At 36.6% G+C, this 52697-nt stretch carries 61 protein-coding genes; 9 read left to right on the plus strand and 52 right to left on the minus strand.

Annotated elements, in window-relative coordinates; translation table 11 throughout:
* Positions 1 to 486 precede the first annotated feature (486 nt).
* The 7 genes from ABY905_RS00545 to ABY905_RS00575 form a co-directional block, all read right to left on the minus strand.
* A complete protein-coding gene (locus tag ABY905_RS00545) occupies positions 487 to 1884 on the minus strand; it encodes an NAD(P)/FAD-dependent oxidoreductase (RefSeq protein ID WP_372639461.1) in 1398 nt (465 codons plus the stop codon).
* A 234-nt stretch (positions 1885 to 2118) separates the two neighbouring features.
* On the minus strand, positions 2119 to 5394 hold the full coding sequence (locus tag ABY905_RS00550; RefSeq protein ID WP_372639462.1) for a S41 family peptidase: 3276 nt from the start codon (positions 5392 to 5394) through the stop codon (positions 2119 to 2121).
* A 266-nt stretch (positions 5395 to 5660) separates the two neighbouring features.
* On the minus strand, positions 5661 to 6140 hold the full coding sequence (locus ABY905_RS00555) for a hypothetical protein (RefSeq protein WP_372639463.1): 480 nt from the start codon (positions 6138 to 6140) through the stop codon (positions 5661 to 5663).
* Between the two features lie 22 nt (positions 6141 to 6162).
* Positions 6163 to 6567 (minus strand): hypothetical protein, encoded by a 405-nt coding sequence (locus ABY905_RS00560; protein ID WP_372639464.1) that lies wholly within the window; start codon positions 6565 to 6567, stop codon positions 6163 to 6165.
* A 72-nt stretch (positions 6568 to 6639) separates the two neighbouring features.
* Positions 6640 to 7197, minus strand: a complete 558-nt coding sequence (locus ABY905_RS00565) for an RNA polymerase sigma factor (protein WP_372639465.1) — start codon at positions 7195 to 7197, stop codon at positions 6640 to 6642.
* Positions 7198 to 7389: 192 nt separating this feature from the next.
* Positions 7390 to 9447 (minus strand): transketolase family protein, encoded by a 2058-nt coding sequence (locus tag ABY905_RS00570; RefSeq protein ID WP_372639466.1) that lies wholly within the window; start codon positions 9445 to 9447, stop codon positions 7390 to 7392.
* Between the two features lie 281 nt (positions 9448 to 9728).
* Positions 9729 to 11030 carry a VWA domain-containing protein gene (locus ABY905_RS00575; protein ID WP_372639467.1) on the minus strand — a complete coding sequence of 434 codons (1302 nt, stop codon included), beginning with the start codon at positions 11028 to 11030 and terminating at the stop codon, positions 9729 to 9731.
* A 288-nt stretch (positions 11031 to 11318) separates the two neighbouring features.
* Between ABY905_RS00575 and ABY905_RS00580 the strand changes: the two genes are divergently transcribed.
* Positions 11319 to 12134, plus strand: a complete 816-nt coding sequence (locus ABY905_RS00580; protein ID WP_372639468.1) for a hypothetical protein — start codon at positions 11319 to 11321, stop codon at positions 12132 to 12134.
* A 35-nt stretch (positions 12135 to 12169) separates the two neighbouring features.
* Here the strand turns inward: ABY905_RS00580 and ABY905_RS00585 are convergent, their stop codons facing one another.
* Positions 12170 to 13213, minus strand: coding sequence for a transglutaminase domain-containing protein (locus ABY905_RS00585; protein WP_372639469.1), 1044 nt, complete (start codon positions 13211 to 13213; stop codon positions 12170 to 12172).
* 166 nt (positions 13214 to 13379) lie between these two features.
* On the opposite strand from ABY905_RS00585, the gene ychF reads away from it, so the two are divergent.
* The 3 genes from ychF to ABY905_RS00600 all read left to right on the plus strand — a co-directional run bounded on the left by ychF (position 13380) and on the right by ABY905_RS00600 (position 16667).
* Positions 13380 to 14480: a redox-regulated ATPase YchF gene (gene ychF, locus ABY905_RS00590; protein WP_372639470.1), complete on the plus strand. Its 1101-nt coding sequence runs from the start codon at positions 13380 to 13382 to the stop codon at positions 14478 to 14480.
* Positions 14481 to 14624: 144 nt separating this feature from the next.
* Positions 14625 to 15002 carry a fluoride efflux transporter CrcB gene (gene crcB, locus ABY905_RS00595; RefSeq protein ID WP_372639471.1) on the plus strand — a complete coding sequence of 126 codons (378 nt, stop codon included), beginning with the start codon at positions 14625 to 14627 and terminating at the stop codon, positions 15000 to 15002.
* A 36-nt stretch (positions 15003 to 15038) separates the two neighbouring features.
* Entirely contained in the window at positions 15039 to 16667 is a 1629-nt protein-coding gene (locus tag ABY905_RS00600; RefSeq protein ID WP_372639472.1) for an alkaline phosphatase family protein, read from the plus strand.
* On the opposite strand, the gene ABY905_RS00605 is transcribed toward ABY905_RS00600, so the two are convergent.
* From ABY905_RS00605 to mutY, 5 genes are all read right to left on the minus strand, one after another.
* Positions 16664 to 17302, minus strand: coding sequence for a 4'-phosphopantetheinyl transferase superfamily protein (locus tag ABY905_RS00605; protein ID WP_372639473.1), 639 nt, complete (start codon positions 17300 to 17302; stop codon positions 16664 to 16666). The two genes, ABY905_RS00600 and ABY905_RS00605, sit on opposite strands and share 4 nt — an antisense overlap.
* 32 nt (positions 17303 to 17334) lie before the next feature.
* Complete coding sequence (gene gldD, locus ABY905_RS00610; RefSeq protein WP_372639474.1) at positions 17335 to 17919, minus strand: gliding motility lipoprotein GldD; 585 nt, start codon at positions 17917 to 17919, stop codon at positions 17335 to 17337.
* A 106-nt stretch (positions 17920 to 18025) separates the two neighbouring features.
* Complete coding sequence (gldE, locus tag ABY905_RS00615) at positions 18026 to 19348, minus strand: gliding motility-associated protein GldE (RefSeq protein ID WP_372639475.1); 1323 nt, start codon at positions 19346 to 19348, stop codon at positions 18026 to 18028.
* Between the two features lie 24 nt (positions 19349 to 19372).
* Positions 19373 to 19792, minus strand: coding sequence for a single-stranded DNA-binding protein (locus ABY905_RS00620; RefSeq protein ID WP_372639476.1), 420 nt, complete (start codon positions 19790 to 19792; stop codon positions 19373 to 19375).
* A 78-nt stretch (positions 19793 to 19870) separates the two neighbouring features.
* Positions 19871 to 20914 (minus strand): A/G-specific adenine glycosylase, encoded by a 1044-nt coding sequence (gene mutY, locus ABY905_RS00625; RefSeq protein WP_372639477.1) that lies wholly within the window; start codon positions 20912 to 20914, stop codon positions 19871 to 19873.
* 152 nt (positions 20915 to 21066) lie between these two features.
* Here mutY and ABY905_RS00630 point away from each other — a divergent pair, with 152 nt between their 5' ends.
* From ABY905_RS00630 to cydB, 4 genes are all read left to right on the plus strand, one after another.
* Positions 21067 to 21351 (plus strand): HU family DNA-binding protein, encoded by a 285-nt coding sequence (locus ABY905_RS00630; RefSeq protein ID WP_125030273.1) that lies wholly within the window; start codon positions 21067 to 21069, stop codon positions 21349 to 21351.
* 246 nt (positions 21352 to 21597) lie between these two features.
* Positions 21598 to 23148, plus strand: a complete 1551-nt coding sequence (locus ABY905_RS00635) for a ribonuclease E/G (protein WP_372639478.1) — start codon at positions 21598 to 21600, stop codon at positions 23146 to 23148.
* Positions 23149 to 23456: 308 nt separating this feature from the next.
* Positions 23457 to 24833, plus strand: coding sequence for a cytochrome ubiquinol oxidase subunit I (locus ABY905_RS00640; RefSeq protein WP_372639479.1), 1377 nt, complete (start codon positions 23457 to 23459; stop codon positions 24831 to 24833).
* Positions 24834 to 24944: 111 nt separating this feature from the next.
* The gene (cydB, locus tag ABY905_RS00645) at positions 24945 to 25982 is read left to right on the plus strand and encodes a cytochrome d ubiquinol oxidase subunit II (RefSeq protein WP_372639480.1); all 1038 of its coding nucleotides are present in this window, start codon (positions 24945 to 24947) and stop codon (positions 25980 to 25982) included.
* Between the two features lie 141 nt (positions 25983 to 26123).
* On the opposite strand, the gene hutH is transcribed toward cydB, so the two are convergent.
* From hutH to ettA, 5 genes are all read right to left on the minus strand, one after another.
* Entirely contained in the window at positions 26124 to 27629 is a 1506-nt protein-coding gene (gene hutH / locus ABY905_RS00650; protein WP_372639481.1) for a histidine ammonia-lyase, read from the minus strand.
* 268 nt (positions 27630 to 27897) lie between these two features.
* Positions 27898 to 29259, minus strand: a complete 1362-nt coding sequence (gene hisS, locus ABY905_RS00655; RefSeq protein WP_372639482.1) for a histidine--tRNA ligase — start codon at positions 29257 to 29259, stop codon at positions 27898 to 27900.
* 495 nt (positions 29260 to 29754) lie between these two features.
* Positions 29755 to 30090, minus strand: coding sequence for a hypothetical protein (locus ABY905_RS00660; protein WP_372639483.1), 336 nt, complete (start codon positions 30088 to 30090; stop codon positions 29755 to 29757).
* Between the two features lie 143 nt (positions 30091 to 30233).
* Positions 30234 to 30584: a DUF4870 domain-containing protein gene (locus tag ABY905_RS00665; protein ID WP_372639484.1), complete on the minus strand. Its 351-nt coding sequence runs from the start codon at positions 30582 to 30584 to the stop codon at positions 30234 to 30236.
* A 95-nt stretch (positions 30585 to 30679) separates the two neighbouring features.
* Complete coding sequence (ettA, locus tag ABY905_RS00670; RefSeq protein ID WP_372639485.1) at positions 30680 to 32368, minus strand: energy-dependent translational throttle protein EttA; 1689 nt, start codon at positions 32366 to 32368, stop codon at positions 30680 to 30682.
* 290 nt (positions 32369 to 32658) lie between these two features.
* Here ettA and ABY905_RS00675 point away from each other — a divergent pair, with 290 nt between their 5' ends.
* Positions 32659 to 33117, plus strand: coding sequence for a response regulator (locus ABY905_RS00675; protein WP_372639486.1), 459 nt, complete (start codon positions 32659 to 32661; stop codon positions 33115 to 33117).
* Between the two features lie 75 nt (positions 33118 to 33192).
* On the opposite strand, the gene eno is transcribed toward ABY905_RS00675, so the two are convergent.
* The 34 genes from eno to rpsL all read right to left on the minus strand — a co-directional run bounded on the left by eno (position 33193) and on the right by rpsL (position 52620).
* Positions 33193 to 34476 (minus strand): phosphopyruvate hydratase, encoded by a 1284-nt coding sequence (gene eno / locus ABY905_RS00680; RefSeq protein WP_372639488.1) that lies wholly within the window; start codon positions 34474 to 34476, stop codon positions 33193 to 33195.
* A gap of 201 nt (positions 34477 to 34677) precedes the next feature.
* A complete protein-coding gene (gene rplQ, locus ABY905_RS00685; protein ID WP_372639489.1) occupies positions 34678 to 35154 on the minus strand; it encodes a 50S ribosomal protein L17 in 477 nt (158 codons plus the stop codon).
* A 6-nt stretch (positions 35155 to 35160) separates the two neighbouring features.
* Positions 35161 to 36153 carry a DNA-directed RNA polymerase subunit alpha gene (locus ABY905_RS00690; protein WP_372639490.1) on the minus strand — a complete coding sequence of 331 codons (993 nt, stop codon included), beginning with the start codon at positions 36151 to 36153 and terminating at the stop codon, positions 35161 to 35163.
* Positions 36154 to 36173: 20 nt separating this feature from the next.
* Positions 36174 to 36782 carry a 30S ribosomal protein S4 gene (gene rpsD, locus ABY905_RS00695; protein WP_372639492.1) on the minus strand — a complete coding sequence of 203 codons (609 nt, stop codon included), beginning with the start codon at positions 36780 to 36782 and terminating at the stop codon, positions 36174 to 36176.
* Between the two features lie 123 nt (positions 36783 to 36905).
* Complete coding sequence (rpsK, locus tag ABY905_RS00700) at positions 36906 to 37295, minus strand: 30S ribosomal protein S11 (RefSeq protein WP_125030257.1); 390 nt, start codon at positions 37293 to 37295, stop codon at positions 36906 to 36908.
* A 10-nt stretch (positions 37296 to 37305) separates the two neighbouring features.
* A complete protein-coding gene (gene rpsM, locus ABY905_RS00705; protein ID WP_372639493.1) occupies positions 37306 to 37683 on the minus strand; it encodes a 30S ribosomal protein S13 in 378 nt (125 codons plus the stop codon).
* Between the two features lie 33 nt (positions 37684 to 37716).
* Entirely contained in the window at positions 37717 to 37833 is a 117-nt protein-coding gene (gene ykgO / locus ABY905_RS00710; RefSeq protein ID WP_054714088.1) for a type B 50S ribosomal protein L36, read from the minus strand.
* Between the two features lie 11 nt (positions 37834 to 37844).
* Positions 37845 to 38066, minus strand: coding sequence for a translation initiation factor IF-1 (infA, locus tag ABY905_RS00715; RefSeq protein WP_054714084.1), 222 nt, complete (start codon positions 38064 to 38066; stop codon positions 37845 to 37847).
* Between the two features lie 26 nt (positions 38067 to 38092).
* A complete protein-coding gene (gene map, locus ABY905_RS00720) occupies positions 38093 to 38854 on the minus strand; it encodes a type I methionyl aminopeptidase (RefSeq protein WP_372639494.1) in 762 nt (253 codons plus the stop codon).
* A gap of 23 nt (positions 38855 to 38877) precedes the next feature.
* The gene (secY, locus tag ABY905_RS00725) at positions 38878 to 40221 is read right to left on the minus strand and encodes a preprotein translocase subunit SecY (RefSeq protein ID WP_372639495.1); all 1344 of its coding nucleotides are present in this window, start codon (positions 40219 to 40221) and stop codon (positions 38878 to 38880) included.
* Positions 40222 to 40230: 9 nt separating this feature from the next.
* Positions 40231 to 40677 carry a 50S ribosomal protein L15 gene (gene rplO / locus ABY905_RS00730; protein WP_372639496.1) on the minus strand — a complete coding sequence of 149 codons (447 nt, stop codon included), beginning with the start codon at positions 40675 to 40677 and terminating at the stop codon, positions 40231 to 40233.
* 25 nt (positions 40678 to 40702) lie between these two features.
* Positions 40703 to 40879, minus strand: a complete 177-nt coding sequence (rpmD, locus tag ABY905_RS00735) for a 50S ribosomal protein L30 (protein ID WP_372639497.1) — start codon at positions 40877 to 40879, stop codon at positions 40703 to 40705.
* Positions 40880 to 40889: 10 nt separating this feature from the next.
* Positions 40890 to 41399, minus strand: coding sequence for a 30S ribosomal protein S5 (gene rpsE / locus ABY905_RS00740; RefSeq protein ID WP_372639498.1), 510 nt, complete (start codon positions 41397 to 41399; stop codon positions 40890 to 40892).
* 5 nt (positions 41400 to 41404) lie between these two features.
* Positions 41405 to 41761 carry a 50S ribosomal protein L18 gene (rplR, locus tag ABY905_RS00745; RefSeq protein ID WP_372639499.1) on the minus strand — a complete coding sequence of 119 codons (357 nt, stop codon included), beginning with the start codon at positions 41759 to 41761 and terminating at the stop codon, positions 41405 to 41407.
* An 18-nt stretch (positions 41762 to 41779) separates the two neighbouring features.
* Entirely contained in the window at positions 41780 to 42334 is a 555-nt protein-coding gene (gene rplF, locus ABY905_RS00750; RefSeq protein WP_372639500.1) for a 50S ribosomal protein L6, read from the minus strand.
* Between the two features lie 17 nt (positions 42335 to 42351).
* The gene (gene rpsH / locus ABY905_RS00755; RefSeq protein WP_372639501.1) at positions 42352 to 42747 is read right to left on the minus strand and encodes a 30S ribosomal protein S8; all 396 of its coding nucleotides are present in this window, start codon (positions 42745 to 42747) and stop codon (positions 42352 to 42354) included.
* A gap of 74 nt (positions 42748 to 42821) precedes the next feature.
* The gene (rpsN, locus tag ABY905_RS00760) at positions 42822 to 43091 is read right to left on the minus strand and encodes a 30S ribosomal protein S14 (protein WP_372639502.1); all 270 of its coding nucleotides are present in this window, start codon (positions 43089 to 43091) and stop codon (positions 42822 to 42824) included.
* 4 nt (positions 43092 to 43095) lie between these two features.
* Positions 43096 to 43650 carry a 50S ribosomal protein L5 gene (rplE, locus tag ABY905_RS00765; RefSeq protein WP_372639503.1) on the minus strand — a complete coding sequence of 185 codons (555 nt, stop codon included), beginning with the start codon at positions 43648 to 43650 and terminating at the stop codon, positions 43096 to 43098.
* On the minus strand, positions 43650 to 43973 hold the full coding sequence (rplX, locus tag ABY905_RS00770) for a 50S ribosomal protein L24 (protein WP_372639504.1): 324 nt from the start codon (positions 43971 to 43973) through the stop codon (positions 43650 to 43652). The genes rplE and rplX overlap by 1 nt, the downstream gene beginning before the upstream one ends.
* 18 nt (positions 43974 to 43991) lie before the next feature.
* Positions 43992 to 44357, minus strand: coding sequence for a 50S ribosomal protein L14 (gene rplN / locus ABY905_RS00775; protein WP_275109483.1), 366 nt, complete (start codon positions 44355 to 44357; stop codon positions 43992 to 43994).
* Between the two features lie 2 nt (positions 44358 to 44359).
* Positions 44360 to 44617 (minus strand): 30S ribosomal protein S17, encoded by a 258-nt coding sequence (gene rpsQ / locus ABY905_RS00780; protein WP_262701748.1) that lies wholly within the window; start codon positions 44615 to 44617, stop codon positions 44360 to 44362.
* A 4-nt stretch (positions 44618 to 44621) separates the two neighbouring features.
* Complete coding sequence (gene rpmC / locus ABY905_RS00785) at positions 44622 to 44819, minus strand: 50S ribosomal protein L29 (protein ID WP_372639505.1); 198 nt, start codon at positions 44817 to 44819, stop codon at positions 44622 to 44624.
* A 2-nt stretch (positions 44820 to 44821) separates the two neighbouring features.
* Positions 44822 to 45253: a 50S ribosomal protein L16 gene (rplP, locus tag ABY905_RS00790; protein ID WP_372639506.1), complete on the minus strand. Its 432-nt coding sequence runs from the start codon at positions 45251 to 45253 to the stop codon at positions 44822 to 44824.
* A gap of 26 nt (positions 45254 to 45279) precedes the next feature.
* The gene (rpsC, locus tag ABY905_RS00795; RefSeq protein ID WP_372639507.1) at positions 45280 to 45993 is read right to left on the minus strand and encodes a 30S ribosomal protein S3; all 714 of its coding nucleotides are present in this window, start codon (positions 45991 to 45993) and stop codon (positions 45280 to 45282) included.
* A 5-nt stretch (positions 45994 to 45998) separates the two neighbouring features.
* Entirely contained in the window at positions 45999 to 46415 is a 417-nt protein-coding gene (gene rplV / locus ABY905_RS00800; RefSeq protein ID WP_372639508.1) for a 50S ribosomal protein L22, read from the minus strand.
* Between the two features lie 40 nt (positions 46416 to 46455).
* Positions 46456 to 46725: a 30S ribosomal protein S19 gene (gene rpsS, locus ABY905_RS00805; protein ID WP_125030238.1), complete on the minus strand. Its 270-nt coding sequence runs from the start codon at positions 46723 to 46725 to the stop codon at positions 46456 to 46458.
* A gap of 19 nt (positions 46726 to 46744) precedes the next feature.
* Positions 46745 to 47569, minus strand: a complete 825-nt coding sequence (gene rplB / locus ABY905_RS00810; RefSeq protein WP_372639509.1) for a 50S ribosomal protein L2 — start codon at positions 47567 to 47569, stop codon at positions 46745 to 46747.
* Between the two features lie 7 nt (positions 47570 to 47576).
* Positions 47577 to 47867 carry a 50S ribosomal protein L23 gene (gene rplW / locus ABY905_RS00815; RefSeq protein WP_372639510.1) on the minus strand — a complete coding sequence of 97 codons (291 nt, stop codon included), beginning with the start codon at positions 47865 to 47867 and terminating at the stop codon, positions 47577 to 47579.
* A 10-nt stretch (positions 47868 to 47877) separates the two neighbouring features.
* The gene (gene rplD / locus ABY905_RS00820; RefSeq protein ID WP_372639511.1) at positions 47878 to 48510 is read right to left on the minus strand and encodes a 50S ribosomal protein L4; all 633 of its coding nucleotides are present in this window, start codon (positions 48508 to 48510) and stop codon (positions 47878 to 47880) included.
* Entirely contained in the window at positions 48510 to 49127 is a 618-nt protein-coding gene (gene rplC, locus ABY905_RS00825) for a 50S ribosomal protein L3 (protein ID WP_372639512.1), read from the minus strand. Before rplC ends, rplD begins: the two co-directional genes overlap by 1 nt.
* Positions 49128 to 49168: 41 nt before the next feature.
* On the minus strand, positions 49169 to 49474 hold the full coding sequence (gene rpsJ / locus ABY905_RS00830; RefSeq protein ID WP_125030233.1) for a 30S ribosomal protein S10: 306 nt from the start codon (positions 49472 to 49474) through the stop codon (positions 49169 to 49171).
* Between the two features lie 25 nt (positions 49475 to 49499).
* The gene (fusA, locus tag ABY905_RS00835) at positions 49500 to 51614 is read right to left on the minus strand and encodes an elongation factor G (protein ID WP_372639513.1); all 2115 of its coding nucleotides are present in this window, start codon (positions 51612 to 51614) and stop codon (positions 49500 to 49502) included.
* 20 nt (positions 51615 to 51634) lie between these two features.
* Positions 51635 to 52111: a 30S ribosomal protein S7 gene (rpsG, locus tag ABY905_RS00840; RefSeq protein WP_372639514.1), complete on the minus strand. Its 477-nt coding sequence runs from the start codon at positions 52109 to 52111 to the stop codon at positions 51635 to 51637.
* 128 nt (positions 52112 to 52239) lie between these two features.
* Positions 52240 to 52620 carry a 30S ribosomal protein S12 gene (rpsL, locus tag ABY905_RS00845; protein WP_125030230.1) on the minus strand — a complete coding sequence of 127 codons (381 nt, stop codon included), beginning with the start codon at positions 52618 to 52620 and terminating at the stop codon, positions 52240 to 52242.
* Between the last annotated feature and the right edge of the window lie 77 nt (positions 52621 to 52697).

The raw sequence follows: 52697 nt of genomic DNA on the forward strand, positions 1-52697 counted from the left end.
ATCATCGTGCAGTTAAGTTTGATAAAACAAGCGCCTTTGATTTAGAGTCGGATAAAACTATGGATGGAAAGAAAGCCATATCTAAAGGTAAGTTCGGTTCTAAAAAAACCTCATCAAAAGTAAATATCAGAGCAAACAACTGTAAGTTGAAATTGGAATAAAGAGCTACGAGAACTCAACACATCTGTACTGCATACGGCATTCAAAACACAACGAGAGGTACATTTTTGCTGCATACGGCACTCAAAAGTAAACGAGAGCTACATTTTCGCTGCATACAGCACTCAAAAGTAAACGAGAGCTACATTTTCACTGCATACAGCACTCAAAAGCAAACGAGAGCTACATTTTCGCTGCATACAGCACTCAAAAGTAAACGAGAGCTTCATGTCGACTGCATACGACTTCTAACAGCATTTAAGCCATAAAAAAACAGCCAGTGTTAATTAAAACACTGGCTGTTTGCATTTATCGTACGTTATAATTCTATCTATTTTTCAAAAGCTCACGAGCTATTACAACGCCATTAACCGAAGCTTGCATTAAACCACGTGTAATTCCGGGACCATCGCCTCCCATATAGAGATTCTTAACAGAAAGAGATTGGAAATCCTTAGCAACTTTAGCCACATTACAATAGAATTTAACCTCAACACCATAAAGTAAGGTTTCATCGGAGGCCAAACCTGGTGTAACTTTATCCAAGGCCATTATCATCTCACGGATATCCTTGAGTATACGGTGTGGTAAAACCAAGCTTAAGTCGCCCGGAACAGCATCTTTAAGCGTAGGGATAATATTGTTTCGATACAAACGCTCCTTTGTGGTACGACGCCCACGCATAAAGTCTCCAAATCGTTGAACCATAATCTGATTCTTGGTAAGCATGTTTGCCAAACGCGCTATATGTTTTCCATACTCGATTGGCTCGTTAAAAGGCTCTGTGAATTTTTGTGAAACCAATAGAGCAAAGTTGGTATTATCACTCTTCAAATCTTTGAAACTATGACCATTCACTACTGCTAAATCATTGTCGTAATATTCAGAGGATACAAATCCGCCTGGGTTAGAACAAAAAGTTCTCACCTTATCATCAAATGTTTTGGTATAGTGTATCAGTTTGGCTTCATAGAAATTATCATTTATTTCTTGCATGATTTCATTTCTACACTCAACACGAACACCTATATCAACTGCACCTACCTCTGTTGAAATATTCTCCTGAGTACACTTCTGCATTAACCAATCAGCACCTTCTCGTCCAACTGATACCATGACTTGATCAGCAAAATAATCGCCCTTACCATTGCGAACACCTTTAATTACCTCATCTTCGATAATCAAATCGTTTACAGCTGCATTAAATTGAACCTCTACGCCTTCAGAAGTCAAATAATCGTAAAGCTTGTGGTATAAAGCCTGAGCTTTTTCTGTTCCCAAATGACGAACCGGGCAATGCACCAGTTTTAAATTGGCCTCAATTGCTCTTCTTCTGATATCTTTCATTTCAGGACTAAAATCCTCGCCATGAATATCACCATCAGCCCCAAAAGCCAAATAAACCTCATCGGTATACTTGATCAACTCTATGGTTTTTTCTACACCTAAATATTTAGGCAGTGTACCTCCAACTTCGTGTGATAAGGAAAGTTTTCCATCAGAAAAGGCTCCAGCTCCTGCCCAACCCGTTGTGATACTACAAGGCTTGCAGTGCGTACAGATTCCTCCATTAACGTGCTTCGGACATTTCCTGTGGGCAATATCCCGCCCCTTTTCGAGCATCAGGATATTCAGTTTCTTACCTGATTTAACCAGTTCGTAGGCACAGAAAATACCAGCTGGCCCAGCTCCTACAATAATTACATCGTACTTTTTTGTCATCATTTTTAATTAGAAAATTAAACTTAGATGAGATTTGGGATGAATGCATCGCTTGACTCTTCTTTTTAAGCGGCTCGCTAAAAAGCAAACCCCTAAAGATAGAAAATAATAGCGCTAAAAATCACGATACAAGATGCTAATATCTAATTGAACCCACTCTAAATAAAGAGTAACTGAGAGCACAAAAAAGGCTGTCCCCTCTGAGGACAGCCTTGTATATTGAAGAATAGAATTAAACTATTCTACTGTTTTCAATAAATCTTCGATAGCACCTTCAAGCTGCTGATCGATACCTTTATCAATTTTTCCCGGCATATTTTTAATAATGACTTCTGGAACAGTTTGATTATTCTCCATCCATTCGCCTTTTTTGTTTTTAGCACTTACAGGAACAGATCCCCAAAGGACTTTACCATTTTGCAACATTTCCCATCCTGCAAAACTACAAGTTCCCGGAACTGGCATACCAATCATTTTACCGATACCCAAATCCTGGTAACCACAAGCAAAACAAGAACCATCGCTATACTGAGCTTCACCTACCAGAGCAACACTTGGCTTAGTCCAACGGTAACTAGGTTCGAAACCTAATACTCTATCTTCAACAGCATAATCGATAAAACGAACACCTGTTAAGAACATTGATAGGTCACCTACAAGGTCACCACCACCATTAAAACGCGTATCGACAATAAGTCCTTTCTTATCGAAATACTTACCCATTGCCTTCTCGTAAATATCACGATATTTTCCATCGCTCATACCAGGAAGATGCACATAGCCTAACTGACCATTACTCAATTTCTCTACATCAGCCTCGTTCATCTTAATCCAACGCTCATACAACAAATCACCTTCAGCTCTCAAGGAGATAGGTTTCATTGTAACATCCTGATATTTTTTAGTTGCAGGATCGTATACATGAAGTAGAGTAAATTGTCCAGCTTTTCTATTTAGATATTTAGCAAAATCAACATTCGTATCGATACTAACACCATCGATATGCTGAATAATCATACCCGCTTTAATTTTGATATGATCCTTATCAAGAGGTCCATTCTTTATAACCTCTGTAATCTTGATACCTTGCCCTTTGTATGAATAATCGAAGAACACACCTAATGAAGCTGTATTATCAGCACCAGACATACCGCCATAATAACGAGCACCACAGTGAGAAACATTCAATTCACCCAACATCTCAGATAACATCTCAGCGAATTCAAAATCGTTTCCAACTGATCCCAGTTTAGCTTGATAGTTATCTTTTAAAGCATCCCAATCAACACCATGGTAATCTGAAATATAAAACATTGATTTTACTCTCTTCCAAACATGGTTAAACATGTTTTGACGCTCAGCCGCAAGATCTAAAAGCATTTCACTACTTGTAGCAATAGATTTCTTTGATTTTGCTTTTAGATCGATAGTAGAAATATGTCCGTCAGATAAAAGAAAAAGTGTCTTTATATCCTTATCCCACATTAAGCTACCCGATTTAGCCCCTAGTGGCATTAACATCTTCGTTTCCTTAGTACGCAATTTAGTTGTCCAAAGGTTATAGCCTTTTTCAAACTTAGCTAAGTAATATAGATCTTCACCATCTTTAGATAGTACAGCATCACCCAATTTAGATGAATGAATAGTCAGTCTTTCTTTTCTATCCTGAAGGCCATCCCAGTCGAATTTAATAGCTTTTACTTCTGGCTCTTTCTTCTTATCCTCTTCTTCGTCTTTTTTCTTTTTATCTTTCTTGTCAGAGTCTTTCTTATCCTTCTTCTCTTTCTCTTCTTTGTCTTTCTTCTCCTTATCGCTTATTTCCTTCCAAAGCTTATACTCGGCTTTACTCATATGGAATTTATCCCAAGCATCGTTAGTCAAGAAAAGAGAATAAACATCCATCTGCTTTGACCCAGAATTCGCATGAGAACGCATCCCATTTCTATTGCTAAACCATAGAATCTGTTTGCCTTCGTTTACCCAGGTTGGAGAATAGTCGCCGTAACCACTTTCAGTTAGATTAATCATTTCTTTAGATCCATCAACGGCCAACAATACTGATTCGTCATTCGCCATAGTTGGAGCGTAAGAAACCAATAACCACTTGCTATCAGGACTCCACTGGTAATACTGATCGCCATCACCCATATAATACAACTCGTTTGGAGTCATTAGAGTGCGGCTTTTCTTTTTATCAAGGTTATATATTCTTAGCGTCTTTTTATTCTCAATGAAAGCAATTTCTTTTCCATCAGGAGAATATTCTGATTGATAGTTATCGTTATCATTAACAATTACGTTCTCTTCTTTCAATACAGTTGAAGCAAAGAAATAAGGTTCTTTCTCATTTACACGCTTTGTTTGATATATTCCCCACTTCGCATCACGCTCCGATGAATACATGATTGCTTTTCCATCAGGAGAAAAACTCACAAATTGTTCCTGAGCTGGTGTGTTTGTAATACGCTTAGTCATTTTAGATTCAACTGAAGAAACGAAAACCTCACCTCTTACGATATAAGCCACTTCTTTTCCATTAGGAGAAATAGCCATTTCCTTAATATTACCTGATACTGGCAATACTTTCATATTATTGTGTCTGGCTCCGGAACTAACTTCAACCTTAATAAGTTTAGCTTTCTGATTCTCAGCCTTGGTGTACAAATCACCATTGTGAGTATAACAAAGCGTTCCGTTGTTAGCCATACTCAAATAACGCACAGGGTGCATCTTAAAATCAGTAATTTGTTCATTTACTGATGGCTTCTCAATATTCATTTTATGAACATTAAAACATCCGCTTTCTTCACTTAAATAGTAAAGACTTTTCTCGTCAATAGAATAAATAGGGTTGCGATCTTCACCTTCGAAACTTGTAATTTTAGAATGAGTATCAGTCACAACATCGTATTTCCAAATATCACGAGTGATAGTTGACTTATGATGTTTACGGAAATAATCTTCACCACCTTTTTTGTCGATATAAACCATCTCACGACCATCTCTGCGAACTTGAACCTCTTCAGCAGGAATCGTAAAGATTTGTTCTGCACGGCCACCCGCTACTGCTACTTGATATAGCTCTGGCTGTGAACGTGTATTATACTGACGATGTTCTTTAGTATCTATACGTTGTCCTCCAAAAATGACTTTCTTATCATCGGCACTAAAAGAAAAAGGCAGCTCATTATTTGAATGGTAAGTCAAGCGAGTTGGCTGTCCACCATCAACGTCAACAACAAATACATCCATATTACCATATCGCTCCGATGCAAAACTAATTTGCGTTCCAGCATGATTCCAAACTGGCATATAATCATGAGCGTCATGAAAAGTTAAATTTCTAGCTTCCCCTCCTTCAGAAGGAATCAAGTAGATATCTCCTTTATAAGAGAAAGCGATATGTTCGCCATCAGGAGAAATAGCAGCGTAGCGTATCCACTGATTACTTTCTTTCGCAAATAACATTGTACCCGACAGGATGCACAACATTAAGACCAAGATCTTTTTCATTTTATATTCTATTATTTGTTAGTAGGTATGCGTAATTTGAGTTTATGACTCTTATTCACATTTTGTCATTTATCATTAAAATCCCAAAATTAAAGAAACTTAAGCTGAAATGATATTATTAAATGACAATTTAGTTTTATCAAACAATTCAACAGTTAAACTCAGGTTTGTAGAAGATATCGTATGAAAAAATCTTAGTAAAATTAAAAACAAAAGGCCCACAAGTTTTAAAACTTATGGGCCCCAAAATTATATGCAATGATCACCTATCTTCTACCTCTATTACCATTTCCCTGACCATGTCCGCGTAATTTACGAAGCAACATTCGTTGAAATTGTTTCTCTGCCAAATGCAGATCAAGAATTTGCTTTGCAGTGATCACTTTTTTAAACTTATAATGATAATCTCTTTCCATTTTGGCCTCTTCAACTTTAAGGTCAGCAATTCGATCACTTATTCTGCTAAGCTCACTTTCAAGTAAATTAAGTGAGTCCCTTTTCAAACTTGTGAAAAGTTCTCTGAACTCATCATGAATCGTCTGATTTTTTCTTTGCATTTCATTATATAAGGGCCAGAACTGCTGAGCATCTTCAGGACTAAGATCGAGCTGCTGGGTGATATACGAAATTTTTTGAGCCTCAAACTTAGCCCTCATTTCGGGTGAAATATTTCTTTGGTGACCTTGTGCCACAACTAAAGAAGTATATAATAGTAATATGAATAGAAAACTAATGAATTTGTACATGATCGTTTCTTATTATTTAAACTTATAGGTTTGCAAGTAAAATGTCAGTATCGATATCTGAATCCGAAAGATAATCAATAATGTCCTCAGATGTAGCATCCTGCAAATCATCAAAGAATTGAGCATCGATTTCATTGGTGGCAGCTTCAACAGAATCTATATGAGCTTTAGCTTGTAATTCTTCATTCCCGAATGAAGCTATTTTATATTCTGGAGAAATAGTAACCGATAAAATGATTCGTGCAGCAAATACCAAAACAAAAACACTGGCTGCCATCCACATATAAGGTTTAAGTTGAACAATTAAAGATCTCTTTTCTTCTACTTGCTCAAACTTATTTTCCTCTTGCTTGATTTTTTCTTGTATCCGCGCGCCCAAATTATCAAAGTAATTCTCTGGAACTTTATATGGATTATCTTTTTGCATATGATAATGATTTATTCTTAATTCATTAAAACCTCATCGCCTGTTAGACTGGTTCTGAAACCAATGGTTTAATTAGACCTCTCTTGAAATTAAAAAACGTTCGATTTTCTTTACCGCATGATGGTAAGATGCTTTCAAAGCTCCAACAGAGGTCTGAAGAATACTTGAAATCTCTTCGTATTTCATCTCGTCGAAATATTTCATATTAAAAACCAAGCGTTGCTTTTCGGGCAGCAGCACAATAGCCTTTTGCAGTTCTAATTGGGCTGTATCTCCGTCGAAATAAGGATCACTCTCTAAACTTGCCAAAAGTAATTCTTCTAATTCGCCATTCCCTGAGCCAAAATGTTTGCGTTGCTTTTCCTTTAGAAAGCTCAAAGCTTCATTAGTTGAAATGCGATACATCCAAGTAAATAGTTGAGATTGCGAGTGAAAATTCCCTAGTCCCTTCCATATCTTTACGCAGGTATTCTGTAACACATCATCTGTGTCTTCATGTGAAATAACAATTTTTCGAATCTGCCAATACAAGCGTTCCTGATATTTTCTCAGTAAGAGACCAAAAGCTTCTTCTTTGGTAGCCTCATCACGAAACATCTCTAAAATATCATCGTCTGATTTGTTTATCATCAATTACAACTTTTTAATATCCTTCAAAAGTAAGCATTCCAATAAAGGTGAATAGACGTTTGACGAAAAAAATTCCGTTTGGTTTAATCTGAATTCCCATCCTGACAAAATTAATTAATAAAGTAAGAATCAAGCACAAAAAAATCCGAAGCCTTTCGACTTCGGATTTTAAATATCTCGATATTGTTACGACTAAGCTAGTAGCGCTTCAATTTCTTTTACAACATTTTCAGCAGTAAAACCAAATTTCTCATCAAGCACATTTGCAGGTGCTGAATAACCGAAATGATCTAAACCAACTGATTTACCATTTGCTCCAACTAATCCTTGAAGTGTTACAGGTAATCCTGCAGTTAATCCTAAAGTAGGAATTCCAGCAGGTAGAACTTCATTTTGATATTCTGCTGATTGCTGACGGAATAAACCTTCAGAAATAACAGAAACAATCTGAATGTTCATGTTTCCTTTTGCACGTAAAAGCTCAGCTCCAGCTACAAGAGTTGAAACCTCAGAACCACTCGCTAAAAGAACCACATCAGGAGTTGTAGCAGGCTTCTCAACAATGTAACCGCCTTTTTCAGCTTGTAAAGCCTCCTGGTAACGGTTTCCTTTAGAAGGAAGTTCTTTAATATTCTGACGAGACAAAATTAGAGCTGTTGGCGTTTTGGTATTTTCCATAGCCATTTTCCAAGCTACAGAAGCTTCCAAAGCATCAGCAGGACGAAGAGCCAAAAGACTCATCTCTCCAGAGTGATTTTTAATTTGTTCCATCAAACGAATTTGAGCTTCTTGCTCAATTGGCTGATGAGTTGGTCCATCCTCTCCTACACGGAAAGCATCGTGAGACCAGATATATTTTACAGGTACTCCCATCAAAGCTGATAGACGAACTGCAGGTTTCATGTAATCAGAAAATACAAAGAAAGTTGCACAAGCAGCCCAAACACCACCGTGTAATGCAATACCATTACAAATAGATGCCATAGTTAATTCAGCAACACCTGCCTGAAGGAATGCTCCAGAGAAATCGCCTTTTCTAAGAGCCTTTGTATTATTAAGGAAACCATCTGTTTTATCAGAGTTACTCAAGTCAGCTGAAGAAACGATCATATTATCAACATTCTTAGCCAATTCAGCTAATACTGCAGCAGAAGCAACACGTGTTGCAACACCCGATTTCTGAGCGATTGCTTCATAATCAATTTCTGGAGCTTCCATTTTGAAGAAACCTTCAAGCTTAGCAGCCAATTCTGGATTTGCTTTAGCCCATTCAGCTTGTTCAGCTTTCTTCACAGCAGCAGCAGCAGTTTTCTTTGCTAATACTTCCTTGTAATAAGCTTCAACTTCTGGGAAAATCTGGAATGGATTTTCTGCGCTTCCACCTAAATTCTCAATTGTTTTAGCTAAAGATGCACCTGCAGCTCCCAATGGCTGACCATGAGTCGAAACCATGTTCTCAAAGCTACATCCATCAATATCAACAGCACCTTTACCCATTAGAGTTTGGCCAATGATAAGTGTTGGACGCTCAGTTTCTTCGTTTGCAGTTTTAAGCGCAGCACGAATTGCACTAGCATCATTACCTTTAATGGTAATAACGTGCCATCCCCAAGCTTCGTATTTCTTAGCTGTATCTTCGCAAGTTACTTCTTCAACTTTAGTTGATAATTGAATGTTATTTGAATCATAGAACATGATCAAATTACTCAATCCCAATGTACCTGCAATACGACCAGCACCTTGTGCAATCTCTTCCTGGATACCACCATCAGAGATAAAAGTGTAAGTTTTATGAGCCATCCACTCGCCGAAACGAGCTACAAGAAAACGTTCAGTAATAGCAGCACCAACAGCCATAGTATGACCTTGTCCCAATGGACCTGATGTATTCTCAACACCTCTTGCTTGATCAACCTCTGGGTGACCAGGTGTTACGCTACCCCATTGTCTGAAATTTTTCAAATCATCCATGCTGTAATTGCCTGTCAGACTTAAAATAGAATACAACATTGGTGACATATGACCTGGGTCAAGGAAGAAACGATCGCGATTCGCCCATTTCATGTCGGTTGGGTCGAAATTTAAGAATTCCGAGAAGAGTACATTTACAAAATCAGCTCCACCCATCGCACCACCAGGGTGTCCAGATTTTGCTTGTTCAACCATAGCAGCTGATAGTATTCGAATATTGTCCGATGCCATATCAGTTACCGATAATTCCACTTGTTTGTCCATTTCTTTTGGCTCCATTCTAGTCAAGAGTTTTTAGATGATTAAAAAATCTGGTTCAGATTTTATTTAATGCTCGCAAATATACGAAAATTATCAAGGGAAGGGGTAAATTATTAATTGCTCATAGGAATTAAGAACTAACTTTCAAAAATTCATAATAGAATAGATAGCTAGATTGTTAGCACACAAAATGGGTGGATGGAAAATGGATTAACAATAGATAAAAGAATTGAAGAACAAATGAAACTCGAATTTGACACAAATTAAATGTAGAATCATATCGCAATTATATCATTCTATTACAATCTAACAGCCATAGAACTACCTGAAGTTATAATAAACGAGCGTTTTTTAGTATAATGAGACAGTCGCACGGTTTTGCTTCTAAAAACTAAGTGATAATTACCGGGTTGAAGCGTTAAAGTTTTTCGTAGTTCTCTATCATCAAGAGCACACACCCACTTCATTTTACCGTCAATTTTAATGAATAAATTACAAGGCCCATATGTTGGTTTAAAAATAGTCACCAAACCTGGTCGTGGAACATCAATCACTGTGGTTTCAGAAGGTTTAATTTGTACATCATCAATTTTGATACGTGGCAAAGTCAACAGCTCCAAACTATAATTTCCAATCAAGTATTTCTGAGAATAATCAATCGCCTGTACATTTATAGTTTCAGCATCCTTTTTAACTATACAAGTCAAATTCTTCAATAGACTAGTTCTTTGTGAGGTAATCCTCAATTTACCCTGTACAGCTTTAAAACCAACTACAGAATGTTTCCCTGGTTCAATTCGAATACTATCTGTATGTAATTCTGGAAGAGTATGAACCGTAATATCATAGGCAATAAGTGGATCAAGAAAAAGAGTATCAGGTAAGCCCATCGAATTCATGGTATGCATATACTGATAGCGTAATTTTCCAGTCGTATGATTATAGAAAGTCATTGGCACATTACTCTCAGTAGGTTTATCATTCTCATCTAACAAATTAACTTGCATCGACGTTTTATCAAGAACCTGAGATATCACATAATTCAATATTCCTCCAAAGTCTCTCTCTTTATTAACTTCAAGAAACTCGCCCACACATTCAAAACTCTTTTTATATCTCTTATCGAGGCCAATTCCAATAATAAAAGGTTCAAGAATAATTCCTTTTTTCTGCAGATCTTTAGAAACTGCACAAGGATCACCATCGCATGCTTCAACTCCATCAGTGATTAGAATAACAACATTCCGGACCAGCTCCTTGGATTCTGGAAAATCAGATGCAGCCATAGAAAGAGCATAAGCTATTGGTGTAGTCCCTCTTGCATTTAAATACCGAAGAGTTTGGCGAATTTCACCAGCATTATCAAACGAAAAAGGAACCTCTAATCTTGTATCTTCACAATCTTGTGGTGGAAATGAACTTTGATGACCATATACTCTAAGTGCCATTTCAACATTACTTTCAAGCTCCAAGCTATCAATCATCTCAATCAGAAAATTTCGAGCAACATTCATTTTTGTCGATTTTTCCCATCGCCCATTCATACTTTGAGAAGCATCGAAAATGAATAATATTCGTGTTTTCTCTTTTACTGTTTTCATCTTTTGAGGAAAAGCTTGAACAGTAATCATACTTAGAAGCAAAAAGAAACAATATTTTAGTAATCTTTTCAAGTTTCGGTGTATTGATAAGAAGGCATATTATTTATAAAAATAAGCATTCTTCATTAAGTCTTAAAAGTCTAGCTTATTTATTCTCTCAATATAATGAAAATTATATAGATGTTATAATTGTTGGCTCGTTCAATAAAAAACATCACAAGATCTGATATGTAAGATATATTTGTAAATTTATTGATCCTTTTAAATACATTATTATTAAATAGATTAATGATCAAAAAAATCTTATACATCTCTTCTACATTAATCCTGCTATTATTAGCAATTATGTACACCGCCAATGATAAGTCTTGGGTTATTAAGTTCTATGTTGATAGAGGTGAAATTCAAACTAGAACCTTGATTTATATAAAAGGAGATAATTTGAAAATTGTCACAAATGATAGAACCTACCTTTACAATTCCAGCACTGAAACGCTAAGTTTCGTTAATCAACAAGAAAGAATATTTTGGTCTGGGGAAGTGAATAATTTCAGAAAAGCGGTGGCAGAATTCAAAATGCAAAATAGCAATGATTTTCTAATCAATGATGTTTCATTTTTAAGGAATCTAAATACAATTGATAAAAAACTTTTAAAAAAAATGATCAGTCGTAGAATTGGAAAAAACCCTCTAATTCCAGATTATAGTATATATAATAATTTCAATATAAAGAGCACTCCAAACTTTAGTTCGATAGATGATTATGTCGTACGTAAATACGAAGTAATAAATAAAGGAAAAGCAATAGAGGAAATATGGATTGCTGAAAACATCCTTTCACATATGGGCTGGAATATGGATCACTTCAAGGACTTTTTAGAAGCCTTCTTTTTTCATTCCGGAATTGCACCTTATTTTAATTTGAACTCATATATGAAAGTTCGAAAAAATGGTCTGCCTATGAAAGTTGTCATTTTCCATGATAATGGAAAAACAGTAATAACGATGAATCATGCCTCAAGAACAAAACTTACCGCAGAATCGTTCTCTATTCCTATTAACTTCAAATTAACACCTCTCAATCAAATGTTAAAGTATAATTAAAAAAGAAGGCTTAATGCTTAATTTCTGAAGCCTTCTTATTTTTGACTTTGAGTTATTTGAATCCATTTCTCAAGTAAAAGTAAATTATCTAGTGCCTGCAAAAACATTAACTGTGCTGATACATCTTGAGTTTCACGAAATAATAGCATTGCTTTTTTAATCTTATCCTTCGCCTCCAACAATTCTTTAAGTTCTTTTTTTTCCAACGTATTCTGAAAACTTAGAATTACTCGTGCATATCTAAGATATTCAATGGCTCGATTAAATTTATTTGAAGAATTCGTTTTATAAATTTCGTCAGCCGTTTTCAAACATCGCTCCCTTACACCTAGCTGCATATAAGTTTTAAGACTATCTTCATAGCTATAATGTGTTTTTTTCTTGATTAGATAATCGTTAATCATATCATCTCCCATATTAAAGATCGATATGGGTACAGGTGTTTCTAAAAATTGCCACATAGGCACTAGTGGCAAATGAGACAAAATAAATTCTTGTGGTTTTACCATGTAAAACTCGTTTGTACTACTCTTTATACCCGTATGTTCAAAACTAGCATAGGCCCAAGTTAAATCAAAAAAACGCCACTCATCATTTACCTTCACAACATTCCACGAATGTGTTGCTCTATCCTGAAAGGCTCCTTTCTTTGATATATAGCCGCCAATAGTATAAGCTTCAATACCCGATTGCTGACAGAAAAACTGAAAAAGCCTTGAAAACCCTTCACATACGGCTTTTCTTTTCATGAGAACAGAAACTGGGGATACACTATTATTAGACCCCATATAAAACAACAAATTTTTATCAAAAAGGAGTTCAACTTGATTTTCATACTTAATATTTGTGATGATCCACATATAAAAAGCTCTTATTCTTTCTTCATCATCCACTCCAATAGAATCGAGATAGCGATGCAGATGAATAATATTATTGGATAGGCTGTCTGGAACTTTTTTGACCTGACGATCAATAGCTCCATACTTACTAAAAGTTGGTTCTTGAGCTTTTGCAGGATTCAAATCTCCAATAAGGAGAATGATAAAGACAATATACTTTATGTAGAAATTAGTTGCCATATTCTAAAGCTAATAAATAATATAAACTAAGTCATATATATCAATCGACTTAGTAACTATTTAACAATTATTGATTAGACTAATTTCAGAATTGGCACATCGGAATTTTAAATGTACTTTTGCACAGATTTTTTGAAACTCAGCTAATTAATAAATAAAATATAACATGGCATTACAGTGTGGAATCGTAGGACTACCTAATGTTGGTAAATCCACTTTATTTAATTGTTTGTCGAATGCAAAAGCACAGTCGGCTAATTTCCCTTTTTGTACTATCGAGCCTAATATAGGTGTAATAACTATACCTGATGAACGTTTAATCAGATTAACAGAATTGGTCAAGCCGCAAAAAGTGCAGCCTTCAGTAATGGAGATTGTTGACATTGCAGGCTTGGTTAAAGGTGCTAGTAAAGGTGAAGGTTTAGGAAATAAATTCTTATCAAATATTCGCGAAACAAATGCAATTATTCATGTATTACGTTGTTTCGAAAATGGTAATATCATACATGTTGATGGTTCAGTTGATCCTATTCGCGACAAGGAAACCATTGATATGGAATTACAACTTAAGGATCTTGAAACTGTAGAAGCTAGACTTCAGAAAGCGGCTAAACTTGCAAAAGTTGGTAAAAACCCAGAAGCTAAACGTCTTGCTGATGTACTTGAACGTTATAGAGACGTTTTGATGCAAGGAAAATCAGCTCGTGTCGTTGAATTAAGCGAAGCTGAAGAACTAGTTACAAAAGATCTTCATTTATTGACTACCAAGCCAGTATTATATGTTTGTAATGTTGATGAAGCCTCAGTAACAAAAGGCAATGCTTATGTTGATGCAGTAAAAGAAGCTGTTAAAGATGAGAATGCGGAAGTTCTAATTGTTGGAGCTGGTATTGAAGCTGATATTGCCGAACTTGAGTCGTACGAAGAAAAACAAATGTTTCTTGAAGATCTTGGTCTTAAAGAGCCAGGTGTTAATAAATTGATTAAGGCTGCATTTAGACTTCTTGAACTTGAAACCTATTTTACTGCTGGTGTTAAAGAGGTAAGATCATGGACATATCCTAAAGGTGCTAAAGCTCCACAAGCTGCAGGTGTTATCCACACTGACTTTGAAAAAGGGTTTATTCGTGCTGAGGTTATCAAGTACGAAGATTTTTCGAACTTAGGAACTGAAGCGGCATGTAAGGAAGCAGGAAAAATGAATGTAGAAGGTAAAGAATATGTGGTTCAGGATGGTGACATCATGCACTTCCGTTTCAATGTGTAATTGATCACATTCAAAGATATTTCAAGGCTGTCCTAAAAGACAGCCTTTTTTCACGACTTCAATTCTTATCTAAAATTCTAGTTAATTTCAGCTTAGCTTGTTAATATTTCTATCTTTGTTCAAGTATCTAAATAGTCACAGATTATGCTTCGAACACTTTTACTTATTGGATTAGGCGGTTTTTTAGGCAGTATTTCTAGATTTTTAATTGCATTGGGTGTGAATCGTATTTTCCAATCAGTATTACCGGTTGGAACACTTGCGGTCAACATCTTAGGCTGTATTTTAATCGGAATTATCTATTCCCTAGCACAGGAAAAGAACATGTTAAGTCCAGAACTCAGAATATTCCTTGGAGTTGGTTTCTGCGGTGGATTTACAACTTACTCCTCCTTTGCTTTTGATAAGTTTAGTTTAATAAAAACTGGCGATTTTCTAATGCTATCTGTTTATGTAAGTGCTAGTGTTTTTTTAGGCTTGATTGCTGTTTATCTCGGTAGTCAAATTCACAAACTATTCTAATTTATTCATCCATTCTCCATAGTGCATTCAACAAGTATGAATATCAAATATACATTCTTCGGACTTCTCCTTGTCATCAGTAGCATTATAAAAGTAAGTGCCCAAACTGATTCTTCGAAACAAGCTTCTAATGAACCAAAGCTCATCGTTGGTATAGTCATAGATCATCTACGAAGCGATTATTTCAATAAATATTCACATCTATTTTCGGATGGAGGTTTCAATAAAATATTGCAAAATGGAGCCTTTAGTTCCAATACGCAGTACAATTACCAATATTCTCAAACTGGAGTTGACCATGCTACTATATTTACAGGAACTCCGCCTGCTTATCATGGCATCATTTCTCACGCTTGGTTCGATAGAATTTCTGAGAGTGCTGAAGCTTCAACCTATGATAAGAATTATAGAAAACTAGGCATATTAGATACGGTTGCTTCAAAATCGCCGCATAAACTTCTTGCTCCAACCCTAGGTGATATTATGAAATTAAACAACCCTAATTCAAGAGTTATTGGTGTTTCTCTAAATAATGAATCGGCTATCTATTCTGCAGGTCATTCAGCTGATGCGGCCTACTGGTTAGATGGTGTTCAAGGGAAATTTATCAGTTCTTCATATTATCAGGATACCCTATTTAATTGGGTAAATAATTTCAATGCGACCGATCTACCCAATAAATACCTTAGTAAACCTTGGGTACCTAAAATATTAGAAGATAATGGTAACTCAACAGATATTATTAAAGCAAAGCTGAAATTGACCGACCATTTTTATTGTGACCTAAAAAAGGATAAAAAGAAGATTGGATATCATGCTTTAAAGAATTATCCTGCAGGTAACCTATTGGTTAAAGATTTTGCAGCAACAACAATTATTAACGAAAACTTAGGTAAAGATGACAATTGTGATTTAATTACCATCAACTTTTCTTGTTTAGGAAACAATCACCGCAAGTTTTCGCCTTATTCAGATGAAATGCTCGATTGTATAACAAGGCTTGATCAAAACATTGCAGACTTAATTACGTTCCTGGATGAGCAAGTTGGGATGGAAAACGTCTTACTTTTTATCACCAGTGATCAGGCAGCTGGCTTTTTACCAGAGGATCTTGAAAAACAGCGTATACCAAATGGCTATTTCAGTTCTTATAACGCAATTGCCTTATTAAAATCATACTTTAATGTGATTTATGGTGCTGGAAGTTGGATATCAGGATACGATTCACAACAGATTTTTCTAAATCGTAAGCTCATTGAAGATAAAAAACTAGTATTAGAAGATGTTCAGATAAAAGCTGCAAAATTTCTAGTTCAATTTTCTGGAGTCTCAAAAGCAATTCCTGCACACAATTTTATTGAAACCAACTACAGTCATGGGGTTATGAATAAAATTCAGCGCTCATTCAATCATAAAAGATCTGGAGATGTTATCATTGCATTGGAACCAGGATGGGTTAATCAAATAAAAGATGAAAGAGACCTTGTTGCGCAATATAGTCAATCGAGAAGAGTGCCCCTATTTTTTTATGGATGGAAAATTAAAAATCAGGAATTGAATCAACAACTCGACATTGAAGATATTGTTCCTACCTTATCCACATTCTTGAAAATTACGCCACCCTCTGGCTGTATGGGAAATCCAATAAAAGGATTAGTCGATTAGTTTCTAGCTTGACAACACCAAACCATTAAAAAAGAATCAAAGCTTAGGTGTTGAAAATCGTATTTATTTGAAAAGTCATTACGAATAACCTCTCCTGAAAAGCTTGATTGTGCAGGGTGAAAGGGATGTATTTTTAATTCATCAACTAAGAGCACATCCTTTTTTCCATATAATTTTATCAAACACTCTTTAGCACACCAATGTTGGTAAATATGCAGCTGCTTGTCTTCTTCAAAAATAGATGACATTTCATCTTCACTCATAAATTTCTTGGTGATCCGATACACTCGATCAGAAAGGTATTCGATATCTAGTGCTAAATCATGATTCTCACCAACTATCACCCCAACATAGTGCTTACTGTGAGAGATACTGATATCAAAATCAGAATTTATAAGTAAGGGTTTTCCATGTTCGTTATTCTCTATAAAAATTCCATTACCAAGAAGTTTTTGCAATAAAATACGTGTCGTTACAAATTCCTTTTTACGGGCCATACTGCCGAATCCATCAATCCGAGCCTTCTCAGTTGGGTTCAAATAAACACATGCGAGCAAATCTTCAAGCTCTTCGGTAATCTTCCAAAGAGCCAGTTGACAAGTTTCATTTATTTGAATGTGCTTTACTAAAGGCATATGATATTTCTAAAAGGATGATTTTACAGAGTTTATTTCCACTTTAAACTTTCCATCAAGTGCTCGATATCCTTATCGATATATTGAATAACGGGAGCCAAAGAATCTGGGTTTGGATGATTATTGAAATAAAGAGATCCTCTTAAGAAGTGTTTTAAGCTATCTGTGGCAATAAATTGAAGTGAAGATGCAGCATTTCCTTGAATACGATAAACCAAACCGTATACATTTTTTTGCATGTCAATATAGTTGGTTACATCAATTGCATCAGCTTTTATAGCATGTTTATAGACTAAACTATGAGAATCTTCTAGGTATTTCTCAAGATTTTCATTGACTTCCTTATAACTTAAATGCAGAGTTGCATTATAGCTTGGATACTCAACATTCAGCCAATATTTCTCTGCAAGTCGACTTTTATCTTTTACAACGTGAGCTCCTTTCAAATACTCAAAACTAAAAGGGTAATTATGATTCCAAGTTTCATATTTTTTTTCAGGGAAATCAATACGGAAATAACCTCTAGGTTTTGGCATGGGTTTTTCTTTGCATGACAAAGGCAAACATGCGAAAATAAGTAAAAGAGAATAGATTATAATTCGGGAATGCCTAAGCATATGAAATAATGTTTAAATTAATAGAGCTGCAATTTGCATAATTTTCAGAGAAACTCAAACATGCAAACTCAAACAAATTAATCAGGGAGCGCTTAATTGTTAGCGCCTACTTCTTTTGAGGAAGCCTAAAACGAATTTTCTTGATTCTTCGATTATCGACCGCTTCTACTGTAAACTCGAAGCCCCGATATTGAAATTTTTCTTTTTTCTGGGGAATTTCACCTTTCATTTCAAGAATTAAACCTGCCAGAGTATCCGCATCACCTTTAATCTTGTCAAAAACATCAGCATCAATATCGATCAACTTAAAGAAGTCATTGAGTAAGGTTTTACCTTCAAAAAGATAAGAACCGTCTTCTTCTCGAGTATAAAAATCTTGTTGATCATCCAGTTCGTCAGTAATATCACCAACTATCTCTTCTAGAATATCCTCTAAACTAATAAGCCCTGATGTGCCACCATACTCATCAACCACAATAGCCATATGATTCTTCTTAGTTTGAAACTCTTCCAATAAATCACTGATTTTTTTTGTTTCGGGAACAAAATAGGGTGGACGAATTAAGGATTGCCATTTAAAAGTATTGGGTTTGTGATGATGTGGTAACAAATCCTTTACGTACAATATACCACTAACATTATCAAAATCGCCATCGTAAACCGGAATACGTGAAAAACCAGATTCTATAATCACTGATTTCAGCTTACTCAAATTCATATGAATGTCAACAGCGACAACATTGACACGAGCTCCCATAACCTCACTCACATTAATATTTCCGAATCTCACAATCCCCTCCAATATTTCCATCTCTTCATTAATTTCATCAGCAGTAAGCTCAAGTGCCTGTGAAAGGTCATCCATGGAAATATTCTGCTGTTTAGCCCCCCCCTTATTAACTAGGGATGTCGACTTTATCAAAATGGTCCCTAATGGGCGAAATACTTTTTCTAAAAATATAAGTGGTAAAGCCATATATATAGAAAAACGAAGTGCAAACTGAGCCGCATATACTTTAGGTATAATCTCACCAAACAAGAGAAGTAAGAAAGTAACCACAACAACCTGCACAACAAAACCGACTGCAGGAGCCTGACTAAAATCAAACAAGGAAGACGTGATATAAGTCGAAAGAATTACAATGGCAATATTCACAAAATTATTAGCAATCAGAATGGTAGCCAATAGTTTCTCTGGCATTCTTAAAAGCTTAAGCAACTTATTATTTTTACCCGTTTGCGCATCTTCAATCTCTCTCAAATTCTGTGGTGAAAGAGAAAACACAGCCACCTCTGAACCAGAGATCATTGCGGAAAAAAATAACAAAAGTACCATTGCACATATTTCTGCAATGATACTTAAGCCTATAGGTTTAAAAACAATATCAAAATCGTTTAATATCAGTAACAAATCGTTGGTTTCCAACATTCAAAATTCTAGTTCAACAATGTTTTAGAATGGCAAATCATCCGTTTCGTCCTCAGCTGTATTGGTAACAGCAGCCTGAGGTTTAGCAGCTTCTTCAATAGGAGCTCCCTCTCCTTCAGAACGACGACCTAAAATTTGAAAATTATCAGCAAAAATTTCAGTCGTATAACGTTTCTTACCGTCTTGATCTTCCCAATTACGGGTTCTTAAACGGCCTTCAATATAAAGTTGAGCGCCCTTTTTTACGTATTTTTCAGCAATTTCTGCCAATTTACGCCACATTACAATACTGTGCCATTCTGTTTGTGTCACCTTTTCATCATTACGAGTATAAGATTCACTTGTTGCCAAACGAATATTACAAACAGCTACACCATTATCAAGGTATTTCACTTCTGGGTCTGCACCTACATTCCCAACCAAAATTACTTTATTTACTGACATATCTTCTTATTTTTTAGTTAACAACAATAAAGTTATAAACTTTTTTGCTAGATAAAAATATTTTTATTCACATAAAGTTTATTCCCTTGCTAAATGCATCTCAATTGGTTTTGGCATTGGATAATCCCTAGCAGCCTCTTTATCAACTCTAATTAAAGAAGAGAATTTTTCAAACTCTTTATCTTCAACCCTAATATGAACGAACTCTATATGTAAATTCTGATGACTTAATTTATGCGCTTTAGTGACAATTTGGTCTGTCACTTCTACTTTCACATCTCTCAGAAGAGACCTCCATGCCTCAGATTTAATCAAATCTACTAATTCTATTTTATTATCAAGCTCAATTAAAGGAAATTCAAATAGGTTTCGCCAAATATCACGTTCACCTCTTTGTTGCATTAAAAACCGTTCTTCATTATATATATAGAGGTAATAGAAAAAACGATCTATCACTTTCACCTTTTTTTTCTTCGCTGGAAAAACATTCTGCTGCTTATTTATATAGGCAAAACATTGAGCATGCAGAGGACAAACTTCACAATCTGGATTTTTTGCTGTGCATTGTAATGCACCAAACTCAATAATTGCCTGATTATATAAATGTGGAGGTGCATCCGCCATAAGTTCATCGGCCAGAGATTGAAACTCTCTCTTTCCTTTAGGCGAGTTTGTTGATTCAGAAACACCAAACAAACGAGACAAAACTCGATACACATTCCCATCGACAGCAGCGTAAGGTAAATGGAATGCAAAAGCCGATATTGCAGAAGCTGTATAAACACCTATTCCCTTTAATTTTATAATTTCATCAAACGAATCAGGAAATACCCCATTATAATTGTCTACAATAGACTTTGCTGCCTGATGCAAATTACGAGCACGCGAATAATAACCAAGACCTTGCCAATGGTTCAAGACCTCTTGTTCATCTGCTAATGCTAAAGCTTTAATTGTAGGAAAACTATTTATAAAACGATAATAATAGTCTACAACTGTAACAACTTGAGTTTGTTGTAACATGATTTCTGAAATCCAAATTTTGTATGGATCTGAAGTGTTTCGCCATGGTAAATCACGCTTATTGAACTCATACCAGTTTATAATTTTGCTATTCAGCATAGACATAGATTGTTACGCATTTTTTTTTTTTTATAATTTCACACAAAAATAGTGCTTTCGATTTCTTTAATAAAGAGAAATCATATATATTTGCAGTCTGATTTTGAGAAAAAACTGTTGTATATAATTGATAATTAAAGAATTTTTAAGAGATGACTAAAGCAGATATTGTTAACGAGATTTCTAAGAACACGGGGATTGAGAAAATTACAGTACAAAAAACTGTTGAGGCCTTCATGGATACTATCAAAGGTTCACTTGTAAAAGGTAAAAACGTGTATTTAAGAGGTTTTGGAAGTTTTATCGTTAAGAAAAGAGCAGAGAAAACTGCAAGAAACATTTCTAAAAACACAACTATTATTATTCCTGAGCACTTTATCCCGTCATTTAAACCGGCGAAGACTTTCGTAAGTAAAGTGAAAACAAACGTAAAGTAGTCTCAGACTTTAAAAACAAATTTTAATATATTTAAGTTATGCCAAGCGGAAAAAAGAGAAAAAGACATAAGATGGCTACGCACAAGCGTAAAAAGAGATTAAGAAAAAATCGTCATAAGAAGAAATAATTCTTATCACGCTTATTAGTAAGAGTATAATGTATAAACCTAAAGAACTTTTTAGTACTTTAGGTTTATCTATTTGTAAGAATTAATTATTTTTTGAATTTAATATAGGAGCTTCCAAGTGAGTAATGAACTTGTAATTGATGTACAACCGAACGAAATTGTAATTGCTTTGCTTGATAACAAGCAATTGGTTGAGATTTCTAAGGAAAAAAGCAATATTCAATTTGCAGTTGGCGATATTTATCTAGGTAAAGTGAAAAAAATCATGCCTGGTTTAAATGCCGCTTTTGTTGATGTTGGATATGAAAAGGATGCATTCCTTCATTATTTAGATTTAGGACAGCAATTCCTTACTTTAAACAAATTCTTACAACAAGCCATAGCCCGAAAAGGCAAAGGCCTTTCAATTTCTAAAATGAAATTGGAGCCAGATATCGATAAAAATGGAAAAATTACGGATGTCTTAAAGTCTGGACAATATATTCTTGTTCAGGTTGCAAAAGAACCGATTTCCACCAAAGGCCCTCGTTTATGCTCGGAAATTTCACTTGCCGGACGTAATATCGTGTTGATGCCATTTGCCAATAAGGTATCAATTTCCCAGAAATTAAAATCTACAGAAGAAAAATCTCGACTCAAGCAATTATTACAAAGCATTACTCCTAAGAATTATGGGGTTATAGTACGTACTGTTGCCGAAGGGAAACGTGTTGCCGAGCTCGACAAAGAACTTCGAGGTTTAATTGAACGTTGGGAAGAGTCTTTCCACAATATTCGTGAAATTACCCCGCCAAGTCTTGTTTTGGGCGAGATGAATCGTACTACGGCTATTCTTCGTGATATCCTGAATTCATCATTCGAGAATATTTATGTGAACGATGCAGCTGCTGCAGCTGATATCAGACAATATATTGCAAGTATTGCACCTGAGAAAGAAAAAATTGTGAACCACGTTAAAGGTGAACTTCCAATATTTGATCAATTAGGCATAGACAAACAAATCAAATCTTCTTTCGGGAAAACTGTTTCATTTAAGAGTGGAGCTTATCTTATCATAGAACACACCGAAGCATTCCATGTTATCGATGTGAACTCAGGTAACCGTTCAAAAGCTGGAAACGATCAAGAAACCAATGCCCTAGAAGTAAACATCGCAGCAGCAGAAGAGGTTGCTCGTCAGTTGAGACTTCGTGATATGGGAGGTATTATCGTTGTCGATTTTATCGATATGCACTCTGCAGAAAACCGCAGTATGCTTTTCGAGAAGATGAAAGAAATGATGAATAAAGATCGTACCAAGCATAACATACTCCCATTGAGTAAGTTTGGCTTGATGCAAATCACTCGTCAGCGTGTTCGTCCTGAAATGAATGTAGCAGTTCAAGAAAAATGCCCAACTTGCCAAGGTTCGGGAGAAATTTCACCTGCAGTTTTATTGACAGATCAAATCGAAGATCAATTAGCAAGCCTAGTTGAAAAAAACAAGGAAACGAAATTGACTCTTAAGGTGCATCCTTTTGTGGCAGCTTACATCAATCAAGGTTTTATTAAAACATTGCGACGCAAATGGCAATCAACTTATAAAATCAAACTGAATGTAAAAGCTATTCCGTCATACGATTTAATGATGTATCATTTTAGCGATAAGGATAATCGTAGAATTAAGTAGAACTCCCAGTTCATTAGAGACTATTAAGTCAAAAGCATTGTTAAATGCATCTCGGCACTTTCATTAAATGCCAATTTATGATCATTTAACCAACATAAAATACAACATTAAGGTCAGTGATTTATTTCACTGACCTTTTTTTGATCCTAAGGACAGATCATTAAAATCAATCTTTTCATACATAAAAAATAAAGTATAATGATTTGAATAAAATCAAAAGCTTAACTTTGTCGTGTTAACTCATATAAATCGTGTTGTTTCATTACAACATCGAACTTTCCCAAGTCATTGGGATTAAAACATAAGTTATGGATGTAGAAATATTAGCTCGAATACAGTTCGCATTTACCATCGCCTTTCATTACATCTATCCACCACTAAGCATCGGTTTGGGTATGATGATGGTCATTTTTGAAAGCATATATGTGAGCACAGGAAAAAAAGTGTATGAAACACTGGCCCGCTTTTGGACCAAAATATTTGCATTAACTTTCGGTATTGGCGTCGCAACCGGTATCGTTATGGAATTTGAATTTGGAACAAACTGGGCCATTTACTCAAAGTACGTTGGCGATATCTTTGGATCAGCTCTGGCTGCAGAAGGTATTTTCGCTTTTGCACTTGAGAGTGGTTTTCTGGGAATTTTACTTTTCGGTTGGAATCGCGTGAGCTCCAAGGTACACTTAATTTCTACTATCGGAGTCTTCTTCGGCTCTATGTTCTCAGCTGTTTGGATAGTTGTAGCCAACTCATGGCAACAAACTCCAGCAGGTTATCATATCGTTGGCGAAGGTATGAATGCACGTGCAGAAGTCACTGATTTCTGGGAAATGGTTTTCAATCCATCAAGTGTAGATCGAATAACCCACGTTTGGTTAGGAGCATTACTTGCTGGTACTTTCTTAGTCTTAAGTGTACACGCCTATTACCTCATTAAAGGCAGACATATTGAGATATCAAAAAAGGCCTTTAAAATTGCTTTAATCGCAGCTACAGTTCTTTCATTGGGTCAACTTGCTACAGGACATCATTCTGCAGAAGGTGTGGCTAAAAATCAGCCAGCTAAACTAGCGGCAATGGAAGGTCACTACGAAAAAAGTGCCCCTGCTGATATGTATATCATGGGCTGGGTGGATCAAAACAAGCAGGAAGTTACCGGTATAAAAATACCAGGTGGCTTATCTTTTATTTTAGATTACGATTTTGAAGCCCCCGTAACTGGACTAAATGCTTTTCCTAAAGAAGATCAGCCAGGACAAGTTAATGCAGTCTTCCAATTCTATCATATAATGGTTGCCATAGGAATGGCACTAATTGGTCTAACACTTTTAGCTTGTTTCTACTGGTGGCGTGGCAGATTATTCGAACAAAAGTGGTTGCTTGTTTCCTTCATATTCGCCGTATTCTTACCTCAAATTGCAAATCAAACAGGTTGGTTTGCAGCTGAAATGGGAAGACAGCCCTGGGTGGTATATGGCTTACTCCGAACGTCCGATGCCTTTTCGCAAGCCGTTTCAGCCAATCAAATTTGGTTCTCTCTTATCATGTTTTTCTTTATCTATGCTCTCTTGTTTGTTTTGTTTATCTACATCCTAAACAAAAAAATCCAACATGGACCTTACGATATTCACGACACCGAGAATCGTCCTTTAACCAAGGGGATTGAAGAGGCTATTAGTGAATGATAAGGTAAGAATGGGTAAAGGTTAAAGTGAAAAGACAACTGATTAAAAATACAAATCAAAATTCACGTTCTAATCCTCAATTTTAAAGGAATAGAACATTAATATGAACATATGGAAACTCTATTAGGATTAGATTATCAGACCTGGTGGTTTTTGGTCGTTGGTGGCGTATTTTCGGGCTATGCCATACTCGATGGTTTCGATTTTGGAGCAGGTGCCTGGCATCTATTTTTCAGAAAAGAACAATCTCGTCGTATTGCCATGAATGCCGTAGGTCCCGTTTGGGATGGTAACGAGGTGTGGCTAGTTATTGGCGGTGGTGCTCTCTTTGCAGGATTCCCCGTTGCATACGCCAGTTTGCTATCGGCCATGTACACTCCATTTATGCTCTTTCTCTTTTTCATTATCTTTCGTGCGGTGTCCATCGAATTTCGTGGCAAAGAAGAAATGAAATGGTGGAGAAAAACGTGGGATGTCGTTTATAGTTTTTCAAGTATCATGCTAGGCTTTCTTTTGGGTGTGGTATTGGGCAATGTCTTGATTGGCATTCCCATTGATGCTAATCACAATTATAATGGCGATGCTTTGCTTAGCTTTTTAAATCCCTACTCCATTTTGATGGGACTAACTAGTCTGAGTTTGTTTATGTCGCACGGTGCCATTTATCTTCTACTTAAAACAGAGGGTAAATTATACGAACGCCTAGTCGTTTTACAGAAGTATGCCATGGGTGCGTTTATCATCGCTTTTGGCTTGACATCCTTATATACACTTGCCTATCAACCACACTTGAGCGACAAGCTAATGGAAATGCCTGCATCTTTAATACTACCTGTATTAGTCGTACTCAGCATTGCTAATATTCCACGATTAACACATAAGAAAAAATTCCTTCAAGCTTTTCTATTTTCATCGCTTTGTATCAGTTTCATGTTAGTGCTTTGCGCTTTAGAAGCTTATCCGAATCTTCTGATTTCATCAATCAGTCCTGAAAATAATATCGATATCTACAATGCAGCTTCATCGCTCAAATCATTAAAAATCATGATGATTATTGTAGCCATTGGTGGTCCATTGGTTTTAAGTTATACCTTTTTTGTATACAAAACCTTTAGCGGTAAGGTGAAGATTGATGAGACGAGTTACTAGAAAGTCGAAGAGTCTAAAAGATTAAATTACACTGTAGAAACCTTTTAAATTTAGGTCCAAAATAAAAGGCCGTCCTGATGGACGGCCTTTATTATATATAAATGTGATTGAAGAATAGACTTCTTCATTCAGATTGTTAATCTAGTTTTCACCACCTTCAAATTTTCCAGCTGAAAGAAATGCAATTGCTGCTTCGATATCCTTATACATCACTCTATCCTTGTCGTTGAAAGAAACGGCAGTTCTGAATTCTTCAAGGAATGCCTCTAAGAATGGAGATGATTTTCCTGGACGACGTAAATCAACTGCTTGAGCTGCATTCATCAACTCGATAGCGAAAATACGTTCTATGTTGTCAGCAACCAATAAAGTCTTAGTAGCTGCGTTTCCACCCATACTCACGTGATCTTCCTGCTCGTTTGACGAAGGGATAGAATCAACTGAACATGGTGTACACAATTGCTTGTTCTGACTTACAATAGAAGCAGCTGCATACTGAGGAATCATAAATCCTGAATTCAATCCTGAATCAGAAATTAAGAACTCAGGAAGATCTCTATCACCCGAAATTAAACGGTAAGTTCTACGCTCAGAAATACTACCTAGCTCAGCTAAAGCAATACAAAGGAAGTCAAGAACAAGAGCCAATGGCTGTCCGTGGAAGTTACCACCTGACAAGATCATATCCTCTTCAATAAAAATAGTTGGGTTATCAGTAACTGAATTGATTTCAGTTTCAACAACGCTTGCAACATAGTTAATGGCATCTTTAGAAGCACCATGAACCTGAGGCATACAACGGAATGAGTAAGGATCCTGAACATTTTTCTTCTCATTAGCAATAAATTCACTACCCTCTAAAAGGCTGCGAATGTTACGAGCTGTTTCGATTTGTCCGTTATGTGGACGAGCATCGTGAATTGGAGCCAAGAAAGGATCGATTCTTCCATCGTAACCTTCCAAAGAAATAGCACCGATGATATCAGAATACTTCACCAATTTGAATGATTTAAGCAAAGCGTAAACTGCATGAGCACTCATAAACTGAGTTCCATTCAATAAAGCCAAACCTTCTTTTGCGCCTAATTTGATAGGCTCCCAACCTAAGGTCTTTAAAACCTCGTCAGCAGGACGAATTTCACCTTTGTAAATCACTTCACCTTCACCAAATAATGGTAAGAATAGATTAGCTAAAGGAGCCAAATCACCAGAAGCACCCAATGATCCTAAGTGACGAACAACAGGAAGAACATCGCTATTATACATAGCCAGGATACGCTCAACAGTTTCGATCTGAACACCTGATTTACCCAATGATAAAGCGTGAGCCTTAAGCAAAAGCATCAAACGGATTACATCCTCAGGAATAACGTTACCCAAGCTACAAGCGTGAGACATTACAAGGTTGCTCTGAAGTTGACTTAGATCTTCTTCAGGAATAGAAATCTTACAAAGAGATCCGAAACCTGTAGTAATACCATAAAGAGGCTTATCTGCTTTTGCAATAGTTGCATCAAGATAGGCTTTACAATCAAGAATTAATTTCTTTGATTCTTCAGATAATTCAAGCTTGTATCCTTTTTCAAGAATTTCTTCAAGTTTAGAGAACGTTAATTTCTCTGGGCTAATAAAATGTGTATTAGACATGTCGTGTATTTATTTAGTATTTTTTGTTTTAAATATATTTCAAAAGCGAGGTATGCCTACAGCATACCTATTCATCAAAGCTTGCAACAATGAATAATCCTCCATTATTGAGCCGTAATAAATCACGCAAGAACTCAGGGGCAACGAATGTCGCCACCAATACTCTCAGCTGCTCTATCTAATAATTTAAATATCATTTAATTCTAAATATTTTTATCATACCCATAAGGATATGCGACTTTAATCTAATTGAATTTGGATGCGCAAGCTAAGCTAATTTTTCGATTAGAGCTTCAGGAGTCAGTTTTATTTGATCACCTGTTTCCATATCTTTTAGGCTCAACAAGCCTTCTTCCATCTCCGTTTCACCAACCATTATCACAAAAGGAATATGTTTGTCGTTGGCATAAGTCATTTGCTTTTTCATTTTTGCAGAATCAGGGAAGATTTCAGCTTTTACACCGTTGGCTCTTAATTTCACTAATATTGGCAAGCAGTATTTTTCTTCTTTCTCTCCAAAGTTGACGAACATCACCTTAGTGGTATTCACCGTCTCGGCAGGGAATCTGTCCATTTGTTCCAAAACATCGTAGATTCTATCAGCACCGAATGAAATACCAACACCCGAAACATCTTTCAAACCGAAAATGCCAGTCAAGTCATCGTAACGACCGCCACCTGTAATACTTCCGAATTCCATATCTTTCGATTTGACTTCGAAGATAGCACCGGTATAATAGTTCAAGCCTCTTGCCAGAGTTAAATCCAATTCAACTTCTGTTGTTACATCTAAGTCTGCTAAGTAAGAGAAAACCGTTTCCAATTCAGCAACACCTTTCATTCCTACTTCCGAGGCGGAAAGAACTTCTTTTAGCTTCGCTAATTTATCGATATTGGTTCCCGACAATAGAATAATAGGTTGAAGCGTGTCAATTGCTGCTTGAGGAATACCTTTCTCAAACATTTCCTTATTCACATTGTCCAAACCAATCTTATCCAACTTATCGATAGCAACAGTAATGTCGATAATTCGATCTGCCTCCCCAATAATCTCGGCAATACCAGCCAAAACTTTACGGTTATTTAATTTCACAAGCACATTTAACTTCAATCGCTTGTAAACCTCGTCAACAATCTGAATCAATTCAACCTCGTTCAACAGAGAATTGCTACCTACAACATCAACATCGCACTGGTAGAATTCGCGGTAACGCCCTTTTTGTGGACGATCGGCTCTCCAAACGGGTTGAATCTGGTAACGCTTAAATGGGAAAGTTATTTCGTTGCGATGCTGTACAACGTAGCGTGCAAATGGCACGGTTAAGTCGTAACGCAAGCCTTTTTCGCTAATCTTTGTGGTTAATTTGTTCGAATTGCGAGCCTCTAGTACTTCGGGGCTCACTTTAGAGATAAAATCTCCCGAGTTAAGAACCTTGAACAATAGCTTATCTCCTTCTTCGCCGTATTTCCCCATTAGGGTCGACAAATTTTCCATCGATGGTGTTTCGATGGGCATAAAACCATAGAGTTGAAACACCTCTTTAATGGTATCGAATATGTAGTTTCGTTTCACCATTTCAACAGGTGAGAAATCTCTCGTTCCCTTAGGAATTGACGGTTTTTGAGCCATTTCTTTTCTTTTAATTGGTTAATTAGTTCATTTATTTGAATTGAGATCTCAGCTTTCTACTCCTGTTCAACTTCACAATACTCTAAAAGCCTTATATATTGATGCGTTCACTCATTTGATCATCTCTTCAAATTGTGATACAAAAATATCAAATATTTTTAGAGTTCCCAGCCTTCTACGCTTGTTCATAAAACAATGAATAGTTGAGCAGCCCTCTGTCCTTCGGACATCTCCCCTAAAAGTGGAAAAACTATAACTTAATTGAGAATTAATATTCAATTTTAAGTTCCCAAATCTTTCCCTTTAGGGTAGCGTAGATTGTGAACACCTTTAAAATAATTTTAAAGTGAACAAAGTGTCGGCAGACGAAAGGGTGTATTTGAAATAGAACTTACGAGAGTTTGAAGCAAAAAAAAAGTATCAGTAAACTGACACTCATATTATAAAGTTTAGACACTGATTAAAATCTGCGTCTGAATTCTTATTGCGCCAGATCTAAGATCGATTCACTCGCCTAAATATATTGGCAAAAAAGTCGAGCAACATGCCCAGCACCAAGGGATAGAACCAAGCTTTGCTCTCGAATCCCATCAGCAGTATAACCGAGCTGATGAATAAAACATTAACTGATGTTTTGGTGTATTCAAACAAGCCCCAATTGCTTATTCCTTGCTTTATAAGCAGATAAAGTTGAACAATAGCGTAAGTGAGCAAACCAAGCGAAATAATAATGTTCCCAAATGAAAGCTGATTGTATATGCGGTAACCGCCGATTAAAATTAAAGCCAATCCGATAAAATAGATCAGCTTAAAAGTTGAAAAAGAAGACATGTATGAAGATTAATTGATTTGAGGATGTGACGTTTGCTGAGCTTAGCCGAAGCATGATGTGAAAAATAAAACATTTGCGCCTATCAGCAAAATCAGCGGGAAACTTTTATTATCAAAGTCTGGTTGCTGAGCTTGCCGAAGCGCTATTGAATAAACTTGATGGTCATTGGGTATTCAAACTCTTCATCGCTAAGGGTTTTAACAACAGCCATTATAACAAAGATAAGTTGCAAAAGCCCTAGTATTACAAGGAACAGAATACCAACAAGCACAAACACTAGAAAACCAGCAATTAGCATATACAGCGTAAAAGAAATCTGGAAATTCAAGGCCTTTTTCCCTTCGCGATCGACCAAGGCCGAACTGTCCTTTCTCATGCTCCATAAAATAAGAGGCACAATAATATTTCCCAATGGGATAAAATAAGCCAAACCACCTAAATGGCAAAACATTGCCCAATTTCTTTCTTCATGTGGCGTTCTAAAGTACGTCATGCTTGTTTGTTTTAAATTACTTATGTCAAAATTACAAAAACAAAGGGAAGAAAACCAATCTGGCTTCTTCCCTCAATCTTTTGATCAAACTAAAATTAATCAGCCAGTAATTTCTTATATCGAATACGCTTAGGTCCTTCGTCACCCAATCGTTTCTTCTTATTAATCTCGTAATCGCTATAGCCACCTTCGAAGAATTGAACATGAGAGTCACCTTCGAATGCCAGAATATGAGTTGCAATACGATCCAGGAACCAACGGTCGTGAGAAATCACAACAGCACAACCTGCAAAACTCTCCAAACCTTCTTCAAGAGCACGAAGCGTATTTACATCAATATCATTGGTTGGCTCATCCAGTAAAAGAACATTAGCCTCTTCCTTTAGCGTTAAAGCTAAGTGTAAACGGTTACGCTCACCACCCGATAGTACGCCACATTTTTTCTCCTGATCGGCTCCGTTAAAATTGAATCGTCCCACATAGGCACGAGCATTGATGGTACGTCCGCCAACATTAATCAAATCGCCTCCACCTGAGATTACTTCGTAAACCGATTTCTCAGGATCGATATCGGCATGTTGCTGATCGACGTATCCCACTTTCACAGTCTCACCCACTTCAAAAGTTCCCTTATCAGGTTGCTCAAGATCCATAATCATTCTGAAAAGTGTAGTTTTACCTGCTCCATTGGGTCCAATAACACCAACAATACCTGCAGGTGGCAATTCAAACTCCAAATTTTCAAAAAGTAATTTGTTTCCAAAAGCCTTTGATACTTCTTTAACCTGAATCACCTTATTACCCAATCGAGGGCCGTTAGGGATGAAAATCTCCAGCTTTTCTTCAGCTTCTTTAAGATCCTGATTCATCATGGTATCGTAAGCATTCAAACGAGCTTTAGATTTTGCTTGACGGGCTTTTGGAGCCATGCGTACCCACTCCAACTCACGCTCTAAAGTTTTACGACGCTTACTGGCCGTTTTTTCCTCCATAGCCATACGTTTGGTTTTCTGATCTAACCAAGCACTATAATTTCCTTTCCAAGGGATTCCCTCGCCTCTATCGAGTTCAAGAATCCAACCCGCCACATTATCCAAGAAATAACGGTCGTGAGTAATACTAATAACAGTTCCTTTATATTGAGCTAAGTGCTGCTCCAACCACTCTACCGATTCAGCATCCAAGTGGTTAGTTGGCTCATCAAGCAAAAGAATGTCTGGCTCTTGTAAAAGCAGACGGCACAAAGCCACACGACGTCGTTCCCCTCCCGATAAATGCTTCACTATAGCATCACCTTCAGGACAACGCAATGCATCCATAGCACGTTCTAACTTAGTATCAAGATTCCATGCATCGTAATGATCAATCTTCTCTTGAAGCTCAGCCTGCTCATCCATTACAGCTTGCATCTTATCCGGATCCTCAAGAACATCAGGGTCACCAAATTTCAAATTAACTGCTTCGTAAGCATTCAAACAATCAACAATCTCCTGAACACCTTCTTCAACAATTTGTCTCACCGTTTTGCTATCATCCAAATCTGGCTCTTGAGCCAAATAACCGATATTGTGATCCTTCGACCAAACAACATGTCCATCGAATGAAGGCTCAAGCCCTGCAATAATCTTGATCAATGTCGATTTACCCGAACCATTTAAACCAATAATACCAATTTTCGCTCCGTAGAAGAAAGAAAGGTTGATATTATTCAATACTTTTTTCTGGGAAGAGAACGTTTTACTCACTCTCTCCATCGAAAAGATAATCTTCTTATCGTCAGCCATCTATTTAAATTTTAACTCTATTTCAAAATTACAATCAATTGAGAACAAATATCAAGCTATTTCTATTCAATACTTAAGCATCAATCTCACACAAAAATAAAAAAACTAATGGAGCGATCAATCACAAAAACCTGATAGTGTAAACAAATAAACTAATATTAAACAGAACTGAACCCAAAAGACATTATAAGTAACTAAAATATTTTAAGCAATAAGATTTTTAATTATCATATAAATGTCTAATTTTAATCAGTCAAATTTAATTTCTTACTCGGCTACTAAAATATTATATGGAAAAAATTGAACGTGTTTGTTGGGAAGAGAATATCGATTCTTGTATTGTCGTTAAAACGGAAATAGAAAAACGAAACATCCCAATTGGTGAAGCAAAAATCTTATTAGTAGAAGATAAGCTTAGTAACAGAAAAACGATTGAAATTTACTTAAGATCGAGAGTAGGTAAGGTTGAGATTGCTGAAAATGGTAAGGAAGCGATTGAAATGTTCGCCAACAATCAATACGATATGATCTTAATGGATTTGCAAATGCCAATTATGGGTGGTATTGAAGCAGCTCAACACATTAGAGAAATGGAAGTTGACAGAGCATATCGTGTACCAATTATCGCATTTAGTGCCAACTATTTTTCTTCAGACAAAGAAACATCTATCGAAATTGGTATGGACGCTTATATATCAAAGCCATTCCAATCTAAAACACTTTTCAATTTAATGGAAGAGTATATCTAAGATTGTTCTTAAAAATAGGTCATAAAAAAAAGGAGTCGTTAGACTCCTTTTTCTATATATGCTTGGGGCTAATAATTAGCATCCGAAAATTGCATTTTCTCCCAATTCTTCTTCAATACGAAGTAATTGATTGTACTTAGCCATACGATCAGAACGACTTAAAGAACCCGTTTTAATCTGACCAGAGTTAGTTGCAACAGCGATATCAGCGATAGTCGCATCTTCAGTTTCACCAGAACGGTGAGAAGTTACTGAAGTATAACCCGCACGGTGAGCCATTTCAATTGCATTCAAAGTCTCAGTTAAAGTACCAATTTGGTTTACTTTAATCAAGATAGAGTTAGCAGCTTTAAGCTCGATACCTTTAGCAAGGTAATCAGTGTTGGTTACGAATAAATCGTCACCTACAATCTGACACTTATCACCGATAAGAGCATTTAAAGCAACCCATCCATCCCAGTCACCTTCGTCCATACCATCTTCGATAGAATCGATTGGGAACTTAGAGATTAACTCAGCTAAATAAGCAGCTTGCTCTTCAGAATTTCTTTTAGCGCCGTTTGGCTCAAAAATACTGTAGTCATATACACCGTCTTTGAAAAACTCAGAAGCAGCACAATCCATAGCGATAGAAATATCACCACCATCTTCTTTACGACCAGCTTTATAACCAGCGTTTTTAATCGCAGTAAGGATGCAGTTGATAGCCTCTTCAGTACCACCTAACATAGGAGCGAAACCACCTTCGTCACCTACAGCAGTAGAAAGACCTTTTCCTTTAAGAACTTTTGCAAGAGCATGAAATACTTCAGCACCCATTCTTAAAGCCTCGCGGAATGAAGGAGCACCAATAGGACGGATCATAAACTCCTGGAATGCGATTGTAGCATCAGAGTGAGAACCACCGTTGATGATATTCATCATAGGAACAGGAAGAACACAAGCATTAGCACCACCAATATAACGGTATAGTGGTAACTCAGAATACAAAGCTGCAGCTTTAGCAACAGCCAAAGAAACACCTAACATCGCGTTAGCACCTAAGTTTGACTTAGTTTTAGTTCCGTCAAGAGCGATCATCGCTTTATCAATAGCTACTTGGTTAGTAGCATCCATACCAAGTAGTGCATTGGCAATAGCGTTATTTACGTTATCAACTGCTTTTAACACACCTTTACCTAGGTAACGTGACTTATCTCCGTCACGAAGCTCTAATGCTTCGTTTTCACCAGTTGAAGCTCCAGAAGGAACACCGGCACGACCCATATAACCACTAGCAAGAGTTACTTCAACTTCGATAGTAGGATTTCCACGTGAATCAAGAATTTCACGACCGTGAATTTTTACAATTTCTGACATAACTTACGGTATTAAATATTATAATAGTAATGTATAGTAACTAATTTGTTATCAGACCTAAAGTTCACTATTAAAAATCATATATTCACAAGATTTCCTCAAAAATATAGAGGAATCTACGCAAACGTTAGCAAATTCTTTAGGGCATTAAAAAAGGGATAAAGCTTAACTTTATCCCTTTTTTTATATGAAAAGGAAAGATTACTCTTCGCCTTTAACTTCAGTTGCTTCAACTTCAGTAGTCTCATCAGCAGTCTTAGTGCTTTTTCTTCTACGAGTTGTTTTCTTAACTTCAGCTTTTTTCTCAGTTACGTAAGTCTCATTGAAATCAACTAGTTCGATAATACACATTTCTGCATTATCACCTAAACGATTTCCTGTCTTAAGAATGCGGGTATAACCACCTGGGCGGTTCGCAACTTTAACTGAAACTTCCTTGAACAACTCAGTAACGGCTTCTTTTTGCTTTAAATAGCTAAAAACAACACGTCTTGAGTGTGTGGTATCTTCCTTACTCTTAGTAATCAACGGCTCTACATACATTTTTAAAGCTTTTGCTTTAGCAGTAGTTGTGCTGATTCTTTTGTGTAAGATCAAAGAAGAAGCCATATTTGAAAGCATAGCCTTTCTGTGGGCAGCTTTTCTTCCTAAGTGATTAAACTTTTTTCTATGTCTCATTTTGCCTTATTCCTTATCTAATTTATACTTAGAAATGTCCATACCAAAAGTAAGATTCAGTGATTCTAACAAATCATCTAACTCGGTTAAGGATTTCTTACCAAAGTTTCTAAATTTCAACAGGTCGTTTCTGTTAAATTGAACTAGTTCTCCTAGTGTATCTACATCAGCAGCTTTCAAGCAGTTCAACGCTCTTACAGAAAGATCCATATCTACCAACTTAGTCTTAAGAAGTTGACGCATATGCAATACTTCTTCATCAAACTCTTCATTAGCGAACTTCTCATCAGTGTCAAGAGTAATCTTTTCGTCTGAGAATAGCATGAAGTGATAAATAAGAATTTTCGCCGCTTCTTTTAACGCTTCTTTTGGATGAATTGAACCATCAGTAGTGATTTCAAAAACTAACTTTTCATAGTCAGTTTTCTGCTCTACACGGTAATTCTCAACATCAAACTTAACGTTCTTAATTGGTGTGTGAATAGCATCAATTGGAATGACTCCAAATTCAGCATCAACTGGTTTATTCTCTACAGAAGGAACATAACCTCGACCTTTATTGATAGTTAAATCCAAATGTAATTTGGCCGAGCTATCCATTCTGCAAATCACAAGTTCTGGATTCAACACTTCGAAACCAGTTAGAAACTTGTTAATATCGCCTGCTGTAAAAGTTTCTTGATCCGAAATGGTAACAGTTACCAATTCGCTATCAACTTCTTCAACTTTTTGTTTAAACCGAACTTGCTTTAAGTTCAGGATCATTTCGGTTACATCCTCAATAACACCTGGTACTGTAGAGAATTCATGATCAACACCTTGAGCCTTAATAGTAGTAATTGCATACCCCTCTAAAGAAGAAAGTAATATTCTTCTTAAGGCGTTACCAATTGTAATACCATATCCAGGCTCTAGTGGACGAAATTCGAATTTACCGAATTTGTCGTCAGCGTCGAGCATAATAACTTTGTCCGGTTTTTGGAAAGCTAAGATTGCCATAAAATATTGATTAACTATTTTTATTTAGAATACAATTCAACGATTAACTGCTCCTTAATGTTCTCAGGAATCTCAGTTCTTTCAGGAATGTTTAAAAACTTACCCGTAAGTGAAGTTTGATCCCATTCCAACCAAGATGCTTGGTTGTATCTTGCAGTAGATAAAGAATCGGTAATAGCAATTAAAGACTTCGATTTTTCACGAACTCCTACGATATCCCCGGCTTTTACTGAAAATGAAGCGATATTACAAACCTGACCGTTCACAGTAATATGTTTATGGCTAACCAACTGACGAGCAGCTGATCTTGTTGGAGCAACACCTAATCTGTAAACAACGTTGTCTAAACGACACTCTAGGAATTGTAACAATACTTCACCAGTAATACCTTTACTTCTTGCGGCCTTTTTAAATAAGTTAGAGAATTGCTTTTCTAATACACCATAAGTATATTTTACTTTTTGCTTCTCTTTCAACTGAACCCCATATTCAGACATTTTATTTCTTCTACGGCTGTTACCGTGCTGTCCTGGAGGGTAGTTTTTATTTTCAAATGCCTTATCAGGTCCAAAAATTGGCTCTCCAAATTTTCTAGCAATTTTACTCTTTGGTCCTATATATCTAGCCATCTCTTATTAAATTTAATTTTTTACGTTAAGTGACTTAAAAAGTTATCGGTTTTAAAAGGGCCGCTGTTCTTGAGAGGATATCAAAAGAAAAAAAAACCGAACAAAATTTAAGCTGAATTTTAATTATACTCTACGTCTTTTTGGTGGTCTACAACCATTATGAGGTAATGGAGTAACATCTATGATCTCTGCGATATCAATTCCACAAGAATTAACTGCGCGGATTGCAGATTCACGTCCGTTACCTGGACCTTTAACGTATACTTTAACTTTTCTCAAACCTAGGTCATGAGCAACTTTAGCACAATCGGATGCAGCTTGTTGAGCAGCATATGGAGTGTTCTTCTTAGAACCTCTAAATCCCATTTTACCGGCCGATGACCAAGAGATAACCTGACCAGTGTTATTGGTCATTGAGATAATAATGTTGTTGAATGATGAGTGGATGTGCACTTGTCCTAGCGCTTCAACCTTCACAACTCTTTTTTTAACTGATACAGACTTTTTTGCCATAACTTAACAATTATTTAGTCGCTTTCTTTTTGTTTGCAACTGTTTTTCTCTTACCCTTTCTAGTACGGGAGTTGTTTTTAGTTCTCTGACCACGTAAAGGTAAACCAACACGGTGACGAATACCACGGTAGCAACCAATATCCATCAAACGCTTAATATTCAATTGGTTTAAAGAACGTAATTCTCCTTCTACCTTGAAGCTTGTATTAATTGCTTGACGAATCTTTCCAGCTTCCTCATCTGTCCAGTCCTTAACTTTTGTGTCATAACTAACACCAACTTCATCAAGGATTTGTTTAGCGGCGCTATTACCAATTCCAAAGATATAGGTTAAACTAATAACCCCTCTCTTATTTTGAGGCAAATCGACTCCAACAATTCTAGCCATAAAATTTATTTATTTATTAACAAGTTAACTTAATTATCCTTGACGTTGTTTAAACTTAGGATTTTTTTTATTAATCACATACAAACGTCCTTTTCTTCTAACGATCTTACAATCTTCAGAACGTTTCTTTACAGATGCTCTTACCTTCATTTTATCGAAATTTAATTTTTGTATCTAAAAGTAATGCGCCCTTTAGTAAGATCGTATGGCGACATTTCCACTTTAACCTTATCCCCAGGCAAGATCTTAATATAATGCATTCTCATTTTCCCTGAGATATGTGCTGTTATCACATGTCCATTCTCAAGTTCTACTCGAAACATTGCATTTGATAATGCTTCGGTAATGGTACCGTCTTGTTCTATTGAAGGCTGCTTAGCCATAAGTAATAATTGTATTATATGTTATTTTATTCCTCAATAAATTCAAAACTGGACAGGATTTGAGCTTGTCCATTTCGAACAACAACAGTATGTTCAAAATGCGCAGAAGGTAACCCATCTGCAGACACTATCGCCCAACCATCTTCGTCTTGATAAACTTCTTTTTTTCCTAAGTTGATCATTGGTTCAATGGCTATAACTAGTCCATTTCTCAACTTTAAACCTTGGTGTTGTTTACCAAAATTTGGAACCTGTGGATCTTCATGCAAATCCTTACCAATTCCGTGTCCTACCATTTCCCGTACAACAGAAAAACCATGTCTCTCTGCGTGTTCTTGAATGGCATAGCCGATATCTCCCAAATGGTTTCCTTCGACTGCATTAGTTATGCCTTTATAAAGAGCTTCCTTAGTTACTTTTAGTAACGATTTAATGTCAGGTTTTACTTCGCCAACGCTGAATGTGTATGCTGAATCGCCATAAAAACCATCTAACAAAACACCACAGTCGCAAGATAGTATATCCCCTTCTTTCAACTCATAAAAAGACGGTATCCCATGTACAACTTGCTTGCCAACAGACATACAAAGTGTGTTTGGAAATCCATCGTAACCAAGAAATCCTGGTAAACCACCATTATCTCTTATATATTCTTCTGCAATTTGATCTAACTTGAGAGTTGATATGCCGGGGCGTATCCTCTTAGAGATTTCCCCAAGAGTCTTAGCCACCAGCATGTTACTTTTTTCAAGTAACGCTATCTCCTCCTCAGTCTTGTAAAAAATCATTTTGCAAAGAAAGCAAAAATATTTTAATAAGCAGCAGCTCCTGCTGGAGATTTGCCTTTAATTCTTCCTGACTTCATCAAACCATCATAATGACGCATCAATAAATGACTCTCAATTTGTTGTAAAGTATCTAAAACAACACCCACTAAAATCAATAAAGATGTACCTCCGAAGAATTGAGCAAAACCACTATTTATACCAGCTAACATTGCAAAGGCAGGCATAATTGCAACCCATCCTAAGAATAAAGATCCCGGTAAAGTAATACGAGACATTACAGTATCTAGGAAATCAACAGTTTTTTTACCTGGCTTAATACCTGGGATAAATCCACCATTCTTTTTCATATCCTCAGCCATTTGCGTTGGATTAACTGTAATTGCAGTATAAAAATAAGTGAACAACACAATCATTACAAAAAACAAAGCATTGTAATAAAAACCAGTGTAGTTACTCAAAGCAGCAGCAACTCCAGATAATGAATCAGAACTCGCATAGTTCACAAATGCCATAGGCAAGAACATAATAGCCTGAGCAAAAATGATAGGCATAACACCAGCCGCATTCACTTTTAAAGGAATGTACTGACGAACACCACCATATTGCTTATTCCCAACAATACGCTTAGCGTACTGTACTGGGATCTTTCTAGTACCCTGTACTAATAAAATAGTCAGAGCAAAAACAACAAACAAAATTACAATTTCAAGAACAAGCAGAATTAATCCACCTCCTTGACCTTCTAATCTCGATCCAAGTTCAGCAACAAAGTTAAAAGGTAAACGAGCAATAATACCAATCATGATGATGATAGAAATACCGTTACCGATTCCCTTATCTGTAATCTTTTCACCTAACCACATGATAAACATAGATCCGGCTGCAAGTATAGCTACTGAAGATGCTGTAAAGAAAAAGCCTTTCAAAATGAAAGCTGCTTCAGGCAAAGTCGAGTGTAGGTTTAATAGATATCCTGGTGCTTGAAGAATAAGAATGACTACCGTTAAATAACGTGTAATCTGATTGATTTTACGACGACCGCTCTCACCTTCACGTTGTAAACGTTGAAAATAAGGAACAGCAATTCCCATCAACTGAATAACAATGGATGCAGAAATGTAAGGCATGATTCCTAGGGCTAAAATTGAAGCATTCGAGAATGCACCCCCTGAAAACATATCTAACAAACCTAATACACCATCAGCAGTTTGAGATTTTAACGCGCCTAAGTGAGCTGGGTCTATCCCCGGCAACACAATCATGGTTCCTAAACGGTAAACCAATAGAAGTCCTAAAGTTGTTAAGATTCTTGATCTTAAATCTTCAATCTTCCAGATGTTCTTCAATGTATCTATTAAACCTTTCATTATCTAATCTTACAATTTAACAACAGTTCCTTCAACTGCTTCAATCGCTGATTGAGCAGACTTCGAGAACGCATGAGCTTTAACTTCAAGCTTAGCAGATAAAATACCATTACCCAATACTTTGATTCTGTCATTCTTGCTACACATTCCTGCGTTCACTAAAACTTCAGCATCAATAGACGTAATGTTAAGCTTCTCAGCTAATCCTTGTAATACTTCAACATTAATAGCTTTGTATTCAACTCTATTAATATTCTTAAATCCAAACTTAGGAACTCTTCGTTGTAAAGGCATTTGACCACCTTCGAAACCAACTTTTTTAGAGTATCCAGATCTTGACTTCGCACCTTTATGTCCTCTGGTTGAGGTACCACCTCTACCAGATCCTTGTCCACGACCAATTCTTTTGGTTGTCTTTACAGATCCGACGGCGGGTTTTAAGTTACTTAAGTCCATAATATATTTATGCTATTAACAATTATTATTCTTGAACGGTAACCAGGTGACTTACCTTCGCAACCATTCCTTTAATTTGAGGTGTAGCCTCATGCTCAACAGTACCATTGATCTTTCTCAATCCCAATGCTTCTAAGGTTTTCTTTTGGCGAGCACTACTCCCAATTTTACTCTTAACTTGGGTAATTTTAATCTTAGCCATTTCCTTTAGTTTAACCGTTAAACACTTTATCTAATGATACACCTCTATGGTCAGCAACAGTATGAGCATCTCTCAATTCACCAAGAGCTGCAATAGTAGCTTTAACAAGGTTATGAGAGTTTGATGATCCTTTTGACTTTGCAAGCACATCAGTTACTCCAACACTCTCAAGTACGGCACGCATCGCACCACCAGCTTTCACCCCGGTACCATGAGAAGCAGGCTTAATAAAAACCTCTGCTCCACCAAAACGTGCAAGTTGCTCGTGAGGAATAGTTCCCTTAAGAACTGGAACCTTAATCAGATTTTTCTTAGCAGCATCAACACCTTTTGAGATAGCTGTAGTAACCTCGTTAGCTTTTCCAAGCCCCCAACCTACTAAACCATTCTCGTTTCCAACAACAACAATTGCTGAAAAACTAAAAGTACGTCCACCTTTTGTTACCTTAGTAACACGATTAATTGCAACCAGTTTATCCTTAAGCTCTGCGTCGCTAGTCTTAATATTCTTATCTGCCATAATATTTAAAATTTAAGGCCACCTTTACGAGCAGCGTCCGCTAAAGATTTAATTCTACCATGGTATAAGTAACCATTTCTATCAAATACTACTTCAGAAATACCTGCAGTAACAGCTTTCTCAGCAATTGCTTGCCCTATGAATTCTGCTTGCTCAGTTTTGTTACCACTCTTCTCTACAAAATCTTTTGCAAGAGATGAAATTGATAACAAAGTCTTTTTTGTAATATCATCAATTATTTGTACTGAAATCTGCTTATTTGAACGAAAAACTGACATTCTTGGTCTTTCGGCAGTTCCAGAAATAGACTTACGAACTCGTCTTTTAATTCTAAGTCTTCTTTCGCGCTTAGTTAAAGCCATAATTTACTGTTTTAGAAATTATTTACCCGCAGATTTACCAGCTTTTCTTCTTAGCTGCTCTCCAACAAATTTAACACCTTTTCCTTTATACGGCTCTGGTTTTCTGAAAGAACGAATCTTTGCAGCCACCTGTCCTACCAATTGCTTATCGCAACTCTCAAGAGTAATAATTGGATTAGCACGTTTTTCAGTAACAGCAGTTACCTTAACTTCCGATGCAATCTCCATATGAATCAAGTGAGAGTAACCTAAAGCCAATTCTAGAATTTGTCCATTAGAAGTCGCACGGTAACCAACACCTACAAGCTCTTGCTCAGTTTTGTATCCTTCAGTTACACCAATAACCATGTTATTGATTAATGAACGATATAAACCATGCATTGCTTTATGAGGTTTTTGATCAGTTGGACGTTCTAGAACAATAGAATCTTCTTCTACAGTTACTTTGATTACAGGATCAACCTGTTGGGTTAATTCACCTTTAGGGCCTTTAACCACCACTGAATTATCTTTGTTTACCTTAACTTCAACTCCGGCAGGCAAAACGATAGGTAATTTTCCAATTCTCGACATTTCTTATCCTCCCTAAATTAGTAAACGAAACACAATACTTCACCACCTACATGTTTTTGGCGAGCTTCCTTATCAGTCATTACTCCCTGAGAAGTAGATAAGATAGCAATACCTAAACCGTTAAGTACGCGAGGCAATTCAGTAGCTCCACAATATTTTCTTAAACCTGGCTTAGAGACACGTTTAAGATCCTTAATTGCTGGAATCTTAGACTCTGGATGATATTTCAAAGCAATTTTAATTTTGCCTTGCAAGTTATCATCCTCAAATTTGTAATTAAGGATATATCCTTTATCCTTAAGAATTTTTGTCATTTCTTTTTTTACGTTTGATGCAGGTATTTCAACCACTTTGTGGTTAGCCATAATTGCATTTCTTAAACGTGTAAGAAAATCTGCTATTGGATCTGTCATTATATAAAAAAATTAAATTGATCCCGATTGCTCGGGACAATATTTAACAATAGTTCTTTTACAAACGTTGTTGGTTACCAACTTGCCTTCATTACTCCAGGAATAAGACCAGCATGAGCCATTTCACGGAAAGTGATACGACTTAAACCGAATTGTCTCATATATCCTTTAGGACGACCAGTTAACATACACCTGTTATGTAATCTAACAGGTGATGAATTTTTAGGCAAACGACTAAGACCGATATAGTCACCTTCCTCTTTTAGTTTAGCTCTTTTAGCAGCGTATTTTTCTACTAGTTTTTGACGCTTAACTTCGCGAGCTTTCATTGATTCTTTAGCCATCGTATTACTTTTTAATGTTTTTAAATGGTAATCCAAATTCTTTCAAAAGAGCATAGGCTTCTTCATCGGTATTTGCAGAAGTAACAAAGGTAATATTCATACCCATAATCTTATTCACTTCATCCAAAAGGATTTCAGGGAAAATGATTTGCTCTTCAATACCTAATGTATAGTTTCCACGTCCATCAAACTTGCTATTAATACCTTTAAAGTCACGAATACGTGGTAAAGCAACACGAATTAATTTCTCAAGAAATTCGTACATGTGCTCGCGACGTAATGTAACAGTAGTACCAATTGGCATACCTTTACGTAACTTAAAGTTAGAAATATCTTTAGACGATAGAGTTGATACTGCTTTCTGTCCAGTGATTGTAGTCATTTCGTTCAAAGAGAACTCAAGAACTTTTTTGTCAGCAATTGCTTGTCCAACACCTTGATTAAGTACTATCTTCGTTAATCTAGGAACCTGCATTACAGACTTGTAGTTGAATTCCTTCATTAAAGCTGGAACTACTTCCTCTGAATACTGTTTTCTAAGAGATGGTGTATAACTCATTACTTGATCTCCTCCCCTGACTTTTTAGCGTATCTAACTAATTTGTTATTGTCATTCAATTTTCTACCAATACGGGTTGCTTTCCCAGTAGAAGGGTCCTTCACATTCAAATTTGAAATATGAATAGGAGCCTCTTTCTTAATAATACCGCCTTGAGGGCTAGCTGCATTAGGTTTGGTATGCTTAGACATCATGTTAACACCTTCAACGATCGCACGTTGCTTGTCAACAATCACTTCTAATACTTTACCTTCCTGGCCTCTAGATTCTCCTGCGTTTACAATTACGGTATCACCCTTTTTAATATGTAACTTTTTTCGCATTGTTCTAAGTTTACAAGATTATAATACTTCTGGTGCTAGAGAAACGATCTTCATGTTAGTTTCACGTAGTTCTCTTGCAACAGGACCAAAAATACGGGTTCCTCTCATCTCTTCTGCTGTATTCAACAACACGCAAGCGTTATCGTCAAAGCGGATATAAGACCCATCATTTCTTCTAATCTCTTTTTTTACACGAACAACAACGGCTTTGGTTACTGTTCCTTTTTTCATCTCCGAACCTGGAATTGAATTTTTAACGGTAACCACAATCTTATCGCCAATTGATGCATAGCGCTTTTTGGTTCCGCCTAACACACGGATACAAAGAACTTCTTTGGCTCCGCTGTTATCAGCTACTAATAGTCTACTTTCAGTTTGTATCATGATTACTTAGCTCTTTCAATAAGTTCAACTAATCTCCAAGTCTTATTTTTACTTAAAGGTCGGGTTTCCATGATCTTTACGGTATCACCTTCATTACAGGTGTTTTCTTCGTCGTGAGCAGTATACTTTTTAGTCTTGTTCACGAACTTTCCGTAAATAGGGTGCTTCTCTTTAGTGTGAACTGCAACAGTAATGGTTTTATCCATTTTGTCGCTTACCACTACCCCGATACGTTCTTTTCTAAGGTTTCTTTCCATCACTTTTTTACTTTTCAGTTAATTGCCTCTGACGTAATTCCGTCATTAATTTTGCAATATTACGTCTGGTTTCCTTTATTTGCAAAGGATTCTCCAAAGGTGAAATAGCGTGATTTAGGTTGAATCGAGTTAATGCTGTTCTTTCAGCTTCCAACTTTTCTACTATTTCCAGTGTTGTTAACTCTTTAATTTCCGAATTCTTCATGACTAAACATTTGAATTTTCAACATAATCACGTCTTACGACAAACTTTGTAGTAACAGGTAATTTTTGAGCTGCAAGGCGTAAAGCCTCTTTAGCAACTTCAAAAGGTACACCTTCACACTCGAATAACATTCTTCCTGGTGAAACAGGAGCAACGAATCCTTCTGGTGAACCCTTACCTTTACCCATACGTACCTCTGCAGGCTTCTTAGTGATAGGCTTATCTGGGAATATTCTAATCCACAGTTGACCTTGTCTTTGCATATATCGGGTAACTGCAACACGAGCAGCTTCAATCTGGCGACCTGTCAACCACTTTGTTTCAAGTGATTTAATTCCAAAAGATCCGAATGCTAATTCAGTTCCGCGACCTGCGTTACCTTTGATTCTTCCTTTTTGTTGTCTCCTAAATTTAGTCCTTTTTGGTTGTAACATCGTACTAATACATTAAAATTTAAAGACTACTTCTTTTTTCTTCTATTAAAACCAGGCTTTCCACCTTTAGGTGCACGAGCATCGCGCAATCCTGCATTTGGAGTTAAATCTGGTTTACCATAAATCTCACCTTTACAGATCCAAACTTTGATACCTAATAAACCGTAAGTTGTTAATGCTTCAGCTAAATGGTAATCAATATTTGCTCTTAAAGTGTGAAGAGGAGTACGTCCTTCTTTATACATTTCAGAACGTGCCATCTCTGCTCCATTTAAACGGCCTGAGATTTGAATCTTAATTCCTTCAGCACCCATTCTCATTGTAGAAGCAATGGCCATCTTAGTTGCTCTTCGGTAGGCGATACGACCTTCGATTTGACGAGCAATGTTATTAGCGACGATTACGGCATCCAACTCAGGACGCTTAATTTCAAAGATGTTAATCTGTACTTCTTTGTCAGTAATCTTCTTTAACTCTTCTTTAAGCTTATCTACTTCTTGACCACCTTTTCCGATAATAATACCAGGGCGTGCAGTGTTGATAGTAATTGTGATAAGTTTAAGAGTTCTTTCAATTATGATTTTTGAAATACTTGCTTTTGCTAAACGAACATTTAAATACTTTCGAATTTTTGCGTCCTCAACAAGCTTCTCACCGTAGTTTTTTCCACCAAACCAGTTAGAATCCCATCCTCTGATGATTCCTAGTCGATTTCCTATTGGATTTACTTTTTGTCCCATTCTAACTATTCTTTTGTATTACTTTCGGCAGTTTTGCTACCAAGTAATATAGTTACATGATTTGATCTCTTTTTAATTCTATGTGCTCTCCCTTGAGGAGCAGGTCTTAGACGCTTAAGAATACGTGCTGAATCTACTGAAATCTCTTTCACATATAAAGCACTGTCTTCTAGTCTCTGCCCTTCATTTTTAGCTTGCCAATTGGCAATAGCTGAAAGCACTAGTTTTTCTACGCGATTTGCTGCTTCTTTTGGACTAAAACGAAGTACATCCATAGCTCGGTTCACCTCCATACCTCTTACCATATCGGCAACCAGGCGCATTTTGCGGGGCGATGTCGGAACATTCTTTAAGCTAGCAAATGCCTTGCTTAAATTCTGTTCCTTTATTTGGTTTGCTTTTATTCTTTTTCTAGCTCCCATTTTTACGAATTCAAAATGTTAATTAAAACCAACGTCACGCTTAACGTTTTTTCTTATCAACGTGACCTCTAAAGGTACGAGTTGGTGCAAATTCTCCTAATTTATGACCTACCATATTCTCGGTAACATATACAGGAATGAATTTATTTCCGTTGTGAACGGCAATCGTGTGGCCTACGAAATCTGGAGAGATCATAGAACGACGTGACCAGGTTTTAATCACTGATTTTTTACCTGACTCGTTTTGCTCTATTACTCTTTTATCCAATTTGAAATCGATAAAAGGGCCTTTTTTTAATGAACGACTCATAACAACTTAATTAATCAAATTATTTTTTCCTTCTTTCAACGATATACTTATTAGAAGCATTCTTTTTAGCTCTGGTTCTGAAACCTTTTGCTAAAACACCTGTTCTAGAGCGAGGATGTCCTCCTGAAGATTTACCTTCACCACCACCCATTGGGTGATCGACTGGATTCATCACTACACCACGAACACGAGGTCTTCTACCTAACCAGCGAGTACGACCAGCTTTACCACTTCTTTCTAGAGCGTGATCGCCATTAGAAACAGTACCGATTGTAGCTTTACAGGTAACAAGAATCATTCTAACTTCTGACGAAGGTAATTTGATCATTGCATATTTGCCATCTCTTGAAACGAGTTGAGCATATGCACCAGCACTACGAGCCATCACAGCACCTTGAGAGGGTCTTAATTCAATATTATGAATTATTGTTCCTAATGGGATATCTGATAATGGCATTGCATTTCCGATCTCTGGAGCAACTTTTTCACCAGAAACAAGCACTTGATCCACTTCCAATCCGTTAGGAGCAATAATGTAACGTTTCTCACCATCTGCATACACAAGCAAAGCAATGCGCGCAGTACGGTTTGGATCGTACTCTATTGAAACAACTTTGGCAGGAATAGTATCCTTGTCTCTTTTGAAATCGATTACTCGATATCTTCTTTTGTGACCACCACCTATATATCTCATTGTCATTTTACCAGTGTTATTTCTACCACCGGTTTTTTTCATTGGTCTCAACAATGATTTCTCAGGTTTGTCTGTAGTTACCTGCTCAAAGGTATTTAGGATCTTATGTCTTTGACCAGGAGTTACAGGTTTTAATTTACGTACAGCCATTTTCTAATTAAATATTGCTATAAAAATCTATGTTATCTCCTTCAACTAAAGTTATAATCGCCTTCTTAAAAGAAACAGTTCTACCATTAATTGCACCTGCTTTAGTGAAACGGCTTTTTGTTTTACCTTGATAATTCATGGTATTTACCGAAACAACTTTTACACTGTACATTTTCTCAACTGCTCTTCTAATATCGATCTTGGTCGCTCTGCGATCAACAACAAAACCTACGCGATTTAACTTTTCGCTTAGTTCAGTCATTTTCTCAGTAACGAGGGGCTTTAATAAAATTTCCATTTTTTTAAACTTAATTTAGTTTAAACATTTCATCGAGCCCTTTAATCGAACTCTCAACGAATAACAAAGTCGAAGCTTTCATAATATCATAAGTTGCAAGGTCAGAAACACGTACAACTTCAACATTCTTCAAATTACGAGACGACAAATATATGTTTTTATTATCTTCATTTAAAACCAAAAGGACTTTTTTATTAGACACTTTCAGATTATTTTGAAGATCAACAAACAATTTTGTCTTTACTCCTTCAAAATTGAAATCTTCAACAACAACTAAAGCATCATTTTGCGCCTTAACTGCCAAAGCAGATTTACGAGCTAATTGCTTAAGTTTTTTATTCAATTTGAAGGTATAGTTTCTTGGACGAGGACCGAAACAACGACCTCCACCACGAAACAAGGGAGATTTAATACTACCAGCACGAGCCGTACCAGTACCTTTTTGCTTCTTAATCTTAGCAGTACTACCAGAAATATCAGCTCTCTCTTTTGACTTATGAGTTCCCTGACGTTGGTTTGCTAAAAATTGTTTTACATCTAAGTAAATAGCGTGCTCGTTTGGTTCGATGCCGAAAACTGAATCTTGCAACTCAATTTTTCTTCCTGTATCTTCTCCAGCTGTGTTTAAAATAGTTAATTCCATTACTTTTCAATAATTACGTATGAACCTTTAGACCCTGGAAGAGATCCTTTAACTAATAATAAGTTGTTCTCAGGAATTACCTTAAGAACCTGAAGGTTTTGAACCTTCACAGTATCCCCACCCATACGTCCGGCCATTCTCATGCCCTTAAATACACGTGCTGGATAAGATGCAGCACCAATAGAACCCGGTGCACGTAAACGGTTATGTTGACCGTGTGTCGCGCCACCTACTCCGGCAAAACCATGACGTTTCACAACACCCTGGAAACCTTTACCCTTTGATACACCTGCTACGTCTACATAAACAGTATCAGCAAAAATATCAACAGTAATAGCATCACCCAAAGCATACTCTTTGTCGAAATTCGAAAATTCAACAAGTTTCTTCTTAGGAGTTGTGTTTGCCTTTTTAAAGTGCCCATCTAGCGCCTTAGTTGTTCGCTTTTCTTTCTTTTCTTCAAAAGCCAACTGAAGTGCTGCGTAACCGTCAGACTCAAGAGTCTTAACTTGTGTTACGACACATGGACCTGCCTCAATGACAGTGCATGGAATACATTTTCCCTCGGCACTGTAAACGGAAGTCATTCCGATTTTTTTCCCAATTAATCCTGGCATTTCTCTTTTTGTTTTAAAATAAAACTAACAATTACTGTCTATCAAACTTTAATTTCAACTTCTACTCCACTTGGCAACTCAAGTTTCATTAAAGCGTCAATTGTATTTGCAGTAGAACTGTAAATGTCAATTAAACGTTTAAATGAAGATAGTTGAAACTGCTCTCTTGATTTCTTGTTCACAAAAGTTGAACGAAGAACAGTAAAAATTCTCTTGTGAGTAGGAAGTGGAATTGGTCCACTCACTACCGCACCTGTAGCCTTAACTGTTTTTACAATCTTATCAGCTGAATTGTCAACCAAGTTGTGATCGTAAGATTTCAGTTTAATTCTAATTTTCTGGCTCATATCAATAAGTCTATTACGATATTAATTACAATAATTCTACTTTACCCTTAGCAGCTTCAACTACATCTTTAGCAATTCCCTTAGGTACTTCTTCGAAGTGAGAGAATTCCATAGATGAGTTAGCACGACCAGAAGACAGAGTTCTCAATACAGTTACATAACCGAATTGCTCTGACAATGGTACTTTAGCAAGTACTACACGAGCACCATGCTTAGTCTCCATTCCTTCGATCTGACCACGACGCTTATTCAAGTCACCGATAATATCTCCCATATAATCTTCTGGAGTTACAACTTCAACTTTCATAATTGGCTCAAGAATAACAGGTCCCGCTTTAGCACATGCTTCACGATAACCTTGCTTACCTGCCATTTCGAAAGAAATTGCATCAGAGTCAACTGGGTGGAAAGATCCATCAAACAACTCTACTTTAAGTGAATCTAAAGTATAACCTGCCAATACACCATTTTTCATGGCTTCAGTGAATCCTTTCTGTACAGATGGAATAAATTCCTTAGGAATATGACCTCCCTTAACTTTATCGACAAACTGCAATCCGTCTCCCTCAAAATCAGCATCAACTGGAGATAATATGAAAGAGATGTCTGCAAATTTACCACGTCCACCAGACTGCTTCTTGAATACCTGACGGTGCTCAACAGTACGAGTAATAGCTTCTTTGTATGCAACCTGAGGTGCTCCCTGATTACACTCAACTTTAAATTCACGCTTCAAACGGTCAACAATGATATCAAGGTGAAGCTCACCCATACCAGAAATAACAGTTTGTCCTGAATCTTCGTCAGTCTTAACCACGAAAGTTGGATCCTCTTCAGCCAATTTAGCTAAAGCCATACCCATTTTCTCCATATCCTTCTGAGTCAAAGGCTCAACTGCGATACCGATTACTGGCTCTGGAAAATCCATAGACTCCAATTCGATCTGAGTTTCTTTTTGACAAAGAGTATCACCAGTACGAATATCTTTAAATCCTACACAAGCACAAATATCACCAGCCTCAACACGGTCGATAGCATTTTGCTTGTTTGAATGCATTTGATACAAACGAGAAATACGCTCTTTATTACCTGTTCTTACGTTATAAACGTATGAACCTGCATCGATAGCACCTGAATACACACGAGTAAATGCCAAACGACCTACGAATGGGTCAGTAGCAATTTTAAATGCCAATGCAGCTAAAGGTTCTTCAACAGAAGGCTGTCTTGAAACCACTTCGTCAGTTCCAGGAACTGTTCCTTCAATAGCGTCAATATCAAGAGGAGATGGCAAGTAAATAATCATAGCATCCAATAATCTTTGAACACCTTTATTCTTAAATGCAGAACCACATAACATAGGAACAATGTCCATGCTAATGGTAGCCTTACGGATAACCGCATACATCTCATCTTCTGTAATAGAATCTGGATCTTCAAAGAAACGCTCCATCAAGTCTTCATCTTGTTCAGCTACTGCCTCTACAAGATTAGCTCTCCACTCTTTCGCTTCTTCTAACAAACTAGCTGGAATCTCTTCCATTCTATAGTTTGTTCCATTCTCATCTTCGAACCAGATACAAGCTTGCATTGTAATCAAATCGACTACACCACAAAACTTCTCTTCTGTTCCGATTGGAATCTGAATTGGTACAGGATTAGCACCAAGCTTTTCCTTAACCTCACGCACAGCCTTGAAAAAGTCAGCACCAGAACGGTCCATCTTATTCACAAAACCCATACGAGGAACTTTATATTTATTAGCTTGTCTCCAAACTGTCTCAGACTGAGCCTCAACACCACCTACTGCACAAAAACATGCAACAGCACCATCAAGCACACGTAAAGAACGCTCCACCTCAACGGTAAAGTCAACGTGACCTGGGGTATCAATAATATTGATATGAAAACTCTCGTCTTTGTAGTTCCAAGAACAAGTTGTAGCAGCTGAAGTAATGGTAATACCACGCTCCTGCTCTTGCTCCATCCAGTCCATGGTAGCAGCTCCATCATGCACCTCACCAATTTTGTGAGAAACACCAGTATAATACAAAATACGTTCTGTAGTTGTAGTTTTACCAGCATCGATGTGAGCCATAATACCAACGTTTCTGGTATATCTTAAATCTCTTTTTGCCATAATCTTAAAGATTGCAATAATTAAAATCTAAAATGTGCAAAAGCACGATTAGCTTCAGCCATTCTATGAGTATCTTCTTTCTTCTTATAAGCTCCACCTTCTTCGTTGAATCCAGCAATAATTTCAGCTGACAACTTATCGGCCATAGACTTACCTGATCTCTTACGAGCAAAAAGAATCATATTCTTTATAGAAACAGCAACTTTTCTTTCTGGACGAATTTCCATTGGAACCTGGAAAGTAGCACCACCTACACGGCGAGACTTCACCTCTACTCCTGGAGTAATATTTTCCAATGATTTCTTCCAAACTTCTAAAGGAGACTTACCTGTCTTCTCTGTTTTTTCCTTAACGATTTCTAACGCTGCATAAAAAATCTTGTATGATAGATTTTTCTTTCCGTCAACCATTAAGTCATTTACGAATCGTGTCACCAACACATCATTAAATTTTGGATCCGGTAACAAGATTCTCTTTTTTGGTCTTGATTTTCTCATCTTCCTTAGTTTACGAGTTATCCGTTGTAGCTGCCTTTTTCAGTCTTCAAAAACCTCACGATCATTTACTCAACTTAATAGAGAACAACACATAAACATTAACTCACAGTTTTAAAAACTAGAATTAATTACTTTTTAGCTTTTGGTCTCTTAGTACCATACTTAGAACGACGCTGCATACGACCTTCTACTCCTGAAGCATCTAGTGCACCACGAACAAGGTGATATCTTACACCTGGAAGGTCTTTTACACGGCCACCACGAATCAATACGATCGAGTGCTCCTGTAAGTTATGTCCTTCTCCTGGAATGTAAGCATTCACTTCTTTTCCGTTAGTCAATCTAACACGAGCTACTTTACGCATAGCTGAATTAGGCTTCTTAGGTGTAGTAGTGTAAACACGTACGCAAACTCCTCTTCTCTGAGGACAAGAATCCAAAGCTGGAGCCTTGCTTTTCTCTACAAGCTTGACACGTCCTTTTCTAACTAACTGTTGAATTGTAGGCATATTAACAATTACTTTGTGATTAAATATATTTTAACAAATTGGTTGCAAAGGTATTAATTATTTCCAAATAACAATAG

The sequence above is a fragment of the Ancylomarina sp. genome, from assembly GCF_041555295.1.
Lineage (GTDB): Bacteria > Bacteroidota > Bacteroidia > Bacteroidales > Marinifilaceae > Ancylomarina.

What these genes read in the sequence shown, in the direction of transcription:
- mutY (WP_372639477.1), bottom strand. Translation starts at nt 20,914, where the DNA reads ATGCTGAATAGCAAAATTATAAACTGGTATGAGTTCAATAAGCGTGAT.
- ABY905_RS00640 (WP_372639479.1), top strand. Translation starts at nt 23,457, where the DNA reads ATGGATGTAGAAATATTAGCTCGAATACAGTTCGCATTTACCATCGCC.
- rpsH (WP_372639501.1), bottom strand. Translation starts at nt 42,747, where the DNA reads ATGACAGATCCAATAGCAGATTTTCTTACACGTTTAAGAAATGCAATT.
- crcB (WP_372639471.1), top strand. Translation starts at nt 14,625, where the DNA reads ATGCTTCGAACACTTTTACTTATTGGATTAGGCGGTTTTTTAGGCAGT.
- ABY905_RS00570 (WP_372639466.1), bottom strand. Translation starts at nt 9,447, where the DNA reads ATGGAGCCAAAAGAAATGGACAAACAAGTGGAATTATCGGTAACTGAT.
- gldD (WP_372639474.1), bottom strand. Translation starts at nt 17,919, where the DNA reads ATGCTTAGGCATTCCCGAATTATAATCTATTCTCTTTTACTTATTTTC.
- rpsL (WP_125030230.1), bottom strand. Translation starts at nt 52,620, where the DNA reads ATGCCTACAATTCAACAGTTAGTTAGAAAAGGACGTGTCAAGCTTGTA.
- eno (WP_372639488.1), bottom strand. Translation starts at nt 34,476, where the DNA reads ATGTCAGAAATTGTAAAAATTCACGGTCGTGAAATTCTTGATTCACGT.
- rpmC (WP_372639505.1), bottom strand. Translation starts at nt 44,819, where the DNA reads ATGAAGAATTCGGAAATTAAAGAGTTAACAACACTGGAAATAGTAGAA.
- ABY905_RS00580 (WP_372639468.1), top strand. Translation starts at nt 11,319, where the DNA reads ATGATCAAAAAAATCTTATACATCTCTTCTACATTAATCCTGCTATTA.
- ABY905_RS00565 (WP_372639465.1), bottom strand. Translation starts at nt 7,197, where the DNA reads ATGATAAACAAATCAGACGATGATATTTTAGAGATGTTTCGTGATGAG.
- ettA (WP_372639485.1), bottom strand. Translation starts at nt 32,368, where the DNA reads ATGGCTGACGATAAGAAGATTATCTTTTCGATGGAGAGAGTGAGTAAA.
- gldE (WP_372639475.1), bottom strand. Translation starts at nt 19,348, where the DNA reads ATGTTGGAAACCAACGATTTGTTACTGATATTAAACGATTTTGATATT.
- ABY905_RS00575 (WP_372639467.1), bottom strand. Translation starts at nt 11,030, where the DNA reads ATGAAAACAGTAAAAGAGAAAACACGAATATTATTCATTTTCGATGCT.
- ABY905_RS00665 (WP_372639484.1), bottom strand. Translation starts at nt 30,584, where the DNA reads ATGACGTACTTTAGAACGCCACATGAAGAAAGAAATTGGGCAATGTTT.
- ABY905_RS00585 (WP_372639469.1), bottom strand. Translation starts at nt 13,213, where the DNA reads ATGGCAACTAATTTCTACATAAAGTATATTGTCTTTATCATTCTCCTT.
- map (WP_372639494.1), bottom strand. Translation starts at nt 38,854, where the DNA reads ATGATTTTTTACAAGACTGAGGAGGAGATAGCGTTACTTGAAAAAAGT.
- rplF (WP_372639500.1), bottom strand. Translation starts at nt 42,334, where the DNA reads ATGTCGAGAATTGGAAAATTACCTATCGTTTTGCCTGCCGGAGTTGAA.
- ABY905_RS00605 (WP_372639473.1), bottom strand. Translation starts at nt 17,302, where the DNA reads ATGCCTTTAGTAAAGCACATTCAAATAAATGAAACTTGTCAACTGGCT.
- fusA (WP_372639513.1), bottom strand. Translation starts at nt 51,614, where the DNA reads ATGGCAAAAAGAGATTTAAGATATACCAGAAACGTTGGTATTATGGCT.
- ABY905_RS00690 (WP_372639490.1), bottom strand. Translation starts at nt 36,153, where the DNA reads ATGGCAATCTTAGCTTTCCAAAAACCGGACAAAGTTATTATGCTCGAC.
- ABY905_RS00560 (WP_372639464.1), bottom strand. Translation starts at nt 6,567, where the DNA reads ATGCAAAAAGATAATCCATATAAAGTTCCAGAGAATTACTTTGATAAT.
- hutH (WP_372639481.1), bottom strand. Translation starts at nt 27,629, where the DNA reads ATGTCTAATACACATTTTATTAGCCCAGAGAAATTAACGTTCTCTAAA.
- rplN (WP_275109483.1), bottom strand. Translation starts at nt 44,357, where the DNA reads ATGATACAAACTGAAAGTAGACTATTAGTAGCTGATAACAGCGGAGCC.
- cydB (WP_372639480.1), top strand. Translation starts at nt 24,945, where the DNA reads ATGGAAACTCTATTAGGATTAGATTATCAGACCTGGTGGTTTTTGGTC.
- ABY905_RS00660 (WP_372639483.1), bottom strand. Translation starts at nt 30,090, where the DNA reads ATGTCTTCTTTTTCAACTTTTAAGCTGATCTATTTTATCGGATTGGCT.
- rpsG (WP_372639514.1), bottom strand. Translation starts at nt 52,111, where the DNA reads ATGAGAAAATCAAGACCAAAAAAGAGAATCTTGTTACCGGATCCAAAA.
- hisS (WP_372639482.1), bottom strand. Translation starts at nt 29,259, where the DNA reads ATGGCTCAAAAACCGTCAATTCCTAAGGGAACGAGAGATTTCTCACCT.
- rpsE (WP_372639498.1), bottom strand. Translation starts at nt 41,399, where the DNA reads ATGGCAGATAAGAATATTAAGACTAGCGACGCAGAGCTTAAGGATAAA.
- rplW (WP_372639510.1), bottom strand. Translation starts at nt 47,867, where the DNA reads ATGGAAATTTTATTAAAGCCCCTCGTTACTGAGAAAATGACTGAACTA.
- rplO (WP_372639496.1), bottom strand. Translation starts at nt 40,677, where the DNA reads ATGGACTTAAGTAACTTAAAACCCGCCGTCGGATCTGTAAAGACAACC.
- rpsN (WP_372639502.1), bottom strand. Translation starts at nt 43,091, where the DNA reads ATGGCTAAAGAATCAATGAAAGCTCGCGAAGTTAAGCGTCAAAAACTA.
- rpsC (WP_372639507.1), bottom strand. Translation starts at nt 45,993, where the DNA reads ATGGGACAAAAAGTAAATCCAATAGGAAATCGACTAGGAATCATCAGA.
- rplC (WP_372639512.1), bottom strand. Translation starts at nt 49,127, where the DNA reads ATGCCAGGATTAATTGGGAAAAAAATCGGAATGACTTCCGTTTACAGT.
- rpsD (WP_372639492.1), bottom strand. Translation starts at nt 36,782, where the DNA reads ATGGCTAGATATATAGGACCAAAGAGTAAAATTGCTAGAAAATTTGGA.
- rplR (WP_372639499.1), bottom strand. Translation starts at nt 41,761, where the DNA reads ATGGCTTTAACTAAGCGCGAAAGAAGACTTAGAATTAAAAGACGAGTT.
- rplB (WP_372639509.1), bottom strand. Translation starts at nt 47,569, where the DNA reads ATGGCTGTACGTAAATTAAAACCTGTAACTCCTGGTCAAAGACATAAG.
- ABY905_RS00555 (WP_372639463.1), bottom strand. Translation starts at nt 6,140, where the DNA reads ATGTACAAATTCATTAGTTTTCTATTCATATTACTATTATATACTTCT.
- ABY905_RS00675 (WP_372639486.1), top strand. Translation starts at nt 32,659, where the DNA reads ATGGAAAAAATTGAACGTGTTTGTTGGGAAGAGAATATCGATTCTTGT.
- infA (WP_054714084.1), bottom strand. Translation starts at nt 38,066, where the DNA reads ATGGCTAAGCAGCCTTCAATAGAACAAGACGGTACCATTACCGAAGCA.
- rpsM (WP_372639493.1), bottom strand. Translation starts at nt 37,683, where the DNA reads ATGGCTAGAATTGTTGGAGTCGATTTGCCTCAAAATAAGAGAGGGGTT.
- rplD (WP_372639511.1), bottom strand. Translation starts at nt 48,510, where the DNA reads ATGGAATTAACTATTTTAAACACAGCTGGAGAAGATACAGGAAGAAAA.
- rplX (WP_372639504.1), bottom strand. Translation starts at nt 43,973, where the DNA reads ATGCGAAAAAAGTTACATATTAAAAAGGGTGATACCGTAATTGTAAAC.
- ABY905_RS00545 (WP_372639461.1), bottom strand. Translation starts at nt 1,884, where the DNA reads ATGATGACAAAAAAGTACGATGTAATTATTGTAGGAGCTGGGCCAGCT.
- rpsK (WP_125030257.1), bottom strand. Translation starts at nt 37,295, where the DNA reads ATGGCAAAAAAGTCTGTATCAGTTAAAAAAAGAGTTGTGAAGGTTGAA.
- rplV (WP_372639508.1), bottom strand. Translation starts at nt 46,415, where the DNA reads ATGGGAGCTAGAAAAAGAATAAAAGCAAACCAAATAAAGGAACAGAAT.
- rplE (WP_372639503.1), bottom strand. Translation starts at nt 43,650, where the DNA reads ATGAGTTATACACCATCTCTTAGAAAACAGTATTCAGAGGAAGTAGTT.
- ABY905_RS00550 (WP_372639462.1), bottom strand. Translation starts at nt 5,394, where the DNA reads ATGAAAAAGATCTTGGTCTTAATGTTGTGCATCCTGTCGGGTACAATG.
- rpmD (WP_372639497.1), bottom strand. Translation starts at nt 40,879, where the DNA reads ATGGCTAAGATTAAAATTACCCAAGTTAAGAGTAAAATTGGGAGTAGT.
- ABY905_RS00600 (WP_372639472.1), top strand. Translation starts at nt 15,039, where the DNA reads ATGAATATCAAATATACATTCTTCGGACTTCTCCTTGTCATCAGTAGC.
- rplP (WP_372639506.1), bottom strand. Translation starts at nt 45,253, where the DNA reads ATGTTACAACCAAAAAGGACTAAATTTAGGAGACAACAAAAAGGAAGA.
- secY (WP_372639495.1), bottom strand. Translation starts at nt 40,221, where the DNA reads ATGAAAGGTTTAATAGATACATTGAAGAACATCTGGAAGATTGAAGAT.
- rpsJ (WP_125030233.1), bottom strand. Translation starts at nt 49,474, where the DNA reads ATGAGCCAGAAAATTAGAATTAAACTGAAATCTTACGATCACAACTTG.
- rplQ (WP_372639489.1), bottom strand. Translation starts at nt 35,154, where the DNA reads ATGAGACATAGAAAAAAGTTTAATCACTTAGGAAGAAAAGCTGCCCAC.
- ychF (WP_372639470.1), top strand. Translation starts at nt 13,380, where the DNA reads ATGGCATTACAGTGTGGAATCGTAGGACTACCTAATGTTGGTAAATCC.
- ykgO (WP_054714088.1), bottom strand. Translation starts at nt 37,833, where the DNA reads ATGAAGGTAAGAGCATCTGTAAAGAAACGTTCTGAAGATTGTAAGATC.
- ABY905_RS00620 (WP_372639476.1), bottom strand. Translation starts at nt 19,792, where the DNA reads ATGTCAGTAAATAAAGTAATTTTGGTTGGGAATGTAGGTGCAGACCCA.
- ABY905_RS00630 (WP_125030273.1), top strand. Translation starts at nt 21,067, where the DNA reads ATGACTAAAGCAGATATTGTTAACGAGATTTCTAAGAACACGGGGATT.
- rpsS (WP_125030238.1), bottom strand. Translation starts at nt 46,725, where the DNA reads ATGAGTCGTTCATTAAAAAAAGGCCCTTTTATCGATTTCAAATTGGAT.